Genomic DNA, 57,671 nt, shown 5'->3' on the forward strand with positions numbered 1-57,671 from the left:
CTTCATCGATATAAATACTCTCTTGCATGGAGGAGTTATTCCGCGATTTGCGCTTTTTTAGCTTCTACACGAGCCTGTAACCATTCATACCAAACATCGATTCCCTCTCCATTCAATGTGCTGATAGTCAAAACCTCAATATTAGGATTCACTTCTCTTGCATCTAGGGTTACATTTTCAACCGTAAACGGAACATAGGGTAGTAAATCTGCTTTAGAGACCAACATCAATTCACTAGTTAAAAACATACGAGGGTATTTTTTAGGTTTGTCATCTCCTTCTGTTGTAGCTAATAAAGTGACACGATAATCTTCACCTAAATCAAAAGCAGAAGGACACAATAAATTGCCGACATTCTCAATAAACAATAAGTCAAGGTTTTCTAAATCGATATGATCTAAGGCTTGAAGAATCATTTGGGCTTCAATATGACACATTCCTCCAGTAACAATCTGAAGGGCGTTTAACCCTACTTCCTTCATGCGAACAGCATCGCGATCCGTTTCAGGATCCCCAACTAAAACAGCAATATTTAAATCTTTACCTAAGCGTTTTCCTGTTTCCTGCATTAACGTTGTCTTACCAGAACCTGGGGAAGAACAAACATTGATTACACATACATTTTTTAGACGTTGTCTAATTGCATTGGCTACAAAGTCATTGGCTTTTAATAAATGTAACGTCGTATTATCACATTGTAGTGAACCTACGCGATTTCCCAAACTTTTTGGATTTGATGCCATAAAAAATAATTTATTAGGATTGTTTGACGATAACTTTTGAAATATACAATTCATTGCCTTGTACAATGTTCGTAGAGGGGGTACCACAAGAACAGACAAAGCGATGATATTCTACTTTAAAATCTTTGTTACAGCTCTGGCAATGGGCAATAATATCTTGCACTACAACGTCCAGCTCCATGTGTCTATAGTTTTGATGCTCCGTTATAAAAGCATCAAACGCATTTTGTATCAAAACAGGTTGTACATTAGATAGTAGTCCTGCTGTAATTTCTATTTTTTGGATATCTTCTACTCTAGCCTCATAATGCTCTTCCAATGTAGAAAAGATATCTTTCACGATTGACAATTCATGCATCGCTTTCCTCTTTAATTCACTATATACATTCAACTAAAACAAATAAAGGCGCCTAGACTTAAGGCCCTTTTGATTTGACTATTAGCTTCAAGTCCTACACTAAAGTCAAATTTTATTCTCAGTCTTACTTCCTGGCGAAATAGTATTTTCTACCTTCTGAATGGAACTAAGACTTTAACTTTTCTTTACTAAATACTAGATCTGTGATAGAGGTTAGAAAAGTTATTGTTTATCTAGTTAAACACCTATATATCGGCAGTATTGATTAGATTAACGAGGCAAATGTAGTAACTGTTTCGATGTCAAAATAGCACAAATCTTGACTATTCTACCATTAAATAGGGATTTTGTACTGCTTGAAGACAGATTGCTTTTAAAATATGATTTTCCCTTCATTTATCTAAGTGTTATAAGTAAAATAAAAATGATTGAGGCTGAATTTAATCTTCTAATTTTTAAAAATACATAATTCTTAAAAAAATTAACATCAAGAATAGGTTTTGTTTTAAAATAATTAAATCATATATAATTTTAAAAATAAATAAAATATAAATATTAATTTAACATAATTAATTTAAAACTATATTATTATGAAAAAAGGTTTATTTTTAGCTGCAGCTCTATTTGTATTAGGAGCAAGCACAATGGTAGCAAGTACAGTTGCAACAGCTACAACAATTCAAAAATCAGTTGTAGAAAATAATGATGAAGTGGAAAGATCGGTATATCGTATTCAGATTTACGATAACCATACAGGAGAATTAATTCAAACCGAAGTAGGATGTTTCACTGGTGAAGAAGTAGTTCAATTTGCTGAAGACCTTATTGCTGGTTATGGCGGTTATAACGAAGCTTACGCTATGGTAGCTCTTCTAGGAGATTGCTAAAAACAGCAAAAAATTAAATACTAAAAAAGAGCTAGTTCAAAAGGATGAACTAGCTCCTTTTGTTTCTGTTTATTCCCCTTGGTTATCTTGTTTTTAAGTTATGATCTAAAAACAGGTGATTGACTTGATAATAGGAGTAGAAATTATCTGCTTATTTTGCATCAAGCCTGAGGTAAAATTATTATTTTTATAGAAACCTAAAGTCATGAAACATCTAGTAATACAAACCAATCGATTGTTGTTAAATCAACCACAAGAAACGGATATTCCTCTTTTACTGGAGATTATGAAGAATCCCATCTACAATAAAAATACAACCAATATCCCCTTTCCCTATACAGAAGGAAGCGCTCGTTTTTGGGTAGAATTAGCTGCACAAGGGTTAGATCAGAAAACTGCTTACATTTTTGCCATTCGCCTAAAAGGTCAATCTTCTATTATTGGGGGGATTGGACTAGGTATTAATAAAGTGAACAACAATGCAGAGCTTGGCTATTGGTTAGATGAATCTCATTGGAATAAAGGCTATGTAACAGAAGCAGCTCAAGCCCTATTGTCTTTTGGATTTAATGAACTTAACCTTAAACGAATCTTTGCTTCTTACTTTAGTTATAATGAAGCTTCTGGCCGAATTATGGAAAAAATAGGCATGCAAAAAGAAGGGCTTTTAAAAGCGTATACCTATAAAGATGGGGTTTATATTGATCATGTGCTATACGCAAGCATTAACCCGAAGTAAATTATACATTTGTTGATAGAAAAAGTAGTTCTAACATAAGGATTACCCTATAAAAAAGACAGCGATCGAATAGGCCTTGCCTATTCGATCGCTGTCTTTTTTATTATTCCGTATCTGTTGTAAAAACCAACCGTTGTCCACTTGGCAACGGTAGACGCCAAGCTTTTTCGATGGATTCCCAAGGATGAGAAACCGTATGAAGTTTTAGTTCACCTTTAGCAGCTAAAGCAAAAGCTTCTGGTGCCAATACAGTAAAAAAATACTGCATTTCCTCAGCTGTCCAACTACCAATTCCCGAACCTAATAAGCGAATGTCTGTTCCTCTTAAAATAGAAGAAGAAACCTCGATGCGATCTCCTGCCATCGCTCCAACATTGACAAATCTCGTTTTATGTTGATAGGTTCCTTTTCCTTTTAAAGCGGCTAGAATTGCAGAAGCACTTGCTCCCCATAAATAATCAAGAACGACATCTATAGGAGATTCCTTGTGTATCTGTTGAAGAGTAGCTATTAATTCTTCTTGATTTTGATGCAGAGGAATAATAACATCTGCGCCTAATGCTTTTAATTCTTCTAAACTTTTGGTATTACGTCCAGTTACAATGATTTTACGTGCTCCATAATATCGAGCAAGTTGTAGGGCAAGTTGCCCCGTTACACCCGTTGCTCCATTAATTAATACGACTTCTCCTTGCTGTAACTTTGCACGTACAGCCAAGGCCATCGCAGAGCCTAACAGCGCATTGGGAAGTGCAGCAGCCAAAGCTAAATCAAGACCCTCCGGCAAGAGAACCATTTGATCTTTTGGCACAACAGCATATTCACTAAGCATTCCTGATGTGCCAAATCCATAAGCTAGTCGTCCATCTTCCAACTCCCCTACACCATCAGTTCCAATCACAAAGGGAGCAAAAGGTTTAGTTGCTACAGAATAATGTTCTCCACTAGCAATCGCTCGATCTAAATTCTTAATTGCAACTGCTTGAACGCGCATTAAAACTTCTGTGCTAGAATTAACGGTTGCAGTCTTAAAATCAGAAACATAAATAGGATCTTGTCCTTTTTCTTGTACAATAACAGCTTTCATTTTTTACCTTTTAAGTTGATGTAAAAGTAGAAGCAAAAGCGTCGTTTAGACGATAACAAATGTTATCAAATTATCGTTTGAGCTGTTTATTTTTGATTCGACTTAAATGGACCTTGGAGATTCCGATATAAGAAGCAAGATAATGCTGTGGAATGCGTTGAATCAATTCAGGACGTGTTTCAAAGAGCTTCTGGTATCGCTCTTCAGGTGAGGATTGAACAAAAGAAAGACTGTGATTGACATAGTCAAAAGTACGTTGAAAAAGTACATCAATAAACAAATCTCGATATACAGGTTGAGCTAGCGACTCTTCTAATAAAGGTTGAATGGCTACTTTATCTGCTTCCCACACGGTGGTAGGTTCAATTGTTTCTAATGTAAATTTACTAGGTGTACCTTGCCAAAAACTCTCAATCGAAGAAACTAAACTATTTTCTAAGAAAAATTGAAAGGTAATTTCCTGCCCATCTTTATTCAGCCAAACGCGCATACATCCTGTTTTAATCCAAAAGATCTTATGTGCTACTTTTCCCTCCTCTAATAGGACTGTTTTAGCTGCATAAGATTGCTCTTTGAAATAAGGGCGATAGCTATCAATAAAGGCTTGACTAACAGCAGATGTTTTATCAACACGTTCAAACATAAGGAATAAAAAAGATAATTGATTGTACTAAACCAAAGTACAACTTTCCAAAGAAATTCAACTAAAAAAGAAAGAACAAGTTTTATTTTTTAACCCAAGGGCTTTTGTTTTTTTAAATAAAAATCGTGGGAATCTAATTTTAATTCAAAAGTGGTACTATAGATTGTGAACTTAACTAGGTATAGGGTATAGAACAAAAGCACCCAACTCATTGGGTGCTTTTACGTTATTTAATGCATTCACTAATTGTGAATCGCTTCGATGTAAAAAGAAGACAGATGAGGAATCATAATCCTCTACTGCTCATTTTATTTCTTTCTTTTTACTATTAATATCCAATAGTAAAGCGTTCTTGGTGATGTTGGGGATGCTCCAATTCATCTAGCATCGCTTTGGCATAATCTTCAACTGAGATACGGCTTTCTCCTTGTTGATCCACGATCAAATTATCCTTACCTAAGCGATATACGCCTGTTCGTTGCCCTGGTTCTAGATGAGCGGCTGGCGAAAAGAAAACCCAATCTATATTTTTTTCTTGCATTAGGGTATTTAAATAAAACTCTCCCAGTGATTTAACACCTCCCATAATAGCCTCAGGAATAGCTCCAGAATCTACAACGCGTAAACCAGGCTGAACAAATAAAGTTCCTGCCCCTCCTACGATAAGTAAACGGTTTACACCTGCTTGTTTTACTCCTTCTAAGATCATGGGATAGACACGTAAAGTTTCTTCGTATATATTGGGATTGGACCAACCAGGGTTATATGCACTGATTACAGCGTCTTTTCCTTTACTCCAAGCAGCTACTTGTGCTACTGTTTCGATAACACCAGCTACAACTGTTAGATTGGGGTGTTGAATCGCTATCTTTTCTGGATTTCTAACTACGGCTGTTACTTGAATATTGCGCTCTAAAGCTTCCTGTAAAAGAGCAGTTCCAACAAATCCACTTGCTCCTAGTAATACTATATTTTTCATCTTTTATTTTTTTAAATTTTACTAAAACAAAGGTAGCCCCGTGCACAGTAAAAGAAATAATACATGAACGCCAAAAGAGGGTAAATTAGCGCTGATTCTTTTTGCGCTGGTTATCCCGAAATACTTGAGGAGTAACATGAGTATGTTTGCGGAAATACTTAATAAAATTGGTAGATTCGTCAAAGCCTAAGGCAAAACTCAGCTCTTTAATAGATAAAACACTATAACTCAATAAGCGCTTAGCCTCCAAGATGACACGAGCATCCAAACAAACTTTGGGAGTTGAGCCTGTTACATGCTTTACTTCTTGGGTGAGTTTTTTCTCTGATATTCCCAACAATTCTGCATAATAATTGATATTTCTATTTTCCTTGAAATGAGACTCAATAGCCTTATAAAAATTTTGAGTGATTGTTTTTGTGGTAAGTACAGGTGCAGGTTTCACTTGTCTTTCCGCTTCTAGTAATACAATTCTCAAATAGTTTTGTGCAATTGCCAATTGGAATGGATCAATCTCAGTTGCTAATTCCTTTTCTAGTAACACAAACAGATGTTCAATCATACAGGCAGAAACAAATACTTTCTTATTTGAACCAACCAGACTTAGTATTTCGGCGGTATGCAAAAAATTTGAATCTTCTTCTGTACGTGTAAAAAAAGAAGCTGTAAATAAAACTAATCGTCCAGTATACGTAGAAGTAAGATCAAATTCGCAAACTTGTCCTGCAGTAATAACAAGCAATTGATTCGCTTGTATCGTGACAGGTTCAAAATCAATATGACAAGTAAGGCTACCTGTTTTGACCCATAGGATTTGATAGAATTGAGCCTTATGTGGTTGACCTAAAATATGTGGAACTTGGCGAATAAAAGCAAGGTCCTTCACCTCTATCTCGACAGGTAAAGGATTGAATGCGTAAGTCTTGATTTCTTCTCGTAGATTCATTTGTACAAAGTACAATTTGTAACGGAAATAAATGCTTTTTGAAGTGCTAAAAAAATAAAAAAAGGATAACCTTGTGAGTTATCCTTTCTGTTATTTATTTTCGTACAAATTCCACATGAACGGTTTTAATATTTTCGTATGGATCTACTGTTTCTCCAAATGCCCCGATTACAGGTACATCCTCATCCGTTAGTATTTCACCAACTATGACTAGTTTAGTTGCTGTTAATTCAACAATCTTAGTACTTTCGTTCGTTTCACGAGCATAAAGCATATCTCCTTTAATATAGAAAGTGGACTCAAATTCATCTGCTTCACAACCCTTTTCATCTAAATAAAACGATCTAGATATAATTGTTTTTCCTTTAAATTCTAATTCATCCAAGCCACAACCTTCATCATAAGCTTCCTCTTCATCAATTACTTTATTATTGTCATCCAAATAAAGTGTTCTTGATTCTTTCCAAACCCCTTGAATATCTTTATCAAATTGGGATGAATTAGAATCATCGCTTGTACATCCTACTGAAGCTAATCCTAGAATAGCAACACTAGCAAATAGAAAAATTTTTTTCATAATTTTTGTTAGTAAATTCACGCGCGAAATTAAGAAATTTTTTCTTTAAACAAAGAATTAGTTCAGAAAATAAATCATCCTTTTATTTTACAAGTCTTGCGGTAGTTTTAGTTGTCGTTTCTATCATCAAGAAACGTATTACTTTCTAGAAAATCAGGACAAATAGAAAAGTAAGAAAATGGGGATTTGCAATAAAAAAAACAGGAGATATCTCCTGTTTTTTTATAGTAATTCTACTCTGAAAGCGTTCCTTTTTTTCTGTGTTTTGTTTGAATGTACGCTACTCTTTCTGGGAAATCATCCTTGACATCTTTATATTCAATAGTTAATGTCGATGCACTTACTTCAACAATTGTACTTGTTAATACTTCAACTTCTTCTTCTTCCCCCTGAATTTTTACTGTAATAGCTCTACCAGCTAAGGTAAATTCATTTTCTTCGATGTCCACTTGACAATCTGCCCCTTCTCCTGATTTAAAAGGTGATTTGCTGATTAATTTATATCCTTTGAATTCTACCTCATCAAATCCACAGCCCTCATTATCTGTCGCTAATTCTTCAGCAATTATTTTTCGATCTTCGTCTAAAAAGAGTGTTATTACTTCTACCCATTCGCCTTGAATGTCATTTTTATATTGCTGTGATGAGTTAGAATCATCACTAGAACAACCTACGGTTCCCAAGCCTAATGCAACGATAGCTCCAAATAGTACTGTTTTTTTCATTCCAAATTAATTTAATACGAACTTATTATTTTTATTGTTATTCTTTATAAACAAAGTAGGATTCACAATCGAACCCTACTTTGTTAAAGCAAATGATTTATTCTCTGACGATAAACTGAACGCTTTGCTGTCCATTAGCTGTCTTTAATACTAAGAAATAAGAACCTGAGGCGACTGTTACTGGAATATCAATACTTGAATTTCCACTTTCTAACTCCCCTCTTTTAATCATCTGTCCTTTAAGATCATAAATCACATAGCTTGAAGTTTCTTGCATTGTTTGATCGAATTGAACATGTAAAAGTTGGTTTCGCTTCACTGGATTCGGATAAACAGTTAATTCACTGCTTGTTGGTGCATCAATGTAAATTGGACAACTGGTAATTTTCTTGCCATTTTGCAACGTCAACTCCACATGATAAGTCGCTCCAACTTCTAAAACATCACCATAATTATTACCTGCTGAATAAGATTGTCCTGTACCAATAACTTCTCCATTTTTAAACCACTGATATGCTGTGAATACATAACCGGTATTGGTTTGCTTATTGTTGTTCACGAACAATACATTGTTGTATTTCTGATAGACAATTTTTTCGGTAGGTATGCGCTTGTCAATAATAACCTTGTAGGTCTCACTCGTTCCGTAGGCTGATTGTACTTTAATCATTTGCTCATATTGACCATACTCAGGAACTTGTACTGTAAAGTGTTTCCCAGGTGTAACTATCGTACCGTCCGTTGTTTCTACTTCGATTAGTACACTTTTTTGTTCTGATTCACATCCTATCATTACAACTACTTCTTTTTCAATACTACCATACGATACTCCATCAACGATTAAATTGAGAATAGCTGTATTCTTACTCACAACTTCAATCGTACGTGCAACAGGTACAGCTGCATTGTAGTTTTCATTTCCAACTTGTCTCGCTGTAACAGTTACAAATCCAGGACGTAGGAACGTAATTAAACCTGATGCACTAACAGTGGCTATTTCGCGATCTTCAGCATAATCGATGCTAAATGAAACAGGTAAAGATGAACTAGCAGTGGCTACCAGTTGCAACGTTGGGGTATCTTCTAGTACCACTTCGGTAGGAGGTTCAAAAGTAATCACTTGGTCAGCTTTAGCTATTGTTAATACCCCTTGTAAAGTAAGTGGATCGTAGTTTGATCCAAAATCAATACGCGCAGTTACCTGATACACTCCAACCGATACTTGGTTGTTATTGGTATAGGTAATAACAGCATCTTCAGGTATATTTCCTTGTACTTCTAGGGCTTTTGCAGTTCCATCATAAATAAAAGTACGAGAAGGCAATGACAAGCCTATAATTGTTCCACTACTAATTTCAAAATCTGCTGGTACAAAGGTTTCAATGCTATAGTTATTTCGAGGAGCTAATGTTCCTTGTGCAATTGGATAAAGTCCGATAGCTTCTCCTGCTTGACGCGTTAAACGACCTGACATTACTTGAGATTGTTGCTCCCCACGTTGTAATCCTTCTATCGTATAAGTGAAGAGAGGATCTGCTTGTCCAAATGTTTTACGCTGATTCTCATTTACGCGAACAGTTATTGGCGCAGGTTTAATTTCAAATTTACTATCATTTAAGATAACAAAAGTATAATTACCTAATGTTGAGCTCAAACTACCTTGCTCATAAGCATATAATCCAACGTTTTCACCAGCTGCTCTTGCAATAGTACCACTCAAGGCTGTTTCACGTGTATCGCCGAATTTAAAGCCTGTAGCCATAAAAGCAAATGCAGGGTCTACAGCACCATATGTTTTAAACATTCCCGCTGTCGGCTGAATAGACAACATAGCTGGATTAATTCGGAATTGATTTTCCTCATAAACCAAAATATAATTAGCATTTGTTAGGTGTAATCCTCCTTGGTTAATCGTATAGGTACCTACATTCTCTCCTGTTACACGTGCTAATTGACCTGCAACGAGTTGATCGTCATTAAATCTTGCTCCTGTAACAGTATAAGTCAATACAGGATCTGCATCACCGTACAATTTAGTTAAAGCGTTTGCAGATACAGTTAGAGGGGCCTTTATAATTTCAAAATCAGCGTCAATAAAGGTTATGGTATAGTTAGGACCTCCTTGTAAGTTACCTTGTGTAATTGGATAAAATCCTAGATTCTCTCCTGCATTTCTACTCAATTCGTTTAGTAAAATACGTTCATCATCTTGATATTTAAATCCTTCCACAGTATAAGTTAGGATTGGATCAGTAGCTCCATATTCCTTCTGTTGGTCACTGTCTGCTGTAACCGTTAATACAGCTTTATTGACTGTTAAATTAAAAACTACATCTTCAGCAGGTAAATATTGAGAATCCCCTGCTTGGCTTGCTGTGATTCGCGTAGTTCCTGCTCCTTTAATTACAAATGTTCCATTTTCAACTACAACTATATTTTCATTTTCAATAGCATAAGATACAGGTAAACCACTATCGGATTCTCCATGTGTAAAGGCTTCATCCCCATAGTTCTTAACGAGATTATCCGCTGTAATGAGCTGTGTATCTGTCGCTGCTTGCGTAGTAAATCTCACAGGACCATACCATATACCACAAGGTAATGCTTGTATATACACATCATAAGCGGTATGTGCAAGCAAACTGCGGAATACATATAAATCTTCTATATCAGATACGGTAGTTCCTTGTCCTCTTTCAAAACCTGTTAATCCATATTCAATAGTAAATGATGAAGCTGCTGATGTAATATGTAAGGTAGAACCTTCCGCTGCTGTAACATCTACCACTGCATTCGTAATTGTTTCAGGAGGGATTACTGTAACGACTACTTCTTCTCGTAGCGATTTACATCCTGTTTCAAAAATCCAGTTGTAGTATCCCATATAATAAGAAGGCAGGTATTCATTGCCTGTAATAGAGGCTACTGCTGAACTATAAGGATAAGATGCACCACTCGTATTTCTCAACATTCCATCAGAGGGCAAAGTGGTTTCTATTACATAGGTTCCTGGTAGTAACTGCAGATCAATAGGAACTACTTGTTTTACAGTTCTATTTGCTCCAACGGTGGTATAATTAATGGTACCAACGGTAGCGGAACCTGTTGCTCCTCTTTGCTTAAATGTCATTCTACCAGTTTGTCCTGCAGTAGAAGGATAAATATCAATGCTCTTTAATTTTGTCGGTTCTAAAATAGTAAAATACACATCCCATTCTGTCCCCCAATTACCTGATGATGTACTTACTGCTGCCGCATTTAACGGACCTGTTGGCATTGTAGCTGATTCAAGAGAAGATATTTGATACCAGAATGAAGAAGTAGCAGATACCGTCGTAGTATAGGTATTTCCTGTATGAATTGGAGTCGTTGATGTTGCTGAATTGAACCAATTCACAGTTCCTTGCGTATTTACTTCTAAAGTAACCTCACGCGAACCACAGAACGATAAATCTGAAGCACTTGTCGTTAATTCATAATCTGGATGATTACATAATGTAGTAAAAGCTATTCTACTCCACGTACTTTCATCTGTTGTTGCACAAAGTGATTGAACATAGATAAGATATTCTGTTTCAACACTTAATCCTGTTATCGTTTGTGATAAATTAGTTGTAGTTAGTGTTTGAACTAACCCGGTAGCATCTCCTGGACGACCACTGGTTCTAACTTCAATTTTATAGCCTAAAGCAGGTGGATTTCCCAGTATAGGAGCCTCCCAAACCACTTGAGCTGAATTTTTAGTAATCCTTTGTGCCGTAACATTTAATGGCGGAAAACAAGTGGGTGCTGGCATAATTTGAACGGCATAATCTTCCGTCTCTGCATAGATAGAGGTAATCGTGCACGGATCTAGATCAGCTCCGGATTTATTGTGTTGATATTGTACTCTTAGTCGATAGATACCGGGTTGTATGGTTGCAGGAACAGTAAAACCAGGAAAATTGACCGTGGTACTCGGTGAAATGGTATTGCCAATTATACTCACTTTTTCATTGGGTTCAAAAATGAGATTATTATTATAGTCAATCCAAATAGCAGCTCCGTGAGTTCCAGTTCCGGATCCACTAGTCAATGAAGCCACGTAAGCCTCCCCTATTTCTAATATCGCTGGCTCAACTGTTCCGGAATAATCTTTATATCCAGCTGTTCCTTCAGAGGCTGCTGAGTTGTTGTTTAAATTGGATAGTTTAAAGTTTCTAATCTCATCCGAATTATTAGTAGCTCCTGTAGGTATACAATATCCTGTTCTAAATTGAAAAGGACCTGCCCAAGCACTTACTCCATCTACAGCGCCACAATCACGGCGTACATAATAATCATAATTCGTATCAGCAGTTAAACCAGAAAGTGTTCCGCCATTCGCAAAACCTGTAACTAAAGTTCCAGCGGTAGTAACGTTAAAGTTTCTTTCTCCCCATTTGATATCAAAAGTAGTTCCCGGACTTGTCCAAGTTAAATCAACACTTGTAGCAGTAAGATTTTGAATGCCTAAAGCATCCGGTTTAATACAAGTCGGTGTGATTTCACCGGATAAAGCAAAAATATTTAGAAATCCACTCGTTGAACTTGTTTTAGTAATGGCAACTTGTTGAATAATCTTATTTTGATTGGTTGAACTAATATCAATAGCTACTTGAAATAGCTTTGGATTCGTGGTGTTGTTATCTGGATTCTCAGTTCCTGTACGCGGCACTCTTCCAATTCCTCGAATCGCAATTGCTGGTGTACCTTGATCGTACCAATCTGGAACAGACTGAGAAGCAAAGGTTTGCGTTGTTGCGTCTGTAAAGGTAATCGTTCCAGTAAACGTTGAAGTTGAACTACCTGAAGTCGTTAAAATATATAATTTACTTAATTTATCGGTGGTTTGAACCACTAAAGTACCTGTTCCATTATTCGCATTAATCTTTAAGCTGTTATTTTGATCATAAGGCGCTAATTGAAAAGTCAATCCTGGTGTAGCTGTTGCTATAGACGTAATTAATCCATTAGCAGGAAGACCTACTGTTGCATTTTGGTAATTAATACTCATAAAAGCATTATTGGCACCAGAGCTTGTTGCATCAACCGCTGCTGTAGTATGGGTAGATGCAGGCCTAGCCTCTGCAATAACATCCTCATTAAAACCAGAAGTTACAACTAAGGGAGTATAATTTTGTCCTTTAGTTAGCTGTGCCGATAAAAAGAGGAAGATTAAAAAGAATTTTAAAAGTAGTTTTTTAGTCATAATTCTTCATTTGGTTAAGTTGGTTAGCTGGTTATACGAGGGTAATAAACCCTAGTTTTTCTATAGTTAAGTGTTAATTTTTATATAAATAATTTTAAATTATTTGGCAAATATCACTTGTTTTTACTTTTGGTGAATTTGGATATTTTTACATATAGGCACTAATATAGCAATTATAATAAAATTACATTATTTTTTTATGCAAATATTTAAAATAAACACCAATAAAAAATAGAGTAAAAATCACACAAATCTATTTTATGTTAATTAAATCACAACACACAATCCCTTATTGTCCATTTACTCCTCTTTATAAACTGCGTTTTGTCCATTCTCTCCTGCTTTTATTCTCATACTTCGCATTCTTTTTTGTTTTAAATTTGAAAGAAAAACGAATGATATCAAATAGTGTTAGACGAATATTGGACTTTCTAGGCATTGCCCCTGTTAAAGTTCCTGAGGCAGAAATAGTCGATATCGATAGTTTATCCCCTTCCATCAAGCGAATTCGCTTAAAAGGGCAATTTGAAAAGCTTCAATTTACAAGTGGATCTTATGTGAGTTTTAAACTTAATTATACCCAAACTAGAAAATATACTGTATCTTCTTTGGATAAGGCAAAAGGATGTTTGGAGTTTATTGTCTATTTACACAAACAAAAAGGCAGTGGGCAAGCATTCATGAACCAACTAACGATAGGAGATAAAATAAGCATGAACAGCTTGCGTTCAAATAGCAATTATCTTGATCTACCGAGTACTAAATTTGTTTTTTTCGGAGATGAAACATCCCTAGGATTGGGGTTATCCTTATACCAGAAATGGAAACAAATGAATAGCGAATTTCTCTTTTTGTTTGAACTAGATGAAGAAAATAAACATATACCCGAACAACTTGGGTTTGAACATGCTGTAGTGTATGCTAAAAATAAGGTATTCAGAAACGAGCGAACAATTGGACAATTAGCGCCAATCGAGTCAATACAATGGAAAGATGCTATTTTCTTATTAACAGGAAATGCAAAATCCATACAGATTTTTAGAAAAGTAATAAAAGATAAGACAACGAGTAAAGTCTATACCAGAGGATATTGGATTGAAGGTATTGAAGGATTATAAGGCCATAGCGAACTAGATGTAGTTCGCTATGGCTGTATTGGGTTATACACCCAAGCTCATTTTAAGAATTGGATAAGGTTTTCCCTGTCCATCTAATGCGGCTCTACTCTGAACTTGGAAGCCCATATATTCATAAAAACCAACGGCTTGTCCATTTTGTTCATTTACTTCCACTTGCGTTATTCCTTCATTTTGAATAGCATAATCAAGTAGTTTCTTGCCAATTCCTTGACCGCGGATGGCAGCATCTATAAAAAGCATTTCTAAACTATTTTCAGCTAGTCCCATAAAACCAACCAATTGCCCTTCCGATTCATAGCCCCAAAGGGAAACAAAAGAAAAATAAGTAGGTAGATTTTCTTTGTAATAAGAAAAGTCTTCTTCTTTTAAAAAATCATGGGTGGCTAAAACAGCACTTTCCCAAATCTGTAGTAAACGGGTATAGTCTGTTGGAGTAATTTGTCGTATCATCATTATCTTATTTAGAAGTACAAAATTCGGAACTAAGAAACTAAAAACACTGAACCTGGGTTAAAAAATACGCTTGCGTATTCTACTTAATGCTTGTGGTGTAATCCCCAAGAATGAGGCAATATCTTTAAGGGGAATAAAATTAAGTAAGGCCCCATAAGAAGTTACTAATGCTACATAGTACTGCTCTGGCGAATATTTAATCATGTGGACTTGGCGTTCTAAAAGTCGATTGAGTAAGATGGCGGTTAAATGATCAAAAACAGCCTTCAAAGATGGAATAGCTTGATACAATTGCTCGACTTGTACGCGATCAATACGGTACACCTCACAATCCATCACAGCTTGTACATAAAAAGTTGCGCTTTGATTAAGGGTAAAAGAAATATTAGACATTGAAAATGTACCAGGCTTACAAAACCAAAAGGTCTGTTCTACTCCTTTTTGATCCAATACCCAACAACGAAAAATGCCTTGATCAATGAAGTAACTATAGTTTTCTACTTCTCCTTCTCGAACTAAAAAAGTGTTCTTCTTGATCTTCCTTTTTTCAAAAAAAGAATCAAACAAATCGTATTCTTTCGATGTAAAGGTCTCTAGCGGAATAGCATATTCTTGTAATAGTTTTTCTAAAAGCATAATAGTTAGGACTATGTATTGTAAAATTACTTACTTCTAGTTGATAAAACTAAAAAAATTACATCGTTCAAGTTGAAAGATTTTTTTTGAATCAATTAGAATAATACGCTAAATTGCCGATAAAATACTAAAAACTAGCTACGTGAATCAATCAAACCCAATAACTGATACTTTATACCAAGATGCCAATCTTGTACAGTTTTATGATTATGATAATCCTTGGTCTGAGGGTTTTACAACTCTATTGCATCAAATCAAAGGAACAGATGTTGTCCTTGATTTAGGTTGTGGAACTGGAACGTTAACAGCAGAACTAGCTAAAAAGTGTCAAAAGGTCTACGGTATTGACCTTGCTACAGAAATGCTGGCGTTAGCTCAAACCAAATCTTCAACTGTTAGTTGGATGAAAGAAAATATTTGCACCTTCTCCCTAGATCAACAATTCGATGTTATTTTATTATCTGGTCATAGCTTTCAAACGTTACAATCAGATGTTGATCGATTGGCACTTTTTCAAAAGATTAAACATCATTTAAAACCTACGGGATTCTTTATTTTTGATAGTAGAAACCCTCTAGTGGAAGAATGGAAAACTTGGACCCCTCAAGCCTCTATCCGCTATTTTAAACACCCCACCTACGGCGTAGTCAAGGCTTGGAATGATTGGGAAAAACAAGATCATTTACTTTGTTACCATACCTATTACCAAACCATTGATACGACTGAACTCTGGCATGCATCTTCTCTTATTGATTTTCCATCACAAGGTTCCATTTTAGCTCTTTTAGAAGAAGCGGGATTAACTGTTGCAAACATCTTTGGAGATTGGGAACTTAATCCCTTTACTCCTACTAGTGAAGAAATGATTTTCAAAGGAACACATCTATAAAAATAAAAGAGGATGACGTGAACCGCATCCTCTCTTCTTTATATCACTTCTATATCATCTACGTGAACCGTAAGTTTAAGTCCACCTAAAGCAACAAGGGCTTTCTTCCCTCTTACTTCGAGGATTTCTCCTACTTTTGCATTGGATTTAATTAGTACTGAAATACCAATTCCCAATTGTTTTACAGGAGCTGGAATTTCTATTTTTTCACTTGCTTTTATTATTTCTTTAGGCTCCAGTATGCTTTCTACAACATCTGAACTTAGTCGTTTAGGTTTCTGTTTTAATGCCGCTACTTTTTCTGCTATTACGCGTTGTAATTCTTCTTCAATCGCCAGATAGTTCGCGTCAATCTTTTGCGAAGCATTATAGAGTATCGTCTCAGACAATCCGATTCTGCGTGCTACATCTAAGGCATAAGAACTTCCGGGATGTCCTTGAGACAATTGATACAAAGGTTTCATTTCCTTAAAATCATACAACATAGCACCATTTTCCAATCCTAGGGTGCGTTGCGCAAATCCTTTTAAATTGTAAAAGTGAGTCGTAATCAATCCAAAGCATCCTTGTTCATTGAGCTGTTCTAAAATACTTTCCGCAATTGCACCACCTAACTCAGGTTCTGTACCTCCACCAAATTCATCGATCAAGATAAGCGTTTGAGCATGGGCCTGTGTTAAGAAAAATTGCATCGTAGTCAAATGAGAAGTGTAGGTACTCAAATTGTTTTCCATACTTTGTCCATCGCCAATATCCATAAATAGCTGTTCAAATATTCCAGCAGTTGAAGTAGCATCAATAGGAATTAGTAAACCACATTGCAACATGTACTGTAAAAGTGCCACTGTTTTTAAGGTTACTGATTTTCCTCCTGAATTTGCTCCAGAAACTACTAAGATACGATGATCCCTTGTCAAACGAATGGTCAACGGATGAAGCACTTGACCTATTGCTCTTAAATGTAGCGCTAATATTGGATGATGTGCTTGTTTCCAATCGACTAAAGGTTGATTCACCATAAGGGGTTTAATCCCTCTTATTTTTTGAGCCAGTATCGCTTTAGCACGAATAAAATCCACGGCACCAATCAAGGTATACAATTGGTATAATCGCATCTCACTTTGTCTAACAGCACGAGTCAATTCAACGAGTAGTCGTACAATCTCTCTTCTTTCTTCTTGTTCTAAAACAAAGAGTCGGGTATTCTCACTAACTAGCTCTTCTGGTTCAATAAAAACCGTTTTTCCAGAACGAGATTCATCGTGTATCACCCCTTTAAATCGGCGTTTAAATGAAGCAGTTATTGGAATCACCATGCGCCCATCCCTCATACTTGAGGGCGTTTCCTGATCAATTAATCCTGCGGCTTGTGCTTTGCGCCATAGGGAATCAAACTTCTTTTGAATCGTCTGTTTGACCTGTATTTTTTCTTTGCGAATAGAAGCCAATTCCTTAGATGCACTATCGCGAACCTGACCTTGTTGGTCAACTACTTGATTAATCGCCTCAACTAACTCCTCCAAAGGGACATAGTTTTTAGCTAAAAGTGCCATTTTTGGATACAGGTATTGATCATCTACTTGCTGCGTAAGTACTTCATATAACTGTTTTCCATTAACTAAGGTTTGCTGGATAGCTAACACCTCTTCTATTGTTAACCAACTGGTTGCATCTGCAATAACGTGTTGTACTGTTATACGCGTATCACTATAATCGGTTAGTGGAAAACGGCGTTCTCTTTCTACTAATCCCCTCATTTCTTCTACTTGCTCTAGTTGGTGAACAAGTAGCTCAAAATTAGTATGGAAGGTTAATTCATCCACTTTTTCAATACCTAAAGAACCTAAACACAATTCCTTAAGCATCTCGCGAATTGCTGTGAATCCGCATTTTTCTTCATAATTAGATGGAAATATCATCTTCTTCTATTTATTTTATTCAACCATTTCTGTAAAGCGAGGGTAAATAAAAAGCAATTTTTTATAGGGAAAAACGCATAACAATGTGAAACGATTGATACACGTTTTCCTTTTTTATTTATTATCTCGCTTGCCAATCCTTTCTATTCAAACGACTAATGTACTCTACACGGTAGTCATCCATGAATTGATTGTATTGATTTTCAACAACATGAGAGTGTTGGAAACCACATTTCTCTTGCGCTTTTTTGGATTTTTCATTTCCTTCAAAAAAACCACACCAAAGTGTCTCTAGTTTAAGGTTTTCAAAACTATGTTGGATAATGACCTCCAGTGCTTCAGGGATTAAACCCTGTCCCCAAAATGGAACACCAAGCCAATAAGCAACTTCTCCTTCTTGTTCACTAATAGGGAAATTACTATCCTTGCCAATCAATAAACCAATACACCCAATAGCGCGATTGTTTTCTTTTAGGGCTACAGCGTATATTTCTGGTTTTGAGAAGACCTCTTTAATAATACTTCTACTTTCTTCTACACTAGTATGTGCAGGCCATCCTGCAACGGGTCCAATGTTTTCATCTTTAGCATAACGAAATAAATCTTCTGCATCTGTTACTTCCCATGGTCTGAGAATTAAACGTTCTGTTGTAAATTTCATCTTTTTTACTTCTATTAATTTCTAGGGCAAAAGTACTCGGTATACTTGGCATATCGTATACCTTAATTTAAGCACTTTAGGTACTTTTGAAAACAAATAATAGATTTATAGTCTATAAAAATGTATATTTACGTCATAATCAAAACTAAATATGCAGACTTCAAGCTTTCAAACTTCATCCATTGGGATGAGCTTCGGCTCAACAACCTGGGACAATCAATTGGGGTACCCTTTAAAGCTATCCTATTTAGTTGTACTAGTTGGATTAGACGGAGAGGCTACCATCACTCTTAATTTTAAGGACTATACAATCACGAAAGATACCCTAACGGTACTCTCTAGTGATACGGTGGCTATCATGCAGCAGAAATCAGCAAATTTCAATGTGGATTGTTACCTAATTGACCGAAGTTTAGCTAGTGAAATCGCGTATCAACTCCCCAACCAATTGTTTGGTTTTATCCATGATTATCCAGTACATCACTTAGGTAAACGCGAGAAAGAACAACTCGTCTATTGGAATAAACAGCTACTCTACCTGCTTGAAAACAAGACCACTCACCTCCAACAAATGGTTCGCAATCACTTTCAAAATCTATTTCTACGGCTTGCAGCCTATATGGATGAACAAGGTACATTCACACAGCGAAAATTCAGTAGAAAAGAAGAATTGTGTTGGAAATTTTGGGATCTTATTGGACAACATGCTAAAACACATCGTGAGGTGGCATTTTATGCTGAAAAATTACATATCACTCCTTTCTATCTTGCCCAAATTTCAAAAAAGTACCTAAACGATCAACCCAAAGATTTGATTAACCGTCAGGTAATACTAGAGCTGAAAACACTTCTTCGAACAACCGATAAGAGTATTGGGGAAATTGCAGCAGAACTTCATTTCGATGATCCTTCCTATATGGGGCGATTTTTTAAAAGAGAAACGCAATTTTCTTTGAGTGAATATCGAAAATAAGGGTATCCTCAAGGGGTAAAAAAAAATCGAGCCACATCATACTATGTGGCTCGATCCGTTGAATAAGAGAAGAAAATTAAACAATTGACGCGCGTGACGTGACTGCATAATCTTTTGTAAATACACAATTCGTTATAGAGTAAACAGAGAACATACATTTGTTGCAATGAATACACAAACCTGCTTTGTTTGGATTCGCTTTAATCTTTTGAATCATATCAGGTTCGCGTAATAATGCTCTTCCTATAGCAATCGCTGTGAACCCCTCTTCCATAGCGGTTGCGATATGTTCAAAAGTATTAATTCCTCCTAGTAATATTAATTTTGCCTTATGTACAAATTGTTTAAACTGACGAGCAGATTCAAGCATATATAAATTTTGGTACGGATACTCACCTAAGATTTTTTTTCCAAACCATTTAACGCCTAGTTTCATAATCCCCTTTTGAGTAGAGGCCATCCCATCAATATCTGTTGCTCCTCGGAACAAATACATTTGCCTAGAAACCGAAGACCCCATCGTTAATTCAAACGCATCTACTGCCCCAGTTTCATCTAAAATTTGCGCTGTTCTAGTAGATTCATCTAACCAAATAGAACCTTTAATTCCATCATCCATAGAGAGCTTAACAATAATTGCTAGTCGATCTTGTACACGCGCTTTGACAGCTAACAAAATTTCCTTAGCAAAACGCGTTCTATTTTCAATAGATCCTCCATATTGATCGGTTCTTTTATTAATCCAAGGACTGAAGAAAGAAGAGACTAAATACAAATGACCAAAATGCAACTCAATCGCATCAAAACCCGCATCTACAGCAACTCCCGCTGCATCCGCAAATTGCGTCTTGATTTTTTCCATTTCTTCCAGTGTAATCGCTCGACAAGTTTGTAAACTCGTTAAATTAAAAAAAGTAGAAGGAGCAATTGGACGAGCACCTGTAATTTTCTTTGTTGCAACAGGGCCTGCATGTCCTAACTGTGCTGAGGCTTTACCTCCCGCTTGGTGCATGGCCTCTGTGAATTTTTTTAATCCAACAATATTTTCTTTGACCATTAGAATTTCACCTGGCGCCGCAAATCCTTCTTTAGAAATAGCACAATAAGCCAAAGTTGTCATAGCAATCCCTCCTTCAATAAATCCGCGATGAAAATCAATCAAGGCTTGCGTTACTTTTCCTTCTGGACTACGTCCTTCACTTGTTGCCGCCTTTATCACAGGATTGCGTAAAGTAAGGGGACCTATTTGCACAGGTTGAAAGATAGTTGCTACAGTTAATTCATTATTTTGTCCCTTCATATTTATCCATTTAAATTATTAGTTCCTATAATCTAGGTTTTTTTATTAAAAAATCAAATATTTTTAACCAATAATTATAATTTAATACATAAATAAAAATAAATTACACAAATTGCGAATAAACGATAAAAACGCCCCTAATCCTGAGAGATAAAAAAATGACAAATCAGCCACATCACCCAAATCAAAAAAAATATTACCTACTTGTTCATTTTTTAAGTTTTGCTTTTAATACAAGATTATCCCCACCAATGCTGCTCCAAACAAGATTAAAATAGGATGTACCTTAAAGCGAATGGAGCTGACCAAAGCAGCTACAAAGAGAACTGGACTGAGATAGTCAGGAAAACTTTCTTTATTAACTAAGGACAAAGCGGCTAACGCAATTAAGGATATACCTAAAGGTTTAATTCCAGAAATAGCATATGCAAAGAATTTATTCGACCTAAATTTGAAATAAAAATAGGAAATCAAACCAATCATAAGAAATGCAGGTAAACAAAGAGCAATAGTGGTTAAAGCAGACCCCAGCACCGCAATATAGACAGGATATCCTTCATTGATTAAGGCTGCATAGCCAACGTATGTTGCCGTATTGATGCCAATAGGCCCTGGCGTCATTTGAGAAACAGCAACTAGATTCGTAAACTCACTTTTAGAAATCCAGTGGTGATGCTCTACTACTTCTTCTTGAATAAGAGAAAGCATCGCATACCCCCCACCAAAACCAAAAGTTCCAATTTTAATAAACACCCAAAACAATTGATAAAAAATCATAATTAAGAAATGGTTTTAGTACGCAAACTATGATAAACTATCCCTCCTATGCATCCAGCTAGAATAATCCACACTGGAGATACATGGGCACCCCACATTAAACCTAAAGCAACTAGTGGAAGCAATAAGGTTTTGATCGACATTTTATTGATTTGTATGGCGGTGTAACAAGGGGCTGCAATTAAGGAGACAACAACAGGTCTCAATCCTTTAAATGCCTTGACGACATACACATTATCCTGAAATCGATTAAAAAATACAGCAAGTAAAAGCACAATTGCGAAAGGAGCAATAATAGTGCCTAGTGCCGCTAAAATACCTCCCTTAATCCCGCCTATTTTAAAGCCTACCAAAGCCGCAATATTCGTTGCAAAAACGCCTGGTAGTGATTCTGTTATCGCCAAAAGTTCATAAAATTCATCATAAGTCAACCACGACCGACTGATAATTTCTTTTTCTATTAAGGGAATGACAGCATAGCCCCCACCAATAGTAAAAATGCCAATTTTGGTGAAGAGAAAAAAGAGTTTAACTAACATGTTTGTGTTGATTTTTAAGGTTTTTTGTAGAACTAGCAAGATAAGCATTTTCCTTTTTTTAGCCCAATAAACAAGGCTTTAGTTCTTCTTAAAAACACCTTTTTAACAGCATTTATTCCCTTGTTTTTTAACTTTCTAAAACTACAACGGATCCACTAAATCTACAGCAATAATTCTCCTTTGGATGGCCCAAAGGACTAAGCCAACAACGGTCTTTGTTTCCGTTTTTACAAATAATGTATTCTTGTAGTTCTCCACCGTTTTTGGAGCTATAAATAAACGCTCTCCTATCTCTTTTGCGGTACATTGTTGAGCAAGCAAATAGATAATGTCCAATTCTCGCTTTGAAATGTTGTATTTCTTTATCGCCAACTCTCTGGAGTGATCCTCAATAGATTCTTTTAGATACGGAAATTGCTCTTTACTGATATAATGGCCTTTTTCCAATACTTCTTTAACAATACAAACAAATTCTGCTAATCGAATATATTTTGGTATATAACAAGCCACCCCTAACTTGAGCATATACCCAATCAAAGCTTGATTATATTGAGCAGTTAATACCAATACAGGAATAACAACCTGCTCTAATTGGGTGAGAGTGATTACCTGTTCCGCTGTTGAATCGCCCAATTGAAAGTCCATAATAATCAAATCTGTATTCTTACAAACAGTCGAAAATGAAGCATATAAACCAGAAATATGTACAAAGGAATAGCTTACCTCAAAATCAGCTGAAGCATTAAAAAAATTCTTAATTAATTCGAGAAGTAAGGTGTCTTTGTCCATGAGGGTAATTTTATGTTTCATACGGTATGAATAAAATTGTATTGATTCTAGGCATTCCCTAGCCCCTAATTTTAAAAAGGCAATCTTATTGGATAGTGAGACAATGAGGTCTATGTAAAGTAATAGTTGGACGTTATACTTGGTATCTACAAGGATGAGTTGTCTATAGTAATTCAACACCCAAACCCATTAAGCTAAACAAATAGTACGCCACAATAAGGTAAATCAACGAGATTATACAAGGAAAATACAGCTTGGACACAAAAGGTATTTTCCCTCTCGGAATCAAGGGATTACACCCTATAAAAAAGATTTTTAGCACTGTATTTTTAATAGAAATTTAAAAATAATAACTATGAGTACAAATCTAGTATCAATTGCGCAGCAATTCACAGGATTACCTATGGATGCATTAATTGGGGGACCTTTAAATGCCGCTGCAGACGCCAATGCTAAAATGGCGATTTCACAAACCAAGTTTATCTTAGATACTTGTTTTGTGCGTAAAGGAGAAGAAAATGAAGTATCGTATCAACCTGTTTTGATTAAAATGGAGTTGGAACGCACCTTTGTTCAAGAGGATGAAACGATTGAAAAAGTAACCACTACTTTTAATCTCCCCTTGCTAACTATTATGCCCATTAACTCTTTAGGAGTTGATTCTGTTGATGTTAATTTTGACATGGAGGTGAATTCATGCTACAGTGAAGAAAACTCCAAAGAAAAAAATGCAAGCAAAGCAGCGAATGCTGACTTGGAAGCAAAAATTGGATTTGGGGTATTCTCAGCAACCATCAAAGGTATGGTCAGCTATGATAGCTATACTACCAGTAAAAAAAGTCAACACTATGCGAAGAATAACGCTGCTAAATACAGCTTAAAAGTACATGCAGGCCAACTTCCTTTACCCATAGGTGTAACTACAATTATTGATGCCTTCTCTAAATCGATTGATCCTGTTGCTTCTACTAAAAAAGTAGAGTAACCACAAGCAAAAGCTTTGATTTTAAGTAACAACAAATGGATTCCAACTGCGTTGGAATCCATTTCAAAACAGGCAAAAAGATGAATCAAACCAATAAAATACTTTCCTACAGTAGAGATCAAGATGCTGAACTTAATATTGAATCTATTATCTCAGCTCCGTTAATTGCCTTATCAAAAGCCAATACGATGATCTTAAATGGACAAGCGACCTCCCTATTGGATCAATATTTTACAAAAACAAAGAGTAAAAAGAAGGGAGATAAAGGGATAATAAAATACCATTACCAACCCAAAATGATCAATATGGTACTGACAAAATTCATGAACGTAGAACAGGAAACAAAACCCTATGACGTTGTTTTTCAAGTTCCTTTACTCTCAATTGCCCCTTTGAACTCCATTGCCATTCAAAAAATGAAGATCTCCTTTAATTTAGATATTACTTCTACAACAAGTTATATCAACCAATCAAATACAATCATTGAGCGAAAAGCGCAACTAAATGGAAAAATATCCAGTATCAATCATGACGGTAGTAGAGCTCCAGGTTATATGAAATCAAATCAGCGCAGGCTTAAAATTGATATTCAAGCAGGTCCTCTTCCACTGCCTTTGGGCATTTTAAATATGCTAGAATTATACAGTAAAAATATTCAACCCTTTAATATCAAATAATTATGCAAACAAAAACCGTAACCATCGCGTGTCCGGTATGTCATACTCCAGTATGCATAGAAGTTTCCCAATTAGTAATGGGAACTCGATTTACCTGTTCGAATTGTCAAGCTGCGATAGGCTTAGCCGACAATAGTAAAAGTATCGTAAAAGATGCTGTTCAATCCTATAATGCTTTACCATCAACAACTAAAAAATAAAATATGACTCCCATCAGTTTTAAAAAATTTATTCAAGTCATCCATACCGCTATTTTACTTTCAAGTGAACAAATAATAGAAAAGAATTTAAACCTCCTAGACAAATATTTTGAAGAACACGAATCTAAACTATTGGATGAAAAAGGAAGGGAAATAATCAAAAAAACACGGGTTCCCAAAATGGTAACTCTAATTTACCCTCAGAAGACACAAGCACAAGACACTGCCAATCCAAATAATTTCACCTCTTTTCAAGAACCTGTTGAAGTCCCATTGATTTCCATGGTTCCCATGGAAATGTGCGGCATTAAGAAAGCGACTTTTACCACCGAGTTTGAAATGGAAGTTGTACAAGATGAATTGCAGATATACTTTGGAAAACCAGAGACTTCGTTGCTTAAAAAGAAGACCAAAACCAATCTTGGTAAACTAGAAATAACGTTAACTCCACAAGAAACCACCGAAGGGCTACGCATTCTTACGGAAGGATATGAAAATTTCTTAAAACGTCAAATTACCTAACGCAAAACAAAGTAAACCAATGAATATTGAACACATTAAACCCCATACACAAACTCCTTTAATCATACAATGGAAAGCCTTTTTACATACACTAGGTCAATACAAGGGTCCTTTTGATGATGCGTATGAAGCAAGTTTTATTCAAGTGATCAAACAATACCAAAAAGAAAAGAACTTGTAGATGGCTATATTGGCCCTCTAACCTGGTTGGCGGCTTATCAAGAAGGCATGGTCTTTACGCCCAACCAAAAAATGAGTTTTCCCCCTCCTCCTAGTTTTAAACCGATAACATCTTGGCAAGATTTAGTTGATTTGTTTGGAGAAATTCAGTTTGTACCAAATCCAAACCCACAAAACCCAGAACAGATTGCGATTACCAATAATTTTGCAGCTAAAAATATCATACCCGTTAAAATTCCACAACTGCAAAAAATTACTCAAGGTGCAGCCACCACCATTTACTTTCATCGAAAGGGTGCTGAACAATTGCGTGAGTTCTTCCATGCGATTGAACAAAATGGGATGTTAGGCTTACTTCTAAGTTATGGTGGAAGCTATGTGCCGCGATTGATTCGTGGGTCTAAAACGAAACTATCCAATCATGCTTTTGGTACTGCCTTTGATCTAAACATGCAATGGAATGTACTAAATACTGATCCCGCACCGTTAGGAGCCTTTGGTTCGCTACGGGAACTCGTTCCTTTAGCTCATCAATACGGCTTTTATTGGGGTGGCCATTTTAAGAGAAAAGATGGCATGCATTTTGAATTGGCTCAAGTACACTAGAACATGCACAATTTCAATACTTCCCATCCATGAAGGTTGCGCATATAATAGCGTGTGATTCCCTTGTTTTAACGCGAAGCAAGTTGTTCTACTTGCTTTAACCATTTCGCTCGTTGAGCTTCTGTTGAATTTCGCACAATTCCAATATAGGTCACTTTAACCTTAGATACTCCACAAAACTGAAGGGTTGATTTTTTTAATTGATTTACACTAGGCCTACCATACATCAAGCGATAGTACCAACCAGGTTGATCAAGTGTTGTAATAATATGAGCCGTTTTTCCTTTTAGCAATTTATCCCATAACAGGCTATTATCTCGATATTGGTAGGTAATCCCTGGTAAAAAAGTTCGATCAATAAATCCCTTTAATAAAGCAGGTAACCCACCCCACCAGACAGGATGAATCCACACAAGGTGATCTGCCCATTGAATTAATTGAATCGCTTCCAATAAATCAGGCTCTAACTCCATTCGCTTTTGGTAACCAAAGCGCAAATTGGGTTCAAACGCCAAATCGGCGATGGTGATTATTTTGAGTTCTACTCCTTTTGTTTTTGCGCCTGTATAATACGCTTCCACCAAGCCTTTATTAAAAGAGCTAGGGTTAGGATGACCATTCAAAATCACTATTTTTTTCATTGTATTCCTTTGTTTTACTGCATGATTGTTCATTCTGTGATGCAGAAGATTATTCCACAAAGGTACTAGAGCACTGAATCTAAAAACCTAGACAAATGTCTAAAAAGTAATCTCTTTTCTAATTCTACTCAAATGACGTTGTGTAATCCCTAAATAAGAAGCTAAATAATGCAACGGAATAGATTGAATAAAATTAGGATGATGCAGTACTAAATTTTTATAGCGTTGTTGAGCTGATTCTCGCTGTAATTGCATCACGCGTTGTTCGAGCTCCAAATACTGTTGTTCAGCTATTACTTTTAAAAAAACGGTCCATTGAGGCAATTGATTTGCTAAAAAATCAAGGTCCTTTTTTTGGATAACCCAGAGCACCGCAGGTTCAATAGCTTGAATGTTTTCCACGCTTTTCCCTTGGGTTATAAAAGCAGAGTATGCTCCAATTAAATCATTGGGGAAGCGAAAACAATAGGTCAATTCATTGCCTGTATCTGTCGTATAAAAAGAACGGAAAAGACCAGATTCAACAAATGCAACCTCCTCACAGTAATCCCCCTCTCGAATTAAAAAACTGTGTTTAGATAAACTCCGCGGTTGAAATAAAGCAAGAATCGTAGCTATTTCCGCAGTCGTAAATAAATTAAACCGATGAAAAAATGTTGGAAGCATAAAATAACTCTTTCAAGTGTAAAAATACGCTTATTTTTATTATATTTCTTACTGATTACTAATGCAAATGGGCAAAGAGATTCTTTGCCCATTTGTGTTTATGCAGTATAGGATTTACTTTTTATTCAAGTCAAGCGCTAAATTTAATTCAGCATCCTGAACTGTTTGTAATCCTTTTTGAAATTGATTCGCTGAAATGGTGAAATTTGGTAATACACCTCTACATGCGGAGTCTTTATTGGCTACAGTATTAAAAAAGATTTCAGATCGAGGTAAAACAACGATGGATGCAGTGTGTGGCAATTTATAATTTAAAAACCAAGCAGCTGTAGTGAAATTACTGCAACTTTGCGTTTCTTGTCCCACAATCGATCCCCTTTTATTTAATTCAAACATATAGGCAAAATAAGCTGCTGCAGAAAGGGTATTGTTGTTTTGTAAAAGAATCACCTCTCCTGTAAAAGCATTTTTATCTTGCGGGTAATTTTCTACGTAAGATTCATCCAAGCGATTATTGCCATAATAGAACCCATCACTTTCGTTCTTATCAAAACGCTGTTGCATGAAATTGTCGTACGCTATAATATCCGTTGTATTCAATAACTTACTATTTTCATCAATCAGATTTTCTCGGACGTTAATGGTTGGTACTTTTGTGGCGTATTTATAGATGTTTTTAAAGTGCTTTTCTTTACTGATAAAGGAGTAAAATAAAGGAATGTTGGACAGCGCACCTCCTGCATTATCTCGAACATCAATAATTACCTGTTTGATGTTCTTCGCTTTAATCGCTGTGAAAATATTATTTAAAATATAATAGGCATATTCTTCAGATAAGTTAAAAGACTTAATAGAAAGCAAGTATGTATCTTTATCTAGTTGTGATCCATAAATACCCGTATCATATGCAAGGAGATTCAAAGGTAAAATAGCTTTTCTCCCATTGTAATTATAGCGTTCATAATCTACAGCCTTTACTTCTATTGTTTTTAAACTTCCGTTAGCTTCTTCTCTATAGGTTAAGGTAAATGCTTCTGCTTTCGGAAATCGAAAAGAAAGATATTGGCTAAATTCTTTCTGTGTACTTGCCTGAATATCACCATCTACTCTACTAGGGATTTGATTGAGGATATCCTCCACTTTCATTTGATTGACTGTAATTAGTTCTGCTCCTTGAGGTATTTCATGCGTATATTGATTAATAAACACTCTATTATCATATACTGTTGTTTTGAAAGGAAAGAAACGCATATTTTTAAGCACATCATCAAATAAAGTTGGATCTGGAACAAGGCTTGCATGAGCATCTCGAATTAAGCTTAACGGTTCAGATAAATAAAAATTCTCTATTGTAGGCTCTTTTTCAATCTTTTTTCGCAATACAGTCGCTTTTTGGTCAAACTCTTTTTCTGTAATAAAACGAAAAGGATTAGGATGTTGTTCTTTAATTACTTTGACGATAAAGTCAAAATCAGTAAGAAGTCCCTCCTTAGTCAATTTATCGTAATCCTGTTGTGCAAATGCACTGAAATAACTAAATAAGACTAGAATAAGTGCTGTTTTTATTTTTTTCATCTGTTTGAATTAAAATTTACAGGACAAAAGTAACAAACCAAAACGGTTTAATCATATTTTGACTTAAATAAATGAGTATAACTTAACTAAATTTAAAATATCGAAATAAAATAACAACTAAATTAGAAGATGTTTATTTTTAATATAATTTCAAAAACAATATGCAATTACACCAGAAGTAAAAAAGACAATTAAATAGCATTTTCTTTAAAAAACGTAATAAACTTGCGTTAAACCTTTTATTTTGTATAAATAAATTTGAAGTTTATAACTTATTTTACAGCGAATAAAACCTTATCAATGAAATTAAATGTAAAATTTGTGCTAGCAATTAGTCTGTTGCTAGTAGCGATTAGTTGTACAACTGAAGACAGTACAATCGCCAAAAACAACGAAGTACGTATCCAATACCTCAAACCAACGTACGATGGAACAAGTACTAATTTTGTTTTCAATGTACAATCCTTAGAAAATAGTATAAACTATATTTTTGTTGAAGCCATAACCAGTGAAAACAAAAAACTAACGTCTGATACAATACTACTACACAAAGGGGAATCCAAAGAAATTACCATTCAAAAATCAGGTTTACACCTTACAGAAGGCTATATTAAAAGTTATCAAGTTCGCGTGATTCCTTTTTACTTCAATGAAAACCCTAAATTCCCTCCGTTTCAGCCTCTACCACGTCCAGATCTGCGTTATTAAATTAGACGGAACCAGTCCAATAGGGACAAAACAGGGCGTATATTTTAATTTAAAAGAGAAATTAAAGTCTGCTAATTTCCCAATCTATCTAAAGTTTTGTCTATTTTTGGCCCCTTTGAACCCCATACAGGGGAATGCTTAAAAATAACAGGATATGACACACGAAACAACCCCTATTCGCATAGGTATTGTAGGATATGGTAATTTAGGAAGAGGCGTTGAACACGCGATTGCTCAAAATGCAGATTTAGAACTAGTGGCTATTTTCACTAGACGTTCGCCTGAATCGTTGCCAACAACATCGAAAGTAGTTGCTTTAGATCAAGTATTGGAGTATAAAACTAAAATTGACGTCATGATTTTATGTGGGGGATCTTCTACAGATTTACCAGAACAAGTCATCCAATTGGCAACTCATTTTAATACCGTAGATAGTTTTGATAACCATGGTGAAATTCCCGCTTATTTTGCTCAAGTGGACCACTGTGCGAAAGCCAATCAAACAGTAAGTCTAATCTCAACAGGTTGGGATCCAGGTTTGTTTTCCATGTTGCGTTTATTGGGTGAAACCATTTTACCACAAGGAGAAACCTATACTTTTTGGGGTAAAGGGCTAAGTCAAGGGCACTCTGACGCCATTCGCCGTTTAGCTGGTGTTAAAAATGGTGTACAGTATACACTTCCAATTGAAAAAGCATTAGAAGAAGTACGTGCAGGTCAAAACCCCACATTTACAGCAGCTGAGAAGCACCAACGAGTATGTTATGTTGTTGCAGAAGAAGGTGCAGATCAACAGCAAATTACACAAGCGATTCAAACGATGCCCAATTACTTCGAACCTTATCACACAACAGTTCACTTTATCTCAGAAGAGGAACTAAAATTGAATCACAGTGCCATGCCACATGGCGGGTTTGTGTTGCGATCAGGGGAAACAGGTAAAGGAAATCAACAGCATATGGAATTTGGCTTAAAGCTAGAGAGTAATCCAGAATTTACAGCTTCTGTTTTAGTGGCCTTTACCCGTGCAGTTGCCAAAATGGCGAAAGAAGGACATAAGGGAGCAAAAACAGTATTTGACATTCCATTAGGATACTTATCACCCAAATCACCTGCTGAATTACGCGCTGCACTTTTATAAGTGAAGTGACTTAAAATACAAAGGGCGTACGATAAATCGTACGCCCTTTCTTTTATTTCTTATACTTGGATTAGTTTCCTTTGAAATCAGGTTTTCTCTTTTCTACAAAAGCCCCTATTCCTTCTTTTTGGTCCGCGGTATGAAACAATTCGCCAAATAATGCGCCTTCTTGTTTTAATCCATCTGCTAAAGACAAATCAAAACCAGTGTGCATCGACTCTTTTGCTTTCGCTACAGCAATTGGTCCTCTAGATGCAATCGTTTGAGCCATAGCAGACGCTTGATTCAACAATTCTTCTGGAGCAATTACGCGATTAACAAAGCCCATTGCCTCACAAGCAGCGGCAGAATAGAAATCGCCCGTAAAGACCATTTCTTTCGCTTTATAAAGCCCAATAGCACGAGGTAAACGCTGTGTTCCACCAAAGCAAGGTAATAAACCTAACGTAGACTCTGGTAAACCAAATTTAGCCTTTTCACTTGCCAAAATGATATCACAAGCTAAGGCTAATTCACAACCTCCACCTAAAGCAAAACCATTTACTGCTGCAATAACTGCAAAAGGCAAAGCTTCAATCGCATTAAAAGCAGCTTGTGCGGTATACGAAAATTCCGTTGCCTCAGCTGCGGTCATACTTTGCATCGCTTTAATATCCGCTCCTGCAACAAAAGCTTTTTCTCCAGAACCCGTAATAATCAAAACGCGAAGATCGCTTTTGTTTTTCGCTTGTTCTGCAAATGATTTTAATTCTGCTAATACCGTATTATTCAATGCATTTAACGCATCTGGACGATTGATCGTCAAGGTGCCAACATATCCTTCTTGCTGGTATTGTAACGTCTCAAAATTCATAACTATTGCTGGTTTAAAAATTTAATAATACTAGAAAAATCAAACTTGCCATTTCCTGCTTCACTCCACATGCTGTACAAGTTAAGTGCTGCACTACCTAATGGAGTGGAGCTCTTTGTATCTAAACTAGCCGCTGCTGCTAAGCCTAAATCCTTTTTCATTAGATCTACCGCAAAACCTCCAGCATATCCTTTCGATGCTGGCGTATTTTCAGCCACACCTGGATAAGGGTTATAGACTTCCAAAGACCAGTTTCTACCTGAACTTTTTTGCATAATCTCGCTCAATACTTTAGGATCTAATCCATGACGCACTCCCAAGTTAATGGCTTCTGAAGTACCAATCATGTGAATAGCCAACAACATATTATTGCAAATCTTAGCCACTTGTCCTGCTCCTGATTCACCTGCATAAAAAATGTTTTGCCCCATGCCTTCTAAGATGGATTTCGCTCTATCGAAATCAGCTGCTGCTCCTCCAACAATAAAAGTCAAAGTACCCGCTTGTGCTCCTGCAGTACCTCCAGATACTGGTGCATCAATCATTGCATGTCCTTGTGAAGCTGCTAAAGCAGCAACAGAACGAGCCGTAACTGCATCAATTGTACTACTGTCAATTAATACAGCATGCGGTTGCAATTGATCCATAAATTCCACGGTATACAAATCAGCAACGTGTTTACCAGAAGGTAGCATAGAAACAACTACTTCTGCTCCTTTTGCAACTTCCAAAGCAGATTTTGCCACTTTTCCTCCTTGAGCAACCAATTGATTTAAAGCAGCTTCACTTAAATCAAATCCCGTTACTTCGTGTCCTTTTTTTACTAGGTTGGCAGCCATTGGACCACCCATATTTCCTAAGCCTATAAAAGCTATTTTTGCCATACTTTTTCGTTTTAGTTTGTACCTAAATCCTTTAAAACGTCATTTTCTTTCGTCCAAAGAGGCTTAAAGTAACCCTCTACCCAATCAGACGTAACCTCTTCTAAAGTAGCAGGTTGCCATTTAGGAGATTGATCTTTATCTACCAATAAAGCACGTACACCTTCTGCAAAATCGGGATGGATACAACATTGACAAGCCAAGTTTAATTCCGTTTGGAACACTTGAGCTAAGCTGTATTCTTTTCCGTCTTGTAGCTGTTTAAAAATAATATGTGCTGAACTAGGCGAGCCTTTTTCAAAACTCTGTACCCCTGTTTCAATCCAACTATCTTTGTCTTTGTAATTCATCAAAATAGTGCGGAATTCTTCCAGCGTATTGACTGCCTCAAATTGTTGAATAAACGATTGATGCGCTTCTGCTTGTGATGCACCAATTGTATAGGGTTGTGCCAATGTGGTTAACATCTCGTCTACTTGTGCTTCTACATTTTCAGACCAAGTAGCTTGGACTAAGGCATCAACCACCGCTTGTTTGGCAGTTGATTCCATATAGTAATCTGCTAAGCCTAAAAATCGACAATCAGCAGCATCTAAACGAGCCCCTGTTAATCCTAAATAAACTCCATAAGCTGAAGGCATGCGATTTAAAAACCAGGTCGCTCCAACATCTGGGAATAATCCAATGGTAATTTCAGGCATCGCTAATTTGCTTCGCTCCGTTACAATACGGTGTGAAGCGCCAACCATGACACCAATACCACCACCCATTACGATACCATGTCCCCATACAATAATAGGTTTTGGATACGTGTGAATGGCGTAATTTAAAGCATATTCTTTCGCAAAGAAATCAAAGCAACCTTGAGGCACTTGCGTCGCATCTACCTCACGTTGTGCTAGAATATTGTCATACAATTGTCTGACATCTCCCCCAGCACATAGCGCTTTTTCTCCTGCTCCTTGAATAAAGATACAAGCAACCTCACTTGATTTTTTCCACGATTCTAACGCAACAGTAAGCGCTTCAATCATTTCTAAATTCAAAGAGTTTAACGTTGCTTCTGAATTCAACGTGATAAAACCTACTTTATTCTTTACTTCTGTTAGTATTAAACTCATGATTTTCTCCTTAACGTATTTCAGCAGTTGCTCCTTCTTCTAATATCTTTCTCGATATCACCAATTTCATAATTTCATTGGTTCCTTCTACGATTTGATGTACTCTCGCATCACGCATTAGACGTTCAACAGGGAAATCTTGTGTACATCCATACCCCCCTAATAGCTGTAAAGCATCATTACATACCGTAAAGCTATTATCTGTTGCTAAGCGCTTCGCCATGGCGCAATAGGTTGTGGCATTCGCATCTTTAGAATCTAGCTTAAATGCAGCTAAATATACCATTTGACGTGCTGCAACTAACTCTGTTACCATATCTGCAATTTTAAATTGCAAGGCTTGGAATTGAGCTAATGCTTTGCCAAACTGCATGCGTTCATGCATATAACGTTGAGCTAAATTCAACGATCCTTGCGCTGCTCCAACCGAACAAATGGCTACGTTGATACGTCCTCCATCTAACCCTTTTAAAGCAATCTTGAAACCATCTCCTTCATTTCCCAGTAGGTTTTCAGCAGGAATTTCAACTTGATCTAAAAAGATAAAACGCGTTGGCTGTGTATTCCATCCTAGTTTTTTTTCTTTTTCACCAAAGCTAATCCCTTTTGCATCCGCAGGTACAACAAAGGCACTAATACCCTTTGCTCCTGCATCTCCTGTACGAGCCATTACAACAAGGTAATCACTCTCTCCTGCTCCTGAAATAAAGGCTTTTGTTCCGTTCAAGATGTACGTATCCCCTTGTTTTACTGCCGTCGTTTTCAAACTAGCAGCATCTGAACCTGAATCAGGCTCAGTTAAACAATAGGATCCAAATTTCATTCCTGATGCCAATGCTGGACAAATCGCTTGTCTTACTTGCTCTTTTCCATATTGGTCAATCATCCAGGTCACCATGTTGTGAATGGTAATATAAGCGGTTGTAGACGGACAAGCCGCTGCTAATTCTTCAAAGATAATAGCAGCATCTAATCTTGAGAACCCTAATCCTCCTACATCTTCTCGCGTATAAACCCCACAAAAGCCTTGTTCTCCCGCTTTTTGAATGGCTTCACGTGGAAATATTTTATTTGCATCCCAATCTGAGGCATAAGGAGCTAATTCTTTTTCTGCAAAACTCCTTGCCGCATCTTGAAAAGCTAATTGATTTTCATCTAAATTAAATTGCATAATACTCTTTCTTCCTTATTTAAGATTAATCGTCATATTCACATTTCCTCCAGGTACATCTTCCTCAAACCAACGTGCTGTGATTGTTTTGGTTTCTGTATAGAAACGAACCCCTTGTTTTCCATACGAGTGTAAATCTCCAAAGAACGACTTGCGCCATCCTGTGAAAGAGAAGAACGGTAATGGCACAGGAATTGGAAGATTCACTCCAATTTGTCCTACTTGAATCTCGTGTTGGAATTTACGAGCTGCTGCTCCTGAATTAGTGAAAATTGACGTACCATTTCCATAAGGGTTGTCATTGATGATTTGAATAGCTTCATCTAAAGTATCAGCGGTTACTAATAATAAGGCAGGGCCAAAGATTTCTTCTTTATAGATGTCCATATCCGTTGTTACTTTGTTAAACAACGTTGGTCCTACGAAGTAACCTTTTTCATAACCTGGTACAACACAATCACTTCCGTCTAATAAAACTTCAGCTCCTTGGTCGTAACCACTCTTAATCAAACGCAATACTTTGTCTTTCGACTGTTTGTTGATTAGTGGTCCATAAGCTGCTGCATCATCCGACCAAACACCTGGTTTGATTGTACTTAATGCATTTTTAATATCATTTACCCAGTTTTGCGCTTCTCCTACTAATACAGCTACACTAATAGCCATACAACGCTGACCTGCAGCACCACAAGAAGCTCCGACTAAGTTATTGATTACTTGTTGTTTATTTGCATCTGGCATAACAACCATGTGGTTTTTTGCTCCACCAAATGCTTGAACGCGTTTTAAATTATGCGTTCCTGTACGGTAAACATGTTCCGCTACTGGTACAGATCCTACAAATGAAATTGCGCGAATATCCTCGTGATTTAAAATGTGATTCACTTGGTCTTTCGATCCGTGAACAATATTTAAAACGCCTTTAGGGAATCCTGCTTGTTGGAATAACTCAGCTAATTTCATAGCCGTCATCGGCGCTTGCTCAGACGGTTTTAAGATAAAGGTATTTCCACAAGCAATTGCCATTGGAAACATCCATAAAGGAATCATCGCTGGGAAGTTAAATGGCGTGATTCCAGCACACACTCCTAACGGTTGGATGTAGCTATACGTATCTACTGCACGAGCCACATTTTCAACTGTTTCTCCCATCATTAAAGTAGGGATAGAACACGCGTGTTCTACTACTTCAATTCCTCTCCAAACATCTCCCATCGCATCAGCAAATGTTTTTCCATTCTCTGTAGCTAAAATCTCTGCGATTTCTTTTTGATGTTCTTTTAATAAATGTTGATATTTCAAAAATAATCTAGCGCGCTCTGGTGTAGCTACTTCTTTCCATGTTTTAAATGCCTCACCTGCTAAAGCAATCGCCTGATCAATCTCTTTTAATTCTGTCAATGGCACTTCTGCGATAATCTCTTGTGTTGCTGGGTTTTCAACTGGTAAATAGGCTGTAGTAGTACTAGCGGTAAATGCACCGTTTATGTATAAGTTTATTTTTTGTGTCATAGTTGTTATAATTTATTCGGGTTGGTGGTTGTTCCTTAAGGAACAAGAGTTGATTTTTCAATCAACTCTTGGGTAAGTATAAGCTTAGATAACTAGTAAGTCAACAAACTCATTTACATTTAGATTAATCAAGGTAGCATAATCTAAAGAGTTTTCCATTACTACTCTCTGTTGTTTTTCTGGGTAAACGCGAGCTAAGTTAATTTTGTATTTTTTAATTAACTCTGGAATTCCTTCTTCTCTTCTGCGTTTGTGTCCGATTGGGTACTCCACAACTACTTCATCAATTGATGATCCATCGTTAAATGTAATAGTCAATGCGTTAGCAATTGAACGTTTTTCTGGATCGTGGTAATCTTTAGTAAATTGAACATCTTCCACACATTCCATTTTATCACGCAATACGTCAATTCTTGCATCAGAAGCAATATTATCTTCATAATCTGCAGCTGTTAATCTTCCATAAAGTAATGGAACAGCAATCATGTATTGAATACAGTGGTCACGGTCAGCTGGATTGTCTAATGGACCTTTTTTATCGATAATGCGAATCGCTGCTTCGTGTGTACGAATCGTGATTTTTTTGATATCTTCTGTAGATTTTCCTAATTCTTTTAATTTCCCGTGTAAAGTCATTGCTGCTTCAACTGCCGTTTGCGAGTGGAACTCAGCTGGGAATGAAATTTTGAACAATACATTCTCCATAACGTAAGAACCGTAATCTCTTTGGAATTTAAAAGCATTTCCTTTGAAAGAAACGTCATAGAATCCCCATGTTTTAGCAGTTAATACAGATGGATATCCCATTTCTCCTGTTTTAGCCATTAAAGCTAAACGCACTGCACGCGAAGTTGCATCTCCAGCAGCCCAAGATTTACGGCTTCCTGTATTAGGTGCATGACGGTACGTTCTCAACGCTTGACCATCAACGAATGCTAACGAAATTGCATTGATTAACTCATCACGTGTTAAACCAATTAACTTTCCTACAACTGCTGTAGAAGCTAATTTAACTAATAATACGTGGTCTAATCCAACGCGGTTAAATGAGTTCTCTAAAGCCATAACTCCCTGCACTTCGTGTGCCATGATCATTGCTTCTAAAACTTGTTTCATTTTTAAAGGTGCTTTTCCTTCTGCGATATTTGTTCTTGACAACCAATCTGCAGTAGCTAAAATACCTCCTAAGTTATCTGAAGGGTGTCCCCACTCTGCTGCTAGCCAAGTATCATTAAAGTCCAACCAACGCACGATTGTTCCAATGTTGAAAGCAGCTTGAATTGGATCTAATTGAAATTGTGTTCCTGGAACTTTTGCTCCATTTGGAACGATAGTTCCCTTTACTACAGGTCCTAATAATTTAGTACATGCTGGGTATGTTAGCGCTTCTAAACCACATCCAATCGTGTCTAATAGACAATAATGTGCTGTTTTCCAAGCTAAATCATTCTTAATCTCATAGTTTAATACGTAATCCGCAATGTCCACTAATACTTGATCTGGTTGTGGTCGTTCGTTTGAAATGTGTAATGACATTTTAAATTCTTATTTTTTAGTTATTAAATTATTTTCTGTCTTTGATTGATACAAAAGTTTTGTTTTCTGGCCCAACATAATTAGCACTTGGACGAATAATTTTTCCATCCTGACGTTGTTCCATAATATGGGCACTCCATCCTGTAATACGAGAAACTACAAAAAGAGGAGTAAACATTAAAGTAGGTACCCCCATTTGATGGTAAGATACGGCTGAGAACCAGTCTAAGTTCGGGAACATTTTTTTCTCCTCCCACATCACGGTTTCTAAACGCTCTGCGATATCATATAAAAGCATATCACCCGCTTCTCTAGACAATTCTTCCGCTACTTTTTTAATTACTTCATTTCTTGGATCTGAAATCGTGTAAACGGGGTGTCCAAAACCAATGATTACTTCTTTGTTCTCTACGCGTTTTCTGATATCTGCTTCTGCTTCATCAGGTGTATTATAACGGCTTTGAATTTCAAAAGCAACCTCATTAGCTCCTCCGTGTTTTGGTCCACGTAAAGCACCAATTGCTCCAGTCACACAAGAATAGAAGTCTGAATTTGTACCTGCAATTACGCGACTTGTAAAGGTAGATGCATTAAATTCATGCTCTGCATACAAGATTAAAGATACTTGCATGGCTTTTACCCAAGATTCAGAAGGTTTCTCTCCGTGTAACAAATGTAAAAAGTGACCACCAATCGTGTCGTCATCTGTTTCCACTTCGATTTCTTTTCCGTTATGTGTATAGTGATACCAATACAATAATCCAGAACTAAAAGACGCTAATAATTTATCAGCAATATCTCTCGCTCCAGCAGTATTATGGTCATCTTTTTCTGGTTGAATCGTTCCGATAGCGGATACCATAGAACGCATTACATCCATTGGATGTGCCGCGGCAGGTATATTTTTTAAAATGCTACGCACTGATTTTGGTAAACCACGCAACGATTTTAATTTTGCTTTGTAGTTTCTCAACTGTGCTTCATTCGGTAAATGACCATAAATTAATAGGTAAGCCACTTCTTCGAATGTTGCATTTGCTGCTAAATCTAATATATTATATCCTCTGTAGTATAAATCATTTCCGCTTTTTCCAACGCTACACAACGCTGTATTACCAGCTGCAACTCCAGATAGCGCAACGCTTTTCTTTGGTTTGAAGCTTGTTTCGTTATTTGACATGCTTATTGTTTTTTAAATAGGTTGTTTAATTTTTGTTCATAATCATGGTAGTTGATACTGCTGTATAACTCCTCACGCGTTTGCATGGTATCTAAAACATTAGCTTGTGTACCGTCTTGACGAATGTGATTGTATACATTCAACGCTGCTTTATTTGCTGCGCGGAAAGCAGAAAGCGGATAAAGAACTAGTCCTACTCCAGCTGCTTTTAATTCTTCTACTGTATACATTTTAATCATTCCAAATTCAGTAATATTCGCTAGTACTGGAATACCTGTTGCATCAACAAATTTTTGATAAAAACTCAAATCTGGCACTGCTTCAGCAAAAATGAAGTCTGCACCAGCTTCTTTATAAGCAATAGCGCGCTCTAATGTACTTTCTAATCCTTCATTAGCAAAGGCATCAGTACGAGCGCCAATAACGAAATGTTCGTCTGTACGGGCATCAACAGCAGACTTAATACGATCTACCATTTCTTGCTTGCTCACCACTTCTTTTCCAGGACGGTGACCACAGCGCTTAGCTCCCACTTGATCTTCTATGTGTAAAGCTGCCGCTCCGGCTTTAATTAATGATTTTACAGTTCTTGCTACGTTAAATGCTGATGGACCAAATCCAGTGTCAACATCAACCATCAATGGTAAATCACATATATTGGTAATACGTTGTACATCGATTAAAACGTCTTCTAAGGTTGTAATTCCTAAATCAGGTACACCTAATGATCCCGCAGCAACACCACCACCAGATAAATAAATAGCATTAAATCCTGCTTGTTGAGCTAATAACGCGTGATTCGCATTAATAGCACCTACAATTTGGAGGGGACTTTCCTTTTGCATTGCCTCCCTAAAAAGTAATCCGGGAGATTTGAAATTGTTTGTTTTGTTCATTCTTATGGTTGTTAATAATCTACATTTTGAGTGTAAGAAATAATTCATCACAATACACACTTCTTCTAAAGGGCTGAATAGCCACAGCCTTTCTAGCCTCAATGGCAGACGAACTACTTATATTTGATAAATATATGAATATTTTTATTGAAAACTTTTTTATATCTAAATTTCCGTAAAATAAAATCAACCAAAAAAAAGTTAAAAACTGCCGAATAGACAAAAGAGGGATTAAATTAACCCTTTATTAAGAAGAAATGTCAATCCACAAGGGCTAAAATTGCGGATTTACAATAAAAAAAATTATTTCGGAAATTTATCCTAGCCCCGAGAGTCGTATTTTAAACGCTATACATACGAACTTCTCTACTTAGAAGGCAGAGAAAACAAGTAACACAAGTCTTCGCTTCTCCTTTAACTAAACCCTAAGATACTGATTTTTATTTTACTACACATCCCTTACCTGAAAATTTTAATGTTAAATCATTCAAATACTGCGAAGGTCGTGTGGGATGGCTTGTGATTACACCACGCTAGATTATCCTTTTTTACGGTCTCATACTGAAAAAAAAAGCCCTAATCTAGGCTTTAAAGCAGTCTAATAATCAACAAGAACATCTTAAATCTTCTCTTTAGATTAAACAAAAAAAGCACTTGAAAATCAAGTGCTTCTATTTTTTATACGTTTACTAAAATTATTCTTTTACTAAGTAAATTCCCTTTTCTGTCAACGTGATTTTTTTGTCTTTATACAATCCGCCAATAGCTTTTTTAAACATCTTTTTACTCATGTTCAACACCGTGCGAATATCTTCTGGATGGCTATTATCAGACAAGCCTAAGAATCCATTATTTTCCACCAATGCAGCTAAAACTTGTTCTGCTCCATCAGAAATTGCCTCTACACCTACACGTGTTCTCGATACATCAATTTTTCCATCTGGGCGAATATTCTTAATGTACCCCACAATACGATCACCAGTACGCAAATCTTCAAAGACTTCATTCTTATACATCAGTCCTTTGTGTTTCTCATTAATGATAACGTTAATTCCTAAATCCGTAATATGTGAAACCACTAACTCTACTTCATCCCCAATATTAACGGTAATTGTATCATTATCCAAGAATTGATTCAAACGACTTGATCCAACAAGGCGATTCGACTTTTCATCCAACTGCATGTATACCAAGTAATAATTTCCCTCTTTCATCGGACGTGCTTGTTCTGCAAATGGAACAAATAAATCCTTCTCCAATCCCATATCTAAAAATGCTCCAAACTGATTGGTAAAACTCACCTTCAATAAGGCAAATTCATTAAGGTAAATATAAGGTTCTAGTGTAGTTGCTACCGGTCTTTCTTCTTGATCCAAATAGACAAAAACAACGATTTCATCCTCAACTTCTATATTTTTAGGTACATATTTATTTGGCAATAGAATATCCGTCTCTCCATCAGTCAAATACAAACCAATGCTCGTCTTTCTAGCTACTTTTAGCGTATTGTCATTTCCAATTTTAATCATAACGATTAGATTTTACTAGTATTTAAATTCTAGATCAAAGATTTCTTTCATATACTGCATAGCAGGATTTAGCTCAATAAAACGAACCAATTTATCATCTTTATCTAGTACTCTTTTTTGAATTTTAACTTCTTCGTTTACTGTGATTTCAATTTCCAAATCATAGTTACTTAGCTTTTTACGTAAATAATTAACCAAGTCGAACTTATTCTCATCAAAGCTTAATTTTGATCCTTCATTAGGCATCACTAAAGAAACCGATGTTCCACTTAATACAGGAGGAACCATCCCCATCAAGGATGACATTAACATAAATCCTGATCGCGCTAATTTATCCGCATACTTATTCCATTCGGCCATGAATTGTTCTACTGTGAAAGGCTCCTTTGGCAAATCATCCGGATTGACTACCTTTTTCTCTAAAGAGGATTCCATCTCTTTACGAGCACGGATACTAGATAATGAAAGTGCTGAGACCTTTTTTTCAACTGGTGCAGCTGGCGTAACAGGATCAACAGCAAATAGCGCTGGTGATTCTGCAGCGTGCTCTTCCACAGCTGTTGTAGCTATAGGTTCTGATTGAGAGAAAGCGAGCGTATGAACTTCCTGACTAGGCGCCTCATCTTCTTGTACCTCTTCCACAACGGCTGATACTACTTGCTCGGTTGCTGGTATAGCAACAAGCGGTGCCAGTTGTTCAGTTACTGGTGTTACTCCAGTTGCAATAGAAGCTGTTGGCAATTCAATAGGCGCTAACGGTTCAATTGCCGTTAGTGCTTGAGCAGGAATTATGAAAGATTTATCTTTTTTTTTTCGCCTTCATAAGATAAAGACGCCAATTTCATTAGACACAACTCAACGAGTAAGCGTTGATTCTGACTTGCTTTATACTTCAAATCAGCCTCATTAGCCAAATCGATTGCATCAAGTAACAACCCAACACTAGCTTTATTCGCTTGTTCTGTAAACAACTGTCTACCATGCTCTCCTACTTCTAAAAGAGCTGCTGTTTCCGGTGTTTTACACACCATTAAGTTTCTAAAGTGAGAAGCTAAACCAGCGATAAAATGTTGTCCATCAAATCCCTTTGCCAATATCATATCGAATGAAGTCAATAAAGCAGGAATATTATTGGCCAAAATCAAATCCGTCACGCGAATATAGTACTCAAAGTCAAGTACATTCAGATTTTCTGCAACTGCTTGTCTAGTTAGGTTTTTCCCGCAATACGAAACGACACGGTCAAAAATAGATAATGCATCGCGCATGGCTCCATCTGCCTTTTGTGCAATGATACGCAAGGCATCGCTTTCATAGGCAATCCCCTGACTATTGGCCACTAAAGCCAAATGATCTGCTGCATCAGCAATGGTAATTCTTTTGAAATCAAATATTTGACAACGCGATAAAATCGTTGGTATAATTTTGTGTTTCTCTGTAGTTGCTAAAATAAAAATAGCATGACGAGGCGGTTCTTCTAATGTTTTCAAAAACGCATTAAATGCTGCTGTTGACAACATATGAACCTCGTCTATAATATAGACTTTATATTTACCTGTTTGAGGAGGTATACGCACTTGATCGATAAGATTTCGAATATCGTCAACGGAGTTATTCGATGCAGCATCCAATTCAAATACATTGAAGGTAAAATCTTCGGTAGGATCATCATACCCTACTTGATTAATCTTACGAGCCAAAATACGCGCACAAGTAGTTTTTCCAACTCCTCTCGGACCTGTAAACAACAATGCCTGCGCTAGATGATTGCTCTCTATAGCATTTACTAAAGTATTGGTAATGGCTTGCTGTCCTACAACCTCTTGAAAAGTTTGTGGTCTATATTTTCTTGCTGATACGATAAATTGTTCCATAAAATCACTATTACTGCAAAGGTAGCTTAATTTTTATAAAGCCAAAACTATTCCCTTAATTCAAGTGGAAAAAACTCTTCTTCTGAAATTTTTATTTCCCACATTTTTCTCAATGCATTAAAATTAATTTTTTCCTTCCCTGCGCTGCGCTCTAATTGATACGTATAGAATAAGAATTGCAATTGCGTCTCAATGTAAAAATCTTGCAAATCACTGTCGGGATGATATTCTGACTTCAAATCCAAACTAAAGGTCTTTGCTGTAGTATTAGACCAAAAAGCCGTCCAACCACTTCTAAATTCTTTAATTAAAGTAAAGGTGGTCTCCCCTGTCTCGCGGTGAATTAATTTCAACAAAATCTTTCCATCCTTGCGCGATAATTTTTTTAATTTATCCTTAAACTGACTCTCAAGATACTTCTGAGAGCGTTTTATATACTGTCTTTTCTGTTTATTGGTTTCTAATTTTTCTAAATTCTCATTTAGTATAAGCAGGTTTTCAGCTGTTGCACGGGCATAAGGATACACTCTGCGAATGCGATTGCGCAAGATATTCATGTCCTGGCGATACTGATCTTCTTTTGTATTGGAACCAATATAAATCTCTGGAATACTATACTTTAGCGTATCATCTTCTATCTCAACCATGGGCACTAAACTAGGCACTGGCTTCAACTCCTCTTCCTGTGCTTGAACAGAGGTCATACTAAAGAAGACAAAAAAATAAAAATACAGTTTTTTCATATGTTAAAAATATAACCAAATGTAAAGAATTAGATTGAGTATTTCCAAGCGAATCAGTACATTCGTGTAAAAAATAATCATGGATAAAAATACAATATTAAATCAGGACTCCCTGCATTTTTTAGAGGCCTATTTAAATAATGCTTCTCCTACTGGACACGAACACGTAGGGCAAAAACTGTGGATGAGTTATTTAGAACCTTATGTAGATACTTTTATCACCGATACGTATGGCAATGCTGTAGGTGTAATTAATCCAGATGCAGCGTATAAAGTGGTTATTGAAGGACATGCGGATGAGATTTCATGGTATGTGAAGCACATTACAGAAGATGGATTTATCCACGTTGTACGCAATGGAGGAAGTGATCATATGATTGCTCCATCAAAACGCGTAAATATCCATACCCCTAAGGGAATTATAGAAGGAGTATTTGGTTGGCCTGCCATCCACATTCGAAATAGAGCTGGAAAAGAGGAATCTCCAAAAATCGAAACTAATTTTATCGATGTTGGATGTGACAGCAAACAGGAAGTTTTAAACCTCGGAATTCACATTGGTTGTGTAATTACCTACCCAGATACATTTACCGTATTAAACGGCAAACGTTGGGTATGTAGAGCCTTAGATAATCGCATTGGCGGTTTTATGATTGCTGAAGTAGCGCGTTTATTAAAAGAAAACAAAAAGGAATTACCTTTTGGACTTTATATTGTCAATGCGGTTCAAGAAGAAGTTGGTTTACGTGGTGCAGAAATGATTACACAAACCATCAAACCCAATGTAGCAATCGTAACTGACGTCTGCCACGATTCAAATACCCCAATGGTAGACAAGAATATTGAAGGAGATAATACGATTGGAAAAGGACCTGTTATTGCTTATGCACCTGCTGTACAAAATAATTTACGCACCTTAATTGAGCAAACAGCTGAAAAAAATCAGATTCCCTTTCAACGCAACGCCTTATCTCGCATAACAGGGACAGATACCGATGCTTTCGCTTATAGCAATGGCGGTGTGGCTTCTGCTTTAATTTCATTGCCTTTGCGCTATATGCACACAACGGTAGAAATGATTCACCGTCAGGATGTAGAACATACCATTCAGTTGATTTACCATACACTTTTACAAATAGAAAACGGAGAAACTTTTTCTTATTTTAAATAGGTGAGGTTTGTTTTTTGTGAAGTTTGTGAGATTTGTTTTTTTGTGAGGTTTGCTCTTTGTGAGATCTGCTCACCGCCTTACCATCTTACAGCATTTCGCCATCTCACCAACTTCACAAAAAACTCCTTTCCCATAAAAGGTTTGCTCTTTGTGAGGTTTGTGAGGTTTGTAAGGTTTGTTCTTTGTGAGATCTGCTCACCGCCTCACCATCTCACCATCTCACCGCATTTCACTGCCTCACCAACTTCACAAAAAGACTCCTTTCCTCTCTCCATAAAAAAACCTACTTTTGCAGATTCATTAATTTTAAATTATATGCCACAAAATAATAAGAATAATTTTTTCTTTTTAGTGTATTTAGCAGGTTTGAGTATCATTGGTTTCTTAGCTACAGATATGTATCTCCCTGCCTTTGAACAAATGCGTGTCGATTTAGATACAACCAAAAGTAGCATTAGTGCTACCTTGAGCTTATTTTTAGCAGGTTATGCTATAGCTCAATTGCTTTGGGGCCCCATTTCAGATAAAATTGGAAAGCCCAAAACCATCACGATCGGATTGCTCATTTTTACTTTATCCTCTTTAGCCATCTTTTTTACGGAAAGTGTTACGGCCTTTTTAGTATTGCGCTTAGTACAGGCCATCGGTGTTTGTGCAGCAGCAGTTAGTTGGCAAGCCTTAGTAGTAGAGCGTTACCCAAAAGAACAAACCAATCGCGTTTTTGCTACAATCATGCCTTTAGTTGCATTATCTCCAGCTTTAGCTCCATTGTTAGGAGTCTATTTACTTGAACATTTTGGATGGCGATCTATCTTTATAACCTTAGCTGGTATTGCAGTATTGCTAATCCTATACACCTTTACGGTCAAGAATACTCAATCCCATGCAATTAACTCTGAATCAAGGGAATCATCAGAAGAAGAGCAGAAAACCTATTGGAGCATGCTACAATCTAAACCGTATGTGGGCAATGTCATGATTTATGCTTTCTGTTCCGCCGCTTTTTTTGCTTGGCTGACAGGATCTCCTTTCTTTTTAAAAGAAATGGGCTATAGCGAAGGAGAAATCGGTTTTAGCTTTGTTCCACAGACCATTGCCTTTCTAATTGGTGGTTTTGGTTATCGAACACTTTCAGCTAAAATAGATGGCACAAAATTAATCGCCTATTTTGTTAGCTTATTTGCATTAGCTATTGCCGTTACAGCCTTTTTAGCGATTTTTACGACACCTACCCTAACGAGTTTGTTAATTCCATTTTGTTTTATGGCTTTAGCTAATGGAGCTTGCTATCCTATTGTTGTGGCAGAAGCACTTAAATTGTTTCCCCATCAATCAGGGAAGGCTGCCGCCTTACAGAACACCATTCAATTAGGTATGTGTTTCGTTGCTAGTGCTATTGTATCTCTATTTTCCAAAGATGCGCTTTTATCCACGGCTTTAGTGATGGTTGGAACAATTCCATTTGCCTTTTGGGCTTATACCTGGACAAAAAAAGTAAAATAGCAGATTATATTCTTACTATAAAAGGGTCTTTCGTTAGCGAAAGACCCTTTGTGTTTATGCTTATTTCTTCTTTGTTCCTTTGCTAATTGCAAGTAAACCTGGACCTAATAACAGTAAAAATAAAGGATTATATTGACTAGTTAGAAATGCATAGATTAAAATCAATACGAGCATTCCTCCAACGATAAGAATACTAATTTTATTCATTCCACAAAAATAAAGAGTATCTCAGTGTAGAAAAATAAACCCCTAAAAGCAATTTTGTTTCATCACTATATTCTTGTTTAATAAGTTCACTGCGCTCGAACTTCTTAATAAAAGAGATTACATCTTCTTTCGCCGAAAGAACCTCTAAGTGCTGAAAAAAATCAATATACATTTCTTGATTAATTTCTTTTGGCAACAGTTCAAGTGTATATTCAATAACATCAGAATGGGATGCTGATTTTAACTTTTCAATATCTTCTTTCACTTTATTAGAAATTAAAAGAGGTGCAGTAAAACCATACTGTTCTTTATTTGTTTCTAAAAAAGAAAAATAAGCTTCTTCATTATAGAAAGCATACTTCTCTTTATAATCTATCACAATTTGATTGTGAATAACACCAATTTCATCAACATAATTATCGTTTATAATCATAGATTGACTAAATGTATAATCATTCTCTATGGGAACCTCATAACTATCTGCATAAGCAATTGAAGCTCCTGCTCCACCAACAATTGCACCTAACAAAACTGCACCTGCAGCTACAGGAGCTGCAGGAGTCCATCCAAGCCATCCAGCAACACTCGCAACAGAACCTGCACCACCTAAAGCACCTGCGGCATCAACAAATGCAGTATTCCAAAAACCTTTTCCCTGAATTTTGTAATTTTGATTACGATCAAAATCTAACTTTTTACCTTCTGATTCACAGGAAAGAAAAACAAAAGACAAGCTTAAAAAAAATAAAAATTTACTCATAATATTTTGGTTTAGATTAAAAAAATTTTGCCCAATTGAACAAATAACATCAACTTCTATACCGCATCAAAAACAAAACCAAACTCACTTTTTTCTTTTCTTTTAACTTAAACAACAATACATCAATCAATTACTTAAAAAAAAAGCAACTAAAAATAATTATAACAAAAAAGACTGAGTTAAAATTAACTCAGTCTTTTTTGTTATTTTTTTCATTAAGTTTTTCATCAAAAAAATTACTCAATCAAAAATCGAATATCTTTATTGTACTTTTTATCGACAACCAAAATCGTATAGGGATATATCGCTTGGGCTAATTCTTTTTCTTCTTCTTGTAAACAATAAGTCAGCTCAATAAAATCTTCTTTTTCTTTTAAGCTTACAATGGAAAATTCCGTTTCTAAAGTACTGGGAATGCCGACCAAAGCCAAAACAAACGATTTCGAAAAATCAATATTTTGTTGATCTAGCAGCGTCTGATTGGGATCAAACAACGTAGCAAACTGAGCTTGACTAGTTATTTTTACATGGCGCACTCCTTGCTTGGGCTGTTGCTTTTTCAACACATATCCCCCGTTCTTTTCATAGGGCACCGTTGTTACCTTATACAGCTTGATTTCATCCTGTTGACTCTTCTCTGCTATTTTCCCCTCTTTCTTTTCTTGCTTACATTGCACTAGTGTAAGGCTTACTCCCATCAACAATATATATAGTATGCTTCTCATTTTTTTCTTTCTAACTATAACGTTCGAAACAAGTCAAAACGTATACCTTAATTTTATTTTCGTTATTTTTAATTAAATTTCACTTAATTGTGTTAACAAATGTAAGTAAAATTAATTTTAAAACAACTTTACAAGACATCTTTTATTCAAATGCCACTTACATCTGTTTAAATTTATTAATAAAAGTAAAAATAAAGAATAATTAGTGATAATTCATTCCTTTTACTAGTTTTGCTTATGAAAAAGAACGATTTTTAAAATTTATGGGAAATAATGCCCTTGTACAACTTGAAATACTATGTGTAGATATGCTATGATAGCCTATAAACCGCATTATGCGTGTTTTGATTGTCAAAAAACGTTCAAACGCCGGCTGTGGGTTGATATTAAAAAAGGTACTAAAGTAGATACCGTAGCCAAATGTCCACAATGTGGAAGTATAATGGCGAATATGGGGAAAGATTTTGAAGCACCTAAAAAAGGAGACAACAAAGCTTGGCAACACATCAAAGATTCATTTGTTGTAGGGATTACCTGGCATTCTTGTGGCTGTACGGGTCCTGGGTATATTCCCAAAGACAAAACTGCCTTGCTTCTCTATTTAGAAGAAATAATCCAGAACTACCAAAAGGAGTTGCTTTTTTGGCGATCTCGTGTAGAACCTAAGACAAAACAAGATAAAATAAAAGATGAGCAACGCAACTGGCACAAGTATGGCGTAATTAGACCCAATAGAAAAAAGGAAGTCATCACCAATGCTGAAGGGATTGCTCATTGGATCAATAAGATTAAAGCTGTTGAACTGATGATACTGAAGGTTAAAGAAGGAAAGTGAGTTTTTTGAAGGTGGTGAGGCTGTAAGTTGGTGAGATGGTGAGGCGGTGAGAGCCTCACAAAGAACAAACCTTTTATGGAAAAGGGAAAGAAGAAAAGAGAAAGTACAAACCTCATAAAGCACAAAACTCACTAATTTTTTGAGTAATATGCGTTCAATAACAGATGCGCCCTCTCCTTCGTCGGCGTGACATGCAAATCTTCTTTAATCGATAAACCAACGATTTCACAAAGCACAAATCTCACCGCCACACCCTCTCACCGCCACACCCTCTCACCGCCTTACATCCTCACAAAGAACGATCTCATACCTCAAAAAAAAAACTCGAAACGTAAGTTTCGAGTTTTTTTTATTTTACATCTAATTATGCATTAGACACATCCACTGTAGTTTCAGCAGCAATGCGTTTATACGTTCCATTTTCTAGCTTCTCGCGAATTGCTTCATAAGCTGATAATGTTTCTTGAATATCTTCCATTGTATGTGTTGCAGTAGGAATCATTCTCAATAAAATAATTCCTTTTGGAATCACTGGATAAACCACAATAGACAAGAAAATATTGTAATTTTCACGTAAATCGTTCACCATGACCATAGCTTCAGGAATACTTCCTTCTAAGTAAACAGGTGTAACACAAGTGTTTGTATCTCCAATGTTGAATCCTCTGTCTTTTAATCCATTTTGTAAAGCATCCACATTTTCCCATAACTTCGCTTTAAGCTCTGGTTGTGTACGCAATAAATCCAAACGCTTCAATGCTCCTTTAGTAAAAATCATTGGCAATGATTTAGCGAACATTTGAGAACGAAGGTTGTATTTTAAATAATCAATAATATCTTTATCTGCAGCAACAAATGCTCCGATACTAGCCATTGACTTAGCAAAAGTAGAGAAATAAACATCAATTCCATCTTGACATCCTTGCTCTTCTCCAGCTCCAGCTCCTGTAGCACCTAAAGTACCAAAACCATGAGCATCATCTACTAGCAATCTAAAGTTATATTTTTCTTTTAAAGCAACGATTTCTTTTAACTTTCCTTGTTGCCCACGCATTCCAAATACACCTTCTGTAATTACTAAAATTCCTCCACCTGTTGTTTCAGCCATCTTAGTAGCACGTGCTAAGTTTTTCTCAAAACTCTCGATGTCGTTGTGTTTATACGTAAAGCGTTTTCCCATATGTAAACGCACACCATCAATAATACATGCATGTGAATCAACATCATAAACAATTACGTCATTCTTCGTTACTAAAGCATCAATAATAGACACCATTCCTTGGTAACCGAAGTTTAGTAAATAAGCAGCTTCTTTTTGTACAAAAGCAGCCAACTCATCTTGAAGTTGTTCGTGTACTGTAGTATGCCCTGACATCATACGAGCCCCCATTGGGTAAGCCGCACCATATTCAGCAGCTACTTCCGCATCTACCTTTCTTACTTCTGGATGATTTGACAACCCTAAATAATCATTGATACTCCAATTGATTACTTCTTTTCCATGAAACATCATACGATTTGACAAAGGTCCTTCTAGTTTAGGAAAAACATAATATCCCTCTGCTTGAGATGCCCACTTCCCTAAAGGTCCTTTATTCTTCTGTATTCTGTCAAATAAATCATTTACCATAATATAACTATGTTTAAAAAAACAATTGCAAAATTACTCATATTTTGTATGCTTTCATAATAAATTCAGGAGAATTTATTCAATTCTTGATTATTTTCTACTCGCATTTTCTTTAAAACTACAAGAATTTTATAATATACAAAGTAAAAAAATAGTTTATAAACACACAATTTATAAATTAAAATTATCAAATAAGCAAAAACCTCTCAAATTGAGAGGTTTTTGCTTTATTTTTAATACAGTTTAGGAAACTTTGTTGGGTTTACTTCATGCATTATTTCATATACTTTTTCGAATACATCTTCAACGGAAGGCTTACTGAAATAATCTCCATCCGTTCCATAAGCCGGTCTGTGTTCTTTAGAAGCTAGCGTTTGTGGCTCGCTATCTAAATAACGATACCCTTTCTGAACTTCTAAAATTTGTTGTAGTAAGTAAGCAGACGCTCCTCCTGGTACATCTTCATCAACCACTAACAAGCGATTTGTTTTAGCTAAACTCTTCACTACATCTTGCTGAATATCAAACGGCAATAAAGACTGTGCATCAATAATTTCAACATCAATTCCAACTTCTAGTAATTCTTTTGCTGCTTGTTCCACAATGCGCAATGTAGATCCATAAGACACAATCGTCAAATCACTACCTGTTTTGATTGTTTCCACTACTCCAATTGGCGTTTTAAACTGCCCAATATTGTTTGGCATTTTCTCTTTTAAACGATAACCATTTAAACACTCAATCAACAACGCTGGCTCATCACTTTCTAACAACGTATTATAGAAACCTGCAGCTTTCGTCATATCTCTCGGAACCAATACATGCATTCCGCGGATTGCATTAATAATCATTCCCATTGGAGATCCTGAATGCCAGATTCCTTCTAAACGGTGTCCACGTGTTCTTACGATTAATGGTGCTTTTTGACGCCCCACGGTTCTATACTGTAAAGTAGCTAAATCATCACTCATGATTTGGATCGCGTACAATAAATAGTCTAAGTATTGGATTTCAGCAATTGGACGTAGTCCGCGCATTGCCATACCTATTCCTTGTCCTAAGATTGTCGCTTCACGGATTCCAGTATCTGTAACGCGTTCTTCTCCATGTTTCTCTTGTAATCCTTCTAATCCTTGGTTTACGTCTCCGATATTACCAGAATCTTCTCCAAAAACAGTTACCTTTTTATTGTGCGCTAAGATATAATCAAAGTTATCTCTCAAAATAACACGCGCATCTACCTCCTCTGCATCAGCATCATATGTTGGTGCAACAGCTTGAATATTTTGTGCTTTTTGTTCTGAAACAGAAAATAAATGAGAGCTGTATTTTGGTTGTACGCTTGCGTAGTATTTTTCAATGAATTGAATCAAGATTGTTTTGCTGCTTTCTTGAATAATCAAACGCAATACTTTACGTGCGGCAGTTAATACATCACGGCGGATTGGCTCTTTTGATCCCTGTAAGTCAGCAATATGCTTTTCAATAAATACTTTATTAGGACTTGAAGCAGCTACTTGTTGTAAAACAGCAACTAATTCATCTCTTTCAGCGATGATTGGATCTAGGTAGTTTCTCCACGCTTCTTTTTTACCCTCTAACACTTGTTTTTTCAAGTCTTTATCTAGGATATCTAACTCTTCTGCAGTTGTGATATTGGCTTCAATCATCCAATTTCTCATTTGCAAGATACAGTCTTGCTCTGCCTCCCAAGCTAAGCGCTCTTTACTTTTATAACGTTCATGCGATCCCGACGTTGAATGCCCTTGTGGTTGAGTCAATTCTTGTACGTGAATCAACACAGGAACGTGCTCTTCTCTAGCGATTTGTGCAGCTTTCGCATACGTTTCTACTAAAGCAGGGTAATCCCATCCTTTTACTCGTAAAATTTCATATCCTTTTCCTTGTTCATCACGTTGGAAACCTTTTAAAATTTCAGAGATATTTTCTTTGGTTGTTTGATATTTTGCATGTACGGAAATCCCATATTGATCATCCCAAACACTCATTACCATTGGTACTTGCAATACTCCAGCAGCGTTAATTGTTTCAAAGAACAATCCTTCTGAAGTAGAAGCATTTCCAATTGTTCCCCAAGCTACCTCGTTTCCACTAATTGAAAATTGTTGGTCCTGATCTGCATCTGGAATGGCTCTGTAGTATTTTGAAGCTTGTGCTAATCCTAGTAAACGCGGCATTTGCCCTGCTGTAGGAGAAATATCACCACTTGAATTTTTTTGTGTTGTTAGCTTCTTCCAATTTCCGTTTTCATCCAAACTATGTGTAGCAAAGTGCCCTCCCATTTGACGTCCACCAGACATAGGATCATTTTCAATATTGGCATCACCGAATAAACCAGCAAAAAACTGTTGGATATTTAACTGACCAATTGCCATCATAAAGGTTTGATCGCGATAGTATCCCGATCTAAAATCTCCATTCTGAAAAGCTTTAGCCATGGCTAATTGTGGTACTTCTTTTCCATCTCCAAATATCCCAAACTTCGCCTTACCTGTTAAAACTTCACGACGACCTAGTAAACTACATTCTCTACTGATCTTTGCAATTGTATAATCTTGAATAACCTCTTTCTTAAAATCTTCAAAAGAAAGTGCTGTGTTTTTTTTATTTTGACTCATCGCGTAATCTAATATTTTCAGGATACGAATATAAAATAATCCAAACAAAAAAGCTAATTTAAACCCAAGGATTATTGTGAATTAGCGCACTAATACTTTAAACTTTATGAACTAAAAACGTAAAAAATATATGAATTTAAAAATCATATCTTAAAAAAAAGCTTTTGATTAGTAAATCCTCAACGCAATAGGCAAAAAAAAGCCCCAGTGCTTAGACTGGGGCTTTTTATTTTATTCTATTACTGTTAGCATTGATTCTAAAGTAAATCGAACCTTCTTCATTGGCATGAGCCAATCATTTTCAGGATCTCTTTCACCTAAGGCTAGAATTGTAACACTCTTCAATCCTTTTTTATCTAATCCTAAGAAAGCATCCATTTGATCATTGTAGAAGCCCTCCATTGGAGAGGCATCAATTTTCAATTCAGCAGCTGCAGCAATGGCCATTCCAAAAGCGATATACGCTTGTCGAGCAGCATGTTGAAACTGTTGTTCTTTTGTTTGTCCCTTAAAATTGTTTTTAATACTGTTTTTGAAATCATTCATCTCTCCTTTAGGTAGTGCTCTGATTGCTTCCATATTATCAAAAACAGAATCAATTCGCTCATCTGTATAGCTATCCCATGCAGCAAAAATCAAGAGATGTGAACATTCTTTGATTTGCATTTGATTCATTGCAATAGGAAATAATTGCTCCTTTACCTCTTGATTTTTAATCAAAATCATTTCAAAAGGCTGTAATCCTGAAGATGTAGGTGCTAAGCGAGCTGCCTCAACAATTTGCATGACTTGCTCATCTGCCAACTTAACATTGCTATTATAGCGCTTTGTAGCATAACGCCACTTTAGGTTATCTAATAATTTCATAGTCAACTTTTTTAAATTTTAGCTAAAAAAGCCAATACGTTTGCTTCAATTCTTTCATTAATCGCTGAAACATCCGCTTTGATAAAAGGCTCTCCTAAAATATGTTCATACAATTCAATATATCGCTCTGATATGGTTTGAATATACTCGTCAGACATTTCAGGAACTTGTTGTCCTTCTTTTCCTTGAAAGCCATGACTAATTAACCATTGGCGCACGAATTCTTTTGATAATTGCTTCTGAGGTTCTTGTTTTGCTTGACGCTCCTCATACCCTTCTGCATAAAAATAACGAGAAGAATCAGGGGTGTGAATTTCATCAATCAACACAATTTTCCCTTCTTTTGTTTTACCAAATTCGTATTTGGTATCAACCAAGATCAATCCTCTTTGAGCTGCAATTTCAGTTCCTCTTTGATATAAGGCCCTCGTATATGCTTCTAAAACAAGATAATCTTCTTCTGATACAATACCACGTGCCAAAATATCTTCTCTTGAAATATCTTCATCATGCAAACCTAATTCTTCCTTCGTTGAAGGAGTAATAATAGGTTGTGGCAATGCATCATTTTCTTTCAATCCTTCTGGTAAGGCAACACCACACAATACTCGTTTCCCTGCAGCATATTCTCTAGCGGCATGTCCGGCTAAATATCCTCGGATAACCATCTCCACTTTAAAAGGCTCACAAATATGCCCCACTGCAACATTAGGATCCGGACTTGCAATAAGCCAATTAGGCACAATATCTTCTGTCATCTGCATGAATCGCGTTGCAATTTGATTCAAAATTTGTCCTTTATAAGGAATTCCTTTCGGCATAATCACGTCAAAAGCAGATAAACGATCCGTTGCTACCATAACTAAAACTTGATCAGCGATGGTGTAAACTTCTCTTACTTTTCCGTGATAGACACTTTTTTGGTTTGGAAATTTAAAATTAGTCTGTGTGATTGTGTTACTCATATATTTCTGTTGTGTAGTTCTTTCTATTTAGTACGCTAATAAATCTAAAAGCGCTGCTTCAAATCTACCTTTTGGTAAATATTGATCTTCTAAAGCTTTCACAAATGGGATTGCTGTTTCAATACTCGCTACTCGTTTTACAGGCGCATCTAAATATTCAAAACAGTTTTCCATAATCATTGCTGATAGGTCACTTGCAATACCTCCAAACATGGAATCTTCTTGCAAAATTATAACTTTATTTGTTTTCTTTACTGATTTGAAGATAGTTTCTTCGTCTAATGGTTGTAAAGTACGCAAGTCAATTAAATCTGCTTGAATCTCTGGATGTTTCTCCAATGTTTCTAATGCCCAATGTACACCTGCTCCAAAGGATATAATCGTTACATCAGCCCCTTCTTTAACTAAAGCAGCTTGACCAAATGGAATCGTATAGTAATTGCTTGGCACATCTTGATAGATACTTCTATACAATTGTTTGTGCTCAAAGAAAATAACTGGATTTGGATCGTTAATTGCTGTATTCATCAATCCTTTTGCATCCACAGGGAACGCCGGATAAACCACTTTCAATCCAGGTGTTTTAGTAAACCATGCTTCATTGGTTTGCGAGTGGAACGGTCCAGCTTGTGTACCTCCACCACATGGCATACGCACTACTACATCAGCTTTTTCATTCCAACGGTAGTGTACTTTCGCTAAGTAATTAACAATTGGGTTAAAACCAGTAGATACGAAGTCTGCAAATTGCATCTCCATAATAGCTTTCCCTCCATTGATTGAATATCCCATAGCTGCAGAGACAATAGCACTTTCACAAATTGGTGTATTGCGAATGCGACCTTTACCAAACTGCTCCACAAATCCGTCCGTTACTTTAAAAGCACCTCCGTATTCTGCAATATCCTGCCCCATGATGATTAACTCAGGGTGTTTTTCAAAAGATTGTTTTAACCCTTCTGATATAGCATCAATCAAACGAATGTTTTTCATTTCACCACTTGGCTCTACGTGTTCATACGTAAAAGGGGCATACATATCGTTTAGTTCAGTTTCAAAATTTGCCTGAATTGGCTCCTCTTCTTGGGTGCGTTTCCAATCAGTATCAATCTCTTTTTTGAATGCGGCTCTGATTTCCTCGTCTAACGCTTCTGTTAGTACTCCGATTTCTTTTAAATAAGCACGGTAGTTTTCTACTGGATCCTTTTTCTCCCATTCATCCATCAATTCTTGTGGAACATATTTCGTACCACTCGCCTCTTCGTGTCCTCTTCTTCTGAAAGTTAAAAACTCTACTAAGATTGGACGTGGGTTTTCGCGCATCGACTGAGCTAATGCATTGATTTTAGTATACACTTCTAAAATGTCATTTCCATCAATGATGTGACTCTCCATCCCATACCCAATACCGCGATCTGCTAAGTGCTCACAACGGTATTGCTCATTGGTTGGTGTAGATAAACCATATCCATTGTTTTCAATCACAAACAACACCGGTAAATCCCATACAGAAGCTACGTTTAAAGCTTCGTGAAAATCACCTTCAGAAGTTGCGCCTTCTCCTGTAAATACAGCCGTGATTTTCTTTTCATTGCGCAATTTATGTGCAAGGGCAATTCCATCAGCCACACCTAATTGTGGACCTAAATGCGAAATCATCCCAACGATATTAAATTCTTGTGTTCCGAAGTGGAACGAACGATCTCTTCCTTTTGTAAAACCATTTCCTTTACCCTGCCACTGTGAAAACAAACGGTACAAAGGAATATCTCTAGAAGTGAAAACACTTAAATTACGGTGCATTGGCAACACATACTCATCGTTCTCTAAAGCAGCTACAATACCTACCGATATTGCTTCTTGCCCAATTCCAGAAAACCATTTCGACACTTTTCCTTGACGGATTAAAATAAGCATCTTTTCTTCTATCATTCTTGGTTTCAATAGCCTTTTATACAAATCAACTAGCGTTTGATCTGATAGGTCTTTTCGGTTATAATCTATATGTTTCATAATTGGTTTTAAAGGGCACTAAAATAAGGCTTAAATAGGAACTCTACAAACTAATTTACACAACATTTGAGGTCAAAAAAATCAGTTGTTTTCAATTGTTGTTTTTTTATTCTTTTCACCTGCATTTTCCGTTGTATTCCCTTGCTCCTTTCTACTCCAAAAAAGCTGAT

57 protein-coding genes (1 of these 57 only partly in view) are annotated in these 57,671 nt (G+C 36.3%); 16 read left to right on the forward strand and 41 right to left on the reverse strand.

Annotation, left to right across the window (positions count from 1 at the left end):
- The 3 genes in view from AWV75_RS11555 to AWV75_RS11565 are tightly spaced (at most 13 nt apart) and all read right to left on the reverse strand, a layout consistent with a single transcriptional unit that may run on beyond the window.
- Positions 1–28: the 5' end (the start) of a hypothetical protein gene (locus tag AWV75_RS11555; RefSeq protein WP_060874517.1), read on the reverse strand. 431 nt of this gene lie to the left of the window's left edge; the window shows 28 of its 459 coding nt (coding positions 1–28); its start codon is at positions 26–28; the stop codon falls past the left edge of the window.
- Positions 29–35: 7 nt separating this feature from the next.
- Positions 36–743: a hydrogenase nickel incorporation protein HypB gene (hypB, locus tag AWV75_RS11560; protein WP_060874518.1), complete on the reverse strand. Its 708-nt coding sequence runs from the start codon at positions 741–743 to the stop codon at positions 36–38.
- A 13-nt stretch (positions 744–756) separates the two neighbouring features.
- Positions 757–1,101 (reverse strand): hydrogenase maturation nickel metallochaperone HypA/HybF, encoded by a 345-nt coding sequence (locus tag AWV75_RS11565; protein ID WP_060874519.1) that lies wholly within the window; start codon positions 1,099–1,101, stop codon positions 757–759.
- A gap of 590 nt (positions 1,102–1,691) precedes the next feature.
- On the opposite strand from AWV75_RS11565, the gene AWV75_RS11570 reads away from it, so the two are divergent.
- Both AWV75_RS11570 and AWV75_RS11575 read left to right on the forward strand, forming a co-directional pair.
- Positions 1,692–1,988: a hypothetical protein gene (locus tag AWV75_RS11570; protein WP_060874520.1), complete on the forward strand. Its 297-nt coding sequence runs from the start codon at positions 1,692–1,694 to the stop codon at positions 1,986–1,988.
- Positions 1,989–2,193: 205 nt separating this feature from the next.
- Positions 2,194–2,727: a GNAT family N-acetyltransferase gene (locus tag AWV75_RS11575; protein WP_060874521.1), complete on the forward strand. Its 534-nt coding sequence runs from the start codon at positions 2,194–2,196 to the stop codon at positions 2,725–2,727.
- A gap of 103 nt (positions 2,728–2,830) precedes the next feature.
- Here AWV75_RS11575 and AWV75_RS11580 read toward each other — a convergent pair whose 3' ends face one another.
- From AWV75_RS11580 to AWV75_RS11610, 7 genes are all read right to left on the reverse strand, one after another.
- On the reverse strand, positions 2,831–3,814 hold the full coding sequence (locus AWV75_RS11580; RefSeq protein ID WP_060874522.1) for a quinone oxidoreductase family protein: 984 nt from the start codon (positions 3,812–3,814) through the stop codon (positions 2,831–2,833).
- Between the two features lie 70 nt (positions 3,815–3,884).
- Complete coding sequence (locus AWV75_RS11585) at positions 3,885–4,457, reverse strand: Crp/Fnr family transcriptional regulator (protein ID WP_060874523.1); 573 nt, start codon at positions 4,455–4,457, stop codon at positions 3,885–3,887.
- A gap of 328 nt (positions 4,458–4,785) precedes the next feature.
- Entirely contained in the window at positions 4,786–5,436 is a 651-nt protein-coding gene (locus AWV75_RS11590) for an NAD(P)-dependent oxidoreductase (RefSeq protein ID WP_060874524.1), read from the reverse strand.
- 85 nt (positions 5,437–5,521) lie between these two features.
- The gene (locus tag AWV75_RS11595; RefSeq protein ID WP_060874525.1) at positions 5,522–6,382 is read right to left on the reverse strand and encodes an AraC family transcriptional regulator; all 861 of its coding nucleotides are present in this window, start codon (positions 6,380–6,382) and stop codon (positions 5,522–5,524) included.
- A 94-nt stretch (positions 6,383–6,476) separates the two neighbouring features.
- Positions 6,477–6,959, reverse strand: coding sequence for a lipocalin family protein (locus tag AWV75_RS11600; RefSeq protein ID WP_156424194.1), 483 nt, complete (start codon positions 6,957–6,959; stop codon positions 6,477–6,479).
- 233 nt (positions 6,960–7,192) lie between these two features.
- Entirely contained in the window at positions 7,193–7,684 is a 492-nt protein-coding gene (locus tag AWV75_RS11605) for a hypothetical protein (RefSeq protein ID WP_060874526.1), read from the reverse strand.
- A 97-nt stretch (positions 7,685–7,781) separates the two neighbouring features.
- On the reverse strand, positions 7,782–12,914 hold the full coding sequence (locus AWV75_RS11610) for an MBG domain-containing protein (RefSeq protein WP_060874527.1): 5,133 nt from the start codon (positions 12,912–12,914) through the stop codon (positions 7,782–7,784).
- A 395-nt stretch (positions 12,915–13,309) separates the two neighbouring features.
- On the opposite strand from AWV75_RS11610, the gene AWV75_RS11615 reads away from it, so the two are divergent.
- On the forward strand, positions 13,310–14,032 hold the full coding sequence (locus AWV75_RS11615) for an FAD-binding oxidoreductase (RefSeq protein ID WP_231738098.1): 723 nt from the start codon (positions 13,310–13,312) through the stop codon (positions 14,030–14,032).
- Between the two features lie 42 nt (positions 14,033–14,074).
- On the opposite strand, the gene AWV75_RS11620 is transcribed toward AWV75_RS11615, so the two are convergent.
- Together AWV75_RS11620 and AWV75_RS11625 are read right to left on the reverse strand one after the other, a co-directional pair.
- Complete coding sequence (locus tag AWV75_RS11620) at positions 14,075–14,503, reverse strand: acetyltransferase (protein WP_060874575.1); 429 nt, start codon at positions 14,501–14,503, stop codon at positions 14,075–14,077.
- A 60-nt stretch (positions 14,504–14,563) separates the two neighbouring features.
- On the reverse strand, positions 14,564–15,142 hold the full coding sequence (locus AWV75_RS11625; RefSeq protein WP_060874529.1) for a Crp/Fnr family transcriptional regulator: 579 nt from the start codon (positions 15,140–15,142) through the stop codon (positions 14,564–14,566).
- A gap of 142 nt (positions 15,143–15,284) precedes the next feature.
- On the opposite strand from AWV75_RS11625, the gene AWV75_RS11630 reads away from it, so the two are divergent.
- Positions 15,285–16,031 (forward strand): class I SAM-dependent methyltransferase, encoded by a 747-nt coding sequence (locus AWV75_RS11630; RefSeq protein ID WP_060874530.1) that lies wholly within the window; start codon positions 15,285–15,287, stop codon positions 16,029–16,031.
- Between the two features lie 38 nt (positions 16,032–16,069).
- On the opposite strand, the gene AWV75_RS11635 is transcribed toward AWV75_RS11630, so the two are convergent.
- Positions 16,070–17,950: an endonuclease MutS2 gene (locus tag AWV75_RS11635; RefSeq protein WP_060874531.1), complete on the reverse strand. Its 1,881-nt coding sequence runs from the start codon at positions 17,948–17,950 to the stop codon at positions 16,070–16,072.
- A 121-nt stretch (positions 17,951–18,071) separates the two neighbouring features.
- Entirely contained in the window at positions 18,072–18,611 is a 540-nt protein-coding gene (locus AWV75_RS11640; protein ID WP_060874532.1) for a GNAT family N-acetyltransferase, read from the reverse strand.
- 151 nt (positions 18,612–18,762) lie between these two features.
- Between AWV75_RS11640 and AWV75_RS11645 the strand changes: the two genes are divergently transcribed.
- Positions 18,763–19,584, forward strand: coding sequence for a helix-turn-helix domain-containing protein (locus AWV75_RS11645; RefSeq protein ID WP_060874533.1), 822 nt, complete (start codon positions 18,763–18,765; stop codon positions 19,582–19,584).
- 76 nt (positions 19,585–19,660) lie between these two features.
- Here AWV75_RS11645 and AWV75_RS11650 read toward each other — a convergent pair whose 3' ends face one another.
- From AWV75_RS11650 to AWV75_RS11665, 4 genes are all read right to left on the reverse strand, one after another.
- Complete coding sequence (locus AWV75_RS11650; RefSeq protein ID WP_060874534.1) at positions 19,661–20,884, reverse strand: NADH:flavin oxidoreductase; 1,224 nt, start codon at positions 20,882–20,884, stop codon at positions 19,661–19,663.
- Between the two features lie 228 nt (positions 20,885–21,112).
- The gene (locus AWV75_RS11655; RefSeq protein WP_060874535.1) at positions 21,113–21,661 is read right to left on the reverse strand and encodes a chromate transporter; all 549 of its coding nucleotides are present in this window, start codon (positions 21,659–21,661) and stop codon (positions 21,113–21,115) included.
- Between the two features lie 2 nt (positions 21,662–21,663).
- Positions 21,664–22,200: a chromate transporter gene (locus tag AWV75_RS11660; RefSeq protein ID WP_060874576.1), complete on the reverse strand. Its 537-nt coding sequence runs from the start codon at positions 22,198–22,200 to the stop codon at positions 21,664–21,666.
- Between the two features lie 141 nt (positions 22,201–22,341).
- A complete protein-coding gene (locus AWV75_RS11665) occupies positions 22,342–23,010 on the reverse strand; it encodes a helix-turn-helix transcriptional regulator (protein WP_231738100.1) in 669 nt (222 codons plus the stop codon).
- Positions 23,011–23,344: 334 nt separating this feature from the next.
- Between AWV75_RS11665 and AWV75_RS11670 the strand changes: the two genes are divergently transcribed.
- From AWV75_RS11670 to AWV75_RS11685, 6 genes are all read left to right on the forward strand, one after another.
- Positions 23,345–23,974 (forward strand): DUF2589 domain-containing protein, encoded by a 630-nt coding sequence (locus AWV75_RS11670; RefSeq protein ID WP_060874537.1) that lies wholly within the window; start codon positions 23,345–23,347, stop codon positions 23,972–23,974.
- A 35-nt stretch (positions 23,975–24,009) separates the two neighbouring features.
- On the forward strand, positions 24,010–24,651 hold the full coding sequence (locus tag AWV75_RS11675) for a DUF2589 domain-containing protein (RefSeq protein ID WP_060874538.1): 642 nt from the start codon (positions 24,010–24,012) through the stop codon (positions 24,649–24,651).
- Between the two features lie 2 nt (positions 24,652–24,653).
- On the forward strand, positions 24,654–24,851 hold the full coding sequence (locus AWV75_RS18495; protein ID WP_082711072.1) for a hypothetical protein: 198 nt from the start codon (positions 24,654–24,656) through the stop codon (positions 24,849–24,851).
- 3 nt (positions 24,852–24,854) lie between these two features.
- Positions 24,855–25,373: a DUF2589 domain-containing protein gene (locus AWV75_RS11680; RefSeq protein ID WP_060874539.1), complete on the forward strand. Its 519-nt coding sequence runs from the start codon at positions 24,855–24,857 to the stop codon at positions 25,371–25,373.
- Between the two features lie 19 nt (positions 25,374–25,392).
- Entirely contained in the window at positions 25,393–25,554 is a 162-nt protein-coding gene (locus AWV75_RS19145) for a hypothetical protein (RefSeq protein ID WP_231738101.1), read from the forward strand.
- Positions 25,555–25,625: 71 nt separating this feature from the next.
- Positions 25,626–26,159, forward strand: coding sequence for a M15 family metallopeptidase (locus AWV75_RS11685; protein WP_231738104.1), 534 nt, complete (start codon positions 25,626–25,628; stop codon positions 26,157–26,159).
- Between the two features lie 68 nt (positions 26,160–26,227).
- On the opposite strand, the gene AWV75_RS11690 is transcribed toward AWV75_RS11685, so the two are convergent.
- From AWV75_RS11690 to AWV75_RS11700, 3 genes are all read right to left on the reverse strand, one after another.
- Positions 26,228–26,800 carry an NAD(P)H-dependent oxidoreductase gene (locus AWV75_RS11690; RefSeq protein WP_060874577.1) on the reverse strand — a complete coding sequence of 191 codons (573 nt, stop codon included), beginning with the start codon at positions 26,798–26,800 and terminating at the stop codon, positions 26,228–26,230.
- 99 nt (positions 26,801–26,899) lie between these two features.
- Positions 26,900–27,466 (reverse strand): Crp/Fnr family transcriptional regulator, encoded by a 567-nt coding sequence (locus AWV75_RS11695; RefSeq protein ID WP_060874540.1) that lies wholly within the window; start codon positions 27,464–27,466, stop codon positions 26,900–26,902.
- Positions 27,467–27,580: 114 nt separating this feature from the next.
- On the reverse strand, positions 27,581–29,041 hold the full coding sequence (locus tag AWV75_RS11700) for a S41 family peptidase (protein ID WP_060874541.1): 1,461 nt from the start codon (positions 29,039–29,041) through the stop codon (positions 27,581–27,583).
- A 300-nt stretch (positions 29,042–29,341) separates the two neighbouring features.
- Here AWV75_RS11700 and AWV75_RS11705 point away from each other — a divergent pair, with 300 nt between their 5' ends.
- Complete coding sequence (locus AWV75_RS11705; RefSeq protein ID WP_060874542.1) at positions 29,342–29,749, forward strand: hypothetical protein; 408 nt, start codon at positions 29,342–29,344, stop codon at positions 29,747–29,749.
- 154 nt (positions 29,750–29,903) lie between these two features.
- Positions 29,904–30,890 (forward strand): diaminopimelate dehydrogenase, encoded by a 987-nt coding sequence (locus tag AWV75_RS11710; protein ID WP_060874543.1) that lies wholly within the window; start codon positions 29,904–29,906, stop codon positions 30,888–30,890.
- A 70-nt stretch (positions 30,891–30,960) separates the two neighbouring features.
- Here AWV75_RS11710 and AWV75_RS11715 read toward each other — a convergent pair whose 3' ends face one another.
- The 12 genes from AWV75_RS11715 to AWV75_RS11770 form a co-directional block, all read right to left on the reverse strand.
- On the reverse strand, positions 30,961–31,743 hold the full coding sequence (locus AWV75_RS11715) for an enoyl-CoA hydratase/isomerase family protein (protein ID WP_060874544.1): 783 nt from the start codon (positions 31,741–31,743) through the stop codon (positions 30,961–30,963).
- A gap of 2 nt (positions 31,744–31,745) precedes the next feature.
- The gene (gene mmsB, locus AWV75_RS11720) at positions 31,746–32,627 is read right to left on the reverse strand and encodes a 3-hydroxyisobutyrate dehydrogenase (RefSeq protein ID WP_060874545.1); all 882 of its coding nucleotides are present in this window, start codon (positions 32,625–32,627) and stop codon (positions 31,746–31,748) included.
- Positions 32,628–32,638: 11 nt separating this feature from the next.
- On the reverse strand, positions 32,639–33,745 hold the full coding sequence (locus AWV75_RS11725; protein WP_060874546.1) for an enoyl-CoA hydratase/isomerase family protein: 1,107 nt from the start codon (positions 33,743–33,745) through the stop codon (positions 32,639–32,641).
- A gap of 10 nt (positions 33,746–33,755) precedes the next feature.
- Entirely contained in the window at positions 33,756–34,916 is a 1,161-nt protein-coding gene (locus tag AWV75_RS11730; RefSeq protein ID WP_060874547.1) for an acyl-CoA dehydrogenase family protein, read from the reverse strand.
- Positions 34,917–34,931: 15 nt separating this feature from the next.
- Positions 34,932–36,428 (reverse strand): CoA-acylating methylmalonate-semialdehyde dehydrogenase, encoded by a 1,497-nt coding sequence (locus AWV75_RS11735; RefSeq protein ID WP_060874548.1) that lies wholly within the window; start codon positions 36,426–36,428, stop codon positions 34,932–34,934.
- Positions 36,429–36,512: 84 nt separating this feature from the next.
- The gene (locus AWV75_RS11740) at positions 36,513–37,964 is read right to left on the reverse strand and encodes a bifunctional 2-methylcitrate dehydratase/aconitate hydratase (protein WP_060874549.1); all 1,452 of its coding nucleotides are present in this window, start codon (positions 37,962–37,964) and stop codon (positions 36,513–36,515) included.
- 28 nt (positions 37,965–37,992) lie between these two features.
- Entirely contained in the window at positions 37,993–39,144 is a 1,152-nt protein-coding gene (gene prpC, locus AWV75_RS11745; RefSeq protein WP_060874550.1) for a bifunctional 2-methylcitrate synthase/citrate synthase, read from the reverse strand.
- 2 nt (positions 39,145–39,146) lie between these two features.
- A complete protein-coding gene (prpB, locus tag AWV75_RS11750) occupies positions 39,147–40,040 on the reverse strand; it encodes a methylisocitrate lyase (protein ID WP_060874551.1) in 894 nt (297 codons plus the stop codon).
- 695 nt (positions 40,041–40,735) lie between these two features.
- Positions 40,736–41,569: a CvfB family protein gene (locus AWV75_RS11755; protein WP_060874552.1), complete on the reverse strand. Its 834-nt coding sequence runs from the start codon at positions 41,567–41,569 to the stop codon at positions 40,736–40,738.
- Positions 41,570–41,584: 15 nt separating this feature from the next.
- Positions 41,585–42,310, reverse strand: a complete 726-nt coding sequence (locus tag AWV75_RS11760; protein WP_231738105.1) for a hypothetical protein — start codon at positions 42,308–42,310, stop codon at positions 41,585–41,587.
- Between the two features lie 47 nt (positions 42,311–42,357).
- Positions 42,358–43,443: a DNA polymerase III subunit gamma/tau gene (dnaX, locus tag AWV75_RS11765; RefSeq protein WP_060874554.1), complete on the reverse strand. Its 1,086-nt coding sequence runs from the start codon at positions 43,441–43,443 to the stop codon at positions 42,358–42,360.
- Positions 43,444–43,490: 47 nt separating this feature from the next.
- Positions 43,491–44,186 (reverse strand): DUF4294 domain-containing protein, encoded by a 696-nt coding sequence (locus tag AWV75_RS11770; RefSeq protein WP_060874555.1) that lies wholly within the window; start codon positions 44,184–44,186, stop codon positions 43,491–43,493.
- A gap of 79 nt (positions 44,187–44,265) precedes the next feature.
- Here AWV75_RS11770 and AWV75_RS11775 point away from each other — a divergent pair, with 79 nt between their 5' ends.
- Positions 44,266–45,357 carry a M42 family metallopeptidase gene (locus AWV75_RS11775; RefSeq protein WP_060874556.1) on the forward strand — a complete coding sequence of 364 codons (1,092 nt, stop codon included), beginning with the start codon at positions 44,266–44,268 and terminating at the stop codon, positions 45,355–45,357.
- 315 nt (positions 45,358–45,672) lie between these two features.
- The gene (gene punC / locus AWV75_RS11780; protein WP_060874557.1) at positions 45,673–46,860 is read left to right on the forward strand and encodes a purine nucleoside transporter PunC; all 1,188 of its coding nucleotides are present in this window, start codon (positions 45,673–45,675) and stop codon (positions 46,858–46,860) included.
- Between the two features lie 60 nt (positions 46,861–46,920).
- On the opposite strand, the gene AWV75_RS18730 is transcribed toward punC, so the two are convergent.
- From AWV75_RS18730 to AWV75_RS11790, 3 genes are all read right to left on the reverse strand, one after another.
- A complete protein-coding gene (locus AWV75_RS18730) occupies positions 46,921–47,067 on the reverse strand; it encodes a hypothetical protein (protein ID WP_156424195.1) in 147 nt (48 codons plus the stop codon).
- On the reverse strand, positions 47,060–47,827 hold the full coding sequence (locus AWV75_RS11785) for a hypothetical protein (RefSeq protein WP_060874558.1): 768 nt from the start codon (positions 47,825–47,827) through the stop codon (positions 47,060–47,062). Before AWV75_RS11785 ends, AWV75_RS18730 begins: the two co-directional genes overlap by 8 nt.
- A gap of 236 nt (positions 47,828–48,063) precedes the next feature.
- On the reverse strand, positions 48,064–48,552 hold the full coding sequence (locus AWV75_RS11790) for a hypothetical protein (protein ID WP_060874559.1): 489 nt from the start codon (positions 48,550–48,552) through the stop codon (positions 48,064–48,066).
- A 298-nt stretch (positions 48,553–48,850) separates the two neighbouring features.
- Between AWV75_RS11790 and AWV75_RS11795 the strand changes: the two genes are divergently transcribed.
- On the forward strand, positions 48,851–49,387 hold the full coding sequence (locus tag AWV75_RS11795) for a hypothetical protein (protein ID WP_060874560.1): 537 nt from the start codon (positions 48,851–48,853) through the stop codon (positions 49,385–49,387).
- Between the two features lie 364 nt (positions 49,388–49,751).
- Here AWV75_RS11795 and AWV75_RS11800 read toward each other — a convergent pair whose 3' ends face one another.
- The 5 genes from AWV75_RS11800 to AWV75_RS11820 form a co-directional block, all read right to left on the reverse strand.
- Positions 49,752–51,017 (reverse strand): aminotransferase class I/II-fold pyridoxal phosphate-dependent enzyme, encoded by a 1,266-nt coding sequence (locus tag AWV75_RS11800; RefSeq protein WP_060874561.1) that lies wholly within the window; start codon positions 51,015–51,017, stop codon positions 49,752–49,754.
- A gap of 233 nt (positions 51,018–51,250) precedes the next feature.
- Entirely contained in the window at positions 51,251–53,656 is a 2,406-nt protein-coding gene (locus tag AWV75_RS11805) for an alpha-ketoacid dehydrogenase subunit alpha/beta (RefSeq protein WP_060874562.1), read from the reverse strand.
- Positions 53,657–53,887: 231 nt separating this feature from the next.
- Positions 53,888–54,523 (reverse strand): nitroreductase family protein, encoded by a 636-nt coding sequence (locus tag AWV75_RS11810; protein ID WP_060874563.1) that lies wholly within the window; start codon positions 54,521–54,523, stop codon positions 53,888–53,890.
- Positions 54,524–54,534: 11 nt separating this feature from the next.
- Positions 54,535–55,488 (reverse strand): phosphoribosylaminoimidazolesuccinocarboxamide synthase, encoded by a 954-nt coding sequence (locus AWV75_RS11815; protein WP_060874564.1) that lies wholly within the window; start codon positions 55,486–55,488, stop codon positions 54,535–54,537.
- Between the two features lie 27 nt (positions 55,489–55,515).
- A complete protein-coding gene (locus AWV75_RS11820; RefSeq protein ID WP_060874565.1) occupies positions 55,516–57,501 on the reverse strand; it encodes an alpha-ketoacid dehydrogenase subunit alpha/beta in 1,986 nt (661 codons plus the stop codon).
- Positions 57,502–57,671 lie beyond the last annotated feature (170 nt).

This window comes from Myroides odoratus, assembly GCF_001549985.1.
In the GTDB taxonomy this organism is placed as follows: domain Bacteria; phylum Bacteroidota; class Bacteroidia; order Flavobacteriales; family Flavobacteriaceae; genus Flavobacterium; species Flavobacterium odoratum_A.

Bases quoted from the DNA above. Each gene is read 5' to 3' on its own strand.
- hypB (WP_060874518.1), bottom strand. From the start codon at position 743: ATGGCATCAAATCCAAAAAGTTTGGGAAATCGCGTAGGTTCACTACAA.
- AWV75_RS11565 (WP_060874519.1), bottom strand. From the start codon at position 1,101: ATGCATGAATTGTCAATCGTGAAAGATATCTTTTCTACATTGGAAGAG.
- AWV75_RS11570 (WP_060874520.1), top strand. From the start codon at position 1,692: ATGAAAAAAGGTTTATTTTTAGCTGCAGCTCTATTTGTATTAGGAGCA.
- AWV75_RS11575 (WP_060874521.1), top strand. From the start codon at position 2,194: ATGAAACATCTAGTAATACAAACCAATCGATTGTTGTTAAATCAACCA.
- AWV75_RS11580 (WP_060874522.1), bottom strand. From the start codon at position 3,814: ATGAAAGCTGTTATTGTACAAGAAAAAGGACAAGATCCTATTTATGTT.
- AWV75_RS11585 (WP_060874523.1), bottom strand. From the start codon at position 4,457: ATGTTTGAACGTGTTGATAAAACATCTGCTGTTAGTCAAGCCTTTATT.
- AWV75_RS11590 (WP_060874524.1), bottom strand. From the start codon at position 5,436: ATGAAAAATATAGTATTACTAGGAGCAAGTGGATTTGTTGGAACTGCT.
- AWV75_RS11595 (WP_060874525.1), bottom strand. From the start codon at position 6,382: ATGAATCTACGAGAAGAAATCAAGACTTACGCATTCAATCCTTTACCT.
- AWV75_RS11600 (WP_156424194.1), bottom strand. From the start codon at position 6,959: ATGAAAAAAATTTTTCTATTTGCTAGTGTTGCTATTCTAGGATTAGCT.
- AWV75_RS11605 (WP_060874526.1), bottom strand. From the start codon at position 7,684: ATGAAAAAAACAGTACTATTTGGAGCTATCGTTGCATTAGGCTTGGGA.
- AWV75_RS11610 (WP_060874527.1), bottom strand. From the start codon at position 12,914: ATGACTAAAAAACTACTTTTAAAATTCTTTTTAATCTTCCTCTTTTTA.
- AWV75_RS11615 (WP_231738098.1), top strand. From the start codon at position 13,310: ATGATATCAAATAGTGTTAGACGAATATTGGACTTTCTAGGCATTGCC.
- AWV75_RS11620 (WP_060874575.1), bottom strand. From the start codon at position 14,503: ATGATACGACAAATTACTCCAACAGACTATACCCGTTTACTACAGATT.
- AWV75_RS11625 (WP_060874529.1), bottom strand. From the start codon at position 15,142: ATGCTTTTAGAAAAACTATTACAAGAATATGCTATTCCGCTAGAGACC.
- AWV75_RS11635 (WP_060874531.1), bottom strand. From the start codon at position 17,950: ATGATATTTCCATCTAATTATGAAGAAAAATGCGGATTCACAGCAATT.
- AWV75_RS11640 (WP_060874532.1), bottom strand. From the start codon at position 18,611: ATGAAATTTACAACAGAACGTTTAATTCTCAGACCATGGGAAGTAACA.
- AWV75_RS11645 (WP_060874533.1), top strand. From the start codon at position 18,763: ATGCAGACTTCAAGCTTTCAAACTTCATCCATTGGGATGAGCTTCGGC.
- AWV75_RS11650 (WP_060874534.1), bottom strand. From the start codon at position 20,884: ATGAAGGGACAAAATAATGAATTAACTGTAGCAACTATCTTTCAACCT.
- AWV75_RS11655 (WP_060874535.1), bottom strand. From the start codon at position 21,661: ATGATTTTTTATCAATTGTTTTGGGTGTTTATTAAAATTGGAACTTTT.
- AWV75_RS11660 (WP_060874576.1), bottom strand. From the start codon at position 22,200: ATGTTAGTTAAACTCTTTTTTCTCTTCACCAAAATTGGCATTTTTACT.
- AWV75_RS11665 (WP_231738100.1), bottom strand. From the start codon at position 23,010: ATGAAACATAAAATTACCCTCATGGACAAAGACACCTTACTTCTCGAA.
- AWV75_RS11670 (WP_060874537.1), top strand. From the start codon at position 23,345: ATGAGTACAAATCTAGTATCAATTGCGCAGCAATTCACAGGATTACCT.
- AWV75_RS11675 (WP_060874538.1), top strand. From the start codon at position 24,010: ATGGATTCCAACTGCGTTGGAATCCATTTCAAAACAGGCAAAAAGATG.
- AWV75_RS18495 (WP_082711072.1), top strand. From the start codon at position 24,654: ATGCAAACAAAAACCGTAACCATCGCGTGTCCGGTATGTCATACTCCA.
- AWV75_RS11680 (WP_060874539.1), top strand. From the start codon at position 24,855: ATGACTCCCATCAGTTTTAAAAAATTTATTCAAGTCATCCATACCGCT.
- AWV75_RS19145 (WP_231738101.1), top strand. From the start codon at position 25,393: ATGAATATTGAACACATTAAACCCCATACACAAACTCCTTTAATCATA.
- AWV75_RS11685 (WP_231738104.1), top strand. From the start codon at position 25,626: ATGAGTTTTCCCCCTCCTCCTAGTTTTAAACCGATAACATCTTGGCAA.
- AWV75_RS11690 (WP_060874577.1), bottom strand. From the start codon at position 26,800: ATGAAAAAAATAGTGATTTTGAATGGTCATCCTAACCCTAGCTCTTTT.
- AWV75_RS11695 (WP_060874540.1), bottom strand. From the start codon at position 27,466: ATGCTTCCAACATTTTTTCATCGGTTTAATTTATTTACGACTGCGGAA.
- AWV75_RS11700 (WP_060874541.1), bottom strand. From the start codon at position 29,041: ATGAAAAAAATAAAAACAGCACTTATTCTAGTCTTATTTAGTTATTTC.
- AWV75_RS11705 (WP_060874542.1), top strand. From the start codon at position 29,342: ATGAAATTAAATGTAAAATTTGTGCTAGCAATTAGTCTGTTGCTAGTA.
- AWV75_RS11710 (WP_060874543.1), top strand. From the start codon at position 29,904: ATGACACACGAAACAACCCCTATTCGCATAGGTATTGTAGGATATGGT.
- AWV75_RS11715 (WP_060874544.1), bottom strand. From the start codon at position 31,743: ATGAATTTTGAGACGTTACAATACCAGCAAGAAGGATATGTTGGCACC.
- mmsB (WP_060874545.1), bottom strand. From the start codon at position 32,627: ATGGCAAAAATAGCTTTTATAGGCTTAGGAAATATGGGTGGTCCAATG.
- AWV75_RS11725 (WP_060874546.1), bottom strand. From the start codon at position 33,745: ATGAGTTTAATACTAACAGAAGTAAAGAATAAAGTAGGTTTTATCACG.
- AWV75_RS11730 (WP_060874547.1), bottom strand. From the start codon at position 34,916: ATGCAATTTAATTTAGATGAAAATCAATTAGCTTTTCAAGATGCGGCA.
- AWV75_RS11735 (WP_060874548.1), bottom strand. From the start codon at position 36,428: ATGACACAAAAAATAAACTTATACATAAACGGTGCATTTACCGCTAGT.
- AWV75_RS11740 (WP_060874549.1), bottom strand. From the start codon at position 37,964: ATGTCATTACACATTTCAAACGAACGACCACAACCAGATCAAGTATTA.
- prpC (WP_060874550.1), bottom strand. From the start codon at position 39,144: ATGTCAAATAACGAAACAAGCTTCAAACCAAAGAAAAGCGTTGCGCTA.
- prpB (WP_060874551.1), bottom strand. From the start codon at position 40,040: ATGAACAAAACAAACAATTTCAAATCTCCCGGATTACTTTTTAGGGAG.
- AWV75_RS11755 (WP_060874552.1), bottom strand. From the start codon at position 41,569: ATGATTAAAATTGGAAATGACAATACGCTAAAAGTAGCTAGAAAGACG.
- dnaX (WP_060874554.1), bottom strand. From the start codon at position 43,443: ATGGAACAATTTATCGTATCAGCAAGAAAATATAGACCACAAACTTTT.
- AWV75_RS11770 (WP_060874555.1), bottom strand. From the start codon at position 44,186: ATGAAAAAACTGTATTTTTATTTTTTTGTCTTCTTTAGTATGACCTCT.
- AWV75_RS11775 (WP_060874556.1), top strand. From the start codon at position 44,266: ATGGATAAAAATACAATATTAAATCAGGACTCCCTGCATTTTTTAGAG.
- punC (WP_060874557.1), top strand. From the start codon at position 45,673: ATGCCACAAAATAATAAGAATAATTTTTTCTTTTTAGTGTATTTAGCA.
- AWV75_RS18730 (WP_156424195.1), bottom strand. From the start codon at position 47,067: ATGAATAAAATTAGTATTCTTATCGTTGGAGGAATGCTCGTATTGATT.
- AWV75_RS11785 (WP_060874558.1), bottom strand. From the start codon at position 47,827: ATGAGTAAATTTTTATTTTTTTTAAGCTTGTCTTTTGTTTTTCTTTCC.
- AWV75_RS11790 (WP_060874559.1), bottom strand. From the start codon at position 48,552: ATGAGAAGCATACTATATATATTGTTGATGGGAGTAAGCCTTACACTA.
- AWV75_RS11795 (WP_060874560.1), top strand. From the start codon at position 48,851: ATGTGTAGATATGCTATGATAGCCTATAAACCGCATTATGCGTGTTTT.
- AWV75_RS11800 (WP_060874561.1), bottom strand. From the start codon at position 51,017: ATGGTAAATGATTTATTTGACAGAATACAGAAGAATAAAGGACCTTTA.
- AWV75_RS11805 (WP_060874562.1), bottom strand. From the start codon at position 53,656: ATGAGTCAAAATAAAAAAAACACAGCACTTTCTTTTGAAGATTTTAAG.
- AWV75_RS11810 (WP_060874563.1), bottom strand. From the start codon at position 54,523: ATGAAATTATTAGATAACCTAAAGTGGCGTTATGCTACAAAGCGCTAT.
- AWV75_RS11815 (WP_060874564.1), bottom strand. From the start codon at position 55,488: ATGAGTAACACAATCACACAGACTAATTTTAAATTTCCAAACCAAAAA.
- AWV75_RS11820 (WP_060874565.1), bottom strand. From the start codon at position 57,501: ATGAAACATATAGATTATAACCGAAAAGACCTATCAGATCAAACGCTA.